Genomic DNA, 57,671 nt, shown 5'->3' with positions numbered 1-57,671 from the left:
CGCCGCCGGAGCGGACGAAGACATGCAGGCGGTATTGTCCGACACCATCAGCCGTCAGTGGCTGCAACAGGGCATTGATACTGAAGGCGAAGCACGCGACGCCATCATTGGTCAGCTGAAAGCCTCGCTGCTGGAAGAAGGTGTGGCGGATGAGGCCGTGCTTGATGCCATGCTGGAAACCGTGCCGCACCGCGTACCAAGCGTCCTGCCGGAAGGCGTGCGTCAGGATTCCTACGGCATCATGATGGAAACCCTACGCACCGGCCTCAGCAATGCTTCCAGCGCCGATGTACAGGAAATGCTGGCTACCGCTATTGGCAATCAGTGGCAGAACCAGAACAGCCTGCAAGACAGCGCCATCCGTGCCGCCGTCGCCGAACAAATGGCTGCCGTCCTCGGCGGTAACGGCCAGGAAAATAGCGCCCTAGTTGAAGCCGTCCTGAACCGTGCCGCCGAGAAGGCGCGGGAAATCCCGACGGGCATCCGTCCCGACGATTACCACAATATGTTGGATACCCTGCGCAGCAACATCAGCAATGCGCAGAGTGATGAAGCGCAAGACGCACTCGCTGCCAGCATCAGCGCCCACTGGCAGGAACAAAGCCTGCAAGACGAAGCGACCCGAGACGCCGTGGCGCAACGCATCATCGCCGCACTCGGTGGCAAAACCGAAACCGACAGCGCCGCCGTTGAAGCAGTTCTGAACCGCGTCGCCGAGAAAATGGCGCAACAACAAGCCACTGCCGCACCAAGCGAGACAACAGCGGGCTTCACAGCTGCCCACGGCGCCGGCGTCCAACTCACGCCAAGCGAGATAACGGCGGACAGCGCAGGCGAACAGGCCACCAGCATCAGCCTGGCGCCAAGCGAACACCCCGCAGGCGATGCCGTGAGGGGCGTGGCCATCGAAGCCACCATCCTACCGCAGGGTGTGCGCCAAGAATCTTATGGTGCGATGCTGCAAACCCTGCAAGCGGGTATCAGCGCCGCACAAGGCGACAGCGCCGCACAAGAAGCGTTGGCTGCGAGCATCGGCGCGCAGTGGCAGGAAGCCCACACCCTGCAAGATCCGGTTGCCCGTGCCGCTGTTGCGCAGCAAATCAGTGCGGCCCTCGGTGAACAGGCCGATACGGCCACCGTCGAAGCGGTGCTGAATCGTGCTGCGGCGCAAGTAGGTGAACTGCCGCAAGGTGTCGAACAAGCTGCTTACGGCGCGATGCTGCAAACCCTGCAAGCGGGTATCAGCGCCGCGCAAGGCGATAGCGCTGCACAAGAAGCGCTTGCTGCCGGCATTGCCGCACAGTGGCAAAGTGCAGAAAGCCTGCAAGACCCGGCAGTCCGCGCCACTGTCGCGCAACAAATCAGTGCCGCACTCGGCGATAGTGCTGATACGGCCACCGTTGAGGCAGTATTGAATCGTGCCGCCGCGCAAGCCATCGGCCTGCCGCAGGGCGTTGAGCAGGCGTCGTACAGCACCATGCTGCAAACCCTGCAAGCGGGGATTGGTGCGGCGCAAGACGATGCCGTCGCCCAGGAAGCGCTGGCTGCCAGCATCGGTGCGCAGTGGCAGACCGCCGACACCCTGCATGACCCCGCAGCCCGTGCTACCGTCGCGCAACAAATCAGTGCTGCCCTCGGTGATAAAGCCGATACGGCCAGCATCGAACACATATTGGAACGCGCCGCCGTGCAAGCGGGCTTCCTCCCGCCAGGCGTCAGACAGGATGCTTACGGCAACATGCTGCAAACCCTGCAAGCGGGCATCGGTATCGCGCAAAGTGACACTGCCGCCCAAGAAATGCTGGCAGCAAGTGTCGGCGCACAGTGGCGGGAACCGCACAGCCTGCAAGACAGTGCCGCGCGCAACACCGTGGCGGCACAAATTGCCGCCGCCCTCGGCGACAAAGCCGACGTAGCCGATGTCGAAGCGGTGCTGAACCGTGCCGCCCGTCAAGCGGCGGAATTACCGCAAGGTGTGCGGCAGGAAGCCTATGGCCGTATGCTGCATAGCATGCGCTTCGGCGAAATCCACGGCGAAGGCATTGAGCAGGAAATGCTCGCTGCCGCCGTCGGCGCACAATGGGAAGAACCGTACAGCCTGCAAGACGCCACTACCCGCGCCAGCGTCGCGCAGCAACTGGCGACAGCGCTGGGTGGTATCGCCGATACCGCCGCCGTATCCGCCATCCTCGACCGAGCTGCCCATCAGGCCGCGCAACTACCGGCGGGTGTCAACCAGGACGGTTATGGTGCCATCCTGCAAGCCCTGCGCGGCCATCTTGACGCCGACGTTAGCGACGCCACAGCGCAGGAAGTGCTGGCCGCGACCATCGGCTCACAATGGCAAGACGCGCACAGCCTGCAAGACAGTGCCGCCCGCGCTACCTTCGCGCAACAAATCAGCGCCGCTTTCGATGGCGCGATGGAAGAAGCCACGGTTGCCGCCGTACTTGACCGTGCTGCCGCACAAGCGGCACAACTGCCGCAAGACGTGCACCAGTCCGCCTATGGCGCGATGCTGCAAAAACTGCACGCCGGTATCGGCGAAGCCCGCGATAATCCCGCCGCCCAAGAAGCCCTGGCTGCTGCTATTGGCGCGCGCTGGCGGGAAGAACACACCCTGCAAGATCCTGCTGCCCGAGCTGCTGTCGCGCAACAACTCACTGCCACCCTCGGCGAGGATGCCGATGCCACTACTATCAGTGCCGTCCTTGAACGTGCTGCCGCACAAGCGGGCTTCCTGCCGCAAGGCGTACGGCAAGATGCCTACGGCGACATCCTGCACACCCTGCATGCCGGCATCGGCGCAGGGCAAGACGATGCCGTCGCCTCCGAAGCCCTCGCTGCCAGCATTGGCGCGCAATGGCAAGAAGCGCATACCCTGCACGATCCCGTTGCGCGAGCCGCTGTCGCCCAGCAACTCACCGCCGCCCTCGGTGACAAAGCCGATGCCGCCAACATCGAGGCCGTCTTGAATCGTGCTGCCGCCCAAGCGGGCGAATTGCCGCAGGGCGTCAAGCAGGGTGCTTATGGCGCGATGCTGCAAACCCTGCAAGCGGGAATCGGTGCGGCCAAAGGCGATGCTGCCGCACAAGAGGCGCTCGCTGCCAGCATCAGCACGCAATGGCAGGAACAGCACAGTTTGCAAGACCCGGCCATCCGTGCCGCAATGGCGCAAAAACTCAGCGATTCCCTCGGTAGAGATGCCGAGGCCGCGACCGTTGCCGCCATTCTTGAGCGCGCCGCCGTCAAAGCAGCAGAAAATACCACCCAGCCGGAAAGCCTGCCAGCCGATAGCTACAACCATCTGCTATCCCTGCTGCGGCGCGGCCTGAAAGACGGCGACGCCGATACCCAGGCAGCGCTGGCCGCTACCCTGCAACGCCAATGGCAGAAACAAGCGTTGCCGCAAGACGCTGCTGCGGTTGATGCCGTACAGCAACAACTGGCTGCCGACGGTATTGACGGTGCACAATTGGCGCAAATCTTCGCCGCCGCCGGACTGCCCGGAAGTGGACAATCAAGCAGTGAAGTGGTGGTCAAAGCGGTGCTGTCGCAGGACAGTGCCGATGCAGCCGCCGCTGTTGATGCGCCGGTCGTCAAAGCCGCTGCAAGCGAACATATGCACGACGACTTCGTCGATATGGCTGCAGAAAACACCCCGGCTGCAGAACCAGCCGCCACCTTTGTTGATGCTGCTGCCGATGCGCATGACAACCACGCTCACATTACCGCCGATTTCCTTGATGTCGCCGCTGACAGCCACGATGCGGCAGATGCCGAAATCTACCCGGTTGCTGAAGCCGATGTCGGCGAGGTTGCAGGCGACTTCATCGATACTGCCGGAGTGCCTGGCGACGTCAAGCCTATGTCGGAAGAAGACGAACTGCCTGTGATGCTGGGCGGCATGGCTGCCACCACCATCAACACTCAGGGTAAAGGCGGCCCCGCTATCTCGGCTACACCGACTTCCGTGGTGCAAATTGCCCCGTCACGTGGTATGAGCCCTGCCGAACGTCTCAATCGTGAACTTGCCTCGCTGACACAACATCCCGGACTGGATGGTGCCGTTCAGGGTGGTAAAGCGGGCGAAGGCAGCGCGACCAACAACCGCGCCGGCTTCCTGCGTGCAGTGGATCAATTCGATACCCTTTCGCAACTCGCTGATAAAAACGAATCGCCGGAAATCATCGACGACCTGATCGATGCTGTATACGACATTGAAGACAGTATCGACAGCGAAGTCGCACCACCGTGGATTTGGCGTCTGCTTGATTCGATCGAACAACTGCTGCTCACCCACAAACAGGAAGGCACCCCGGTCAGCCTGAAGTGTGCTGCTGTCCTGCAGCAGAGCGCGCGCCTGATCGAAAACTTCGAAGAAGATGCCAACGAAGAAGATGCGATAGAGGCCATTAACGCCCTGCTCAATGCACGACGCGAAGTGGGCGGTGGCAAAAGCAGCAGCGAACCGGCTGCCCTGCCGTACAGCGGCGACCCGCTCGGCAGCGAACTGGTCGAAGATCCGAACGCCAACACCATGCTGGCGGAAACCTTCATTGACGAGGCCATGTCGCTCTTCGCTCACAGCCAGGAAGAAGCCGAACGCTGGGATGAAAACCGCGACCAGTTGAGCCGCCTTGACGCCATCCGCCGCGACATGCACACCCTGAAAGGCAGCGCGCGCATGGCGGGTTACAACGCCATCGGCGACCTCACCCACGGCGTCGAATCGCTGATTGACGGCATCGTCAGCGGCCAGGCCGAAGCAAGCAGCAAAGCAACCAGCATCCTCGTTGGCGCGATGTGGCAGGGCATGCTGATGCTTGACACCGTGCGCGACGGCTACCTGCCGCAAACTGACCCGTACATCCTCAACAACATCCACAGCTACCTCAACCAGCCGCTGCCTTATCCGGAAGTGGCCGAAGCCGCCGAACTCGCGCGGCAGGAAGCGCGCGAAGAAGCCGCTGCGGCTGCTGCCGCACAGGCTGCGCGCATCGAGGCCAAAGACCTCACTCCGGAACCGGCGGAAGAAACTCCGGTCGAAGAAGTGGCGGCCACGACCGAATTCGACGACAACATCGACCCGGTCCTGGTGGATATCTTCACCGACGAAGCCCAAGAACTGCTGCAAACCACCAGCCAGCTGCTGGAAGATGATTTCAGCAAGAGCGAAGTGGTGGAAGAACTGCAACGCACCATGCACACCCTGAAAGGTGGCGCGCGCCTGGTCGGCTTTACTGCCATCGGCGACACCGCGCACCTGATGGAATCCGTCATCGACAAAATCCCTGATCTGGCCGAAGGCAAAGTGCGTCAGGCGAAGACCCTGCTCCATTTCGGTCTCGACGCCCATTACGAAATGCTCGACAGCGTCATGCGTCACGAAATGCCGCAACCGGCGCTGGAAGTCAACGAGTCGCTGAAAGTCTTCGCCGACAGCGGTCAATACCGCGTACCGTCGCAAGGCAAAGGCGGAGCGGGAGCAGACGAAGGCACACCGGGCGAACAAGCTACGGCCGATAATGCGCCTAGCGAAACCTCAAGTGAACCAGCAGCAGCCGATAGTAGAGGTGGACAAACGCCAAGCGAAAGCACAGCGGACACGAATGCCGCCGCGAGTGATCACCGAGCAGAACAAACGCCAAGCGAGAGCGCAGCGGATACGGGCGCAATCGGCAGCGCGAAAGGCGAGGGAGCCTCCCGCAGCGAACCGGCCCATGCCGACAGCCACAGCGGTGGACACACGGACGAAGCTGCCGCTTCTGCTGCACCAGCATCCGCTACGCCTGCCCCGGCGCACAGCGACAAAGCACACGACGACAGCAAAGCCGCCGATAAAGCACCTGCAGCCCAAGCGGACAAACACGATACGCTGCCGGATCACACCCCGGACCTCGAAAAAGAACGCGGCAGCGATATCAGCAGTGTGCCGGAAGCGAAAGCCGATAAACCCGAGGCGGCGAAAGACAAAGAAAAAGACAGCAGCACCGGCAGCGACAATCTACCGCGCTACGTCCGCGTTGACGCCCAGCTGCTCGACGAAATGATCGCGATGACCGGCGAAACCGCCATCATGCGTTCACGGATGGAAAACATCATCAGCGAGGCCGAATTCAACCTCACCGAGCTGACCCGTGTTGCCACCCGTATCGCCGAACAAATGCGCCGTCTCGACAGCGAAACCGAAGCGCAGATGCTCTATCGCCGCGAACAACAGGGTGAGGACGACCTGCACTTCGACCCGCTGGAAATGGACCGCTTCTCGGAAATCCAGCAGTTGTCACGGCAGCTCTCCGAGGCCATTGACGACCTGAAAAACCTGCAAGATACCCTGAGTCAGGACAACACCACCCTGCGCAACCTTTCCATCCAGCAGGGCATCATCCAGCGCGGTATTCAGGACCACTTGCTCACCACCCAGCTGATGCGCTTCGATGTCCACGAAGCCCGTCTGCGCCGCCTGGTGCGCCAGACCGCGAAAAGCGTCGGCAAGGACGTCAACTTCATCCTTGAAGGCGGCGAAGTCGAAGTCGAACGCCGCCTGCTGGAAGACATCCTGCCCGCGCTCGAACACATGATCCGCAACTCGCTGGCGCACGGCATCGAAACACCGGAAGCGCGTCTCGCGACCGGTAAATCCGAGACCGGCACCATCAAGGTCAAAGTCGGTGTGCATGCGGCCGAACTCTCGGTGGACGTGATCGACGACGGTCAGGGCCTCAACTACGAACGTATCCGCGACAAAGCTGCCGCCAAAGGTATGCTTGACCCCGAACGCGCCGATGACGAAAGCTACCTCAGCAGCCTCATCCTGCGCTCCGGCTTCTCCACCGCCGAATCCCTCTCGCAACTGGCGGGACGCGGTGTCGGCATGGACGTGGTCAACGAAATGGTCAAACAGCGGCGCGGGCAAATCGTCGTCCGCTCCAAACGTGGCGAAGGCACCATGTTCACCCTGAACATGCCATTCTCGATGAGTATCGCCGAAGTCCTCCTGGTCGAAATCGCCGGACAAACCTTTGCTGCGCCGATGTCCTCCATCAAAGCCATCGGCCAGGTCAGCCACGATATCCTGCAACGCAGCGTGGACGGCGAAATTGTGTACCAGAACTACGAAGACAAGGATTACCGCCAGTTCGTACTCGGTGCCTACTTCAGACCTGACCAGTACACCCTCAGCGACGAAGAAGCAGGTGCCCCGGTCCTCTTCATCAACAGCGAAGACAACCCGGTCGCCTTCCATGTGGACCGTATCCTCAACCGCCTGGAAATCATCGTCAAAAACGTCAACCGGCAAGTGCTCAACATCCCGGGCATCTCCGGCGCCACCATCCTCGGTGACGGACGCGTCGTGCCGGTGCTCGAACTGCTTGACCTGTCGCGCCGCATCGCCGACCTCACCACCCTGCACGCACAGCGCGCGGCAGAAGTCGAAGTCACCGTGCCGAACATCCTCGTGGTGGACGACTCCGTCACCATGCGCAAAGTCAGCACCCGTCTGCTCGAACGCCACCACTACAACGTGGCGACCGCGAAAGACGGTCTGGATGCCATCGAAGTGCTCAACACCTTCACTCCGGATGTCATCCTGCTCGACATCGAAATGCCGCGCATGGACGGCTTCGAATTCGCCTCGCACGTCCGCCACGGCAGCAACGTGCCTGACGTGCCGATCGTGATGATCACCTCGCGCACCGGCGACAAACACCGCGAGCGGGCGGACGCTATCGGCGTGCAGGGCTACCTCGGCAAACCGTACAGCGAGGACATGCTCATACAAACCCTGGAATTCCTGCTGAAAAAAGGGGGAGATAACTAATGGAACAGCTCAGTATCACCCTCGTGCCGACGGCGCATGAAACCCTCATTCTGCCGTCGGCCATCGTTGCCCACATCTACCCCTACGCGCCGCCGTTGCTCATCGACCAGGCGAGTGAATTTGTCATCGGCGGCCTGCTTATCGGTACCGACAAACTGCCGCTGCTTGACCTGTTCACCACCGAGGCGGAAAGCAAAGAAGAAGACCGCAACAGCTTCCGCGTTGTCCTCGTCTCGGCCATCACCAGCCAATCGCCGTTCATGCAGTATGCTATCCTTGCGCACGGCCAGCCACAGATTGCCAACATCGGGGCAAACGACCTCACCTCGCTTGGCAAAGGCGGCCACCGCTATATCGCCCGCTACGTCTCATTCAGCGGCTACGATAGCGACAAACACATCATCCTTCCCAACCTGCCGGCACTGGAAGCCGAACTGACCATGAGCTGACGCATGAACCCCGACTACCTCGAATTTGAACAACCCATCGCCGAACTCGAGCACAAACTGGCCGAATTGCGCCAGTTCAGCAGCCAGACCGAAGTTGACCTCAGCGACGAAGTCGAGCGCCTGCAAAGCAAAACCCGTACCCTCACCGAAAGCATCTTCGCCGGCCTCAACGACTGGCAAATCGCGCAACTGGCGCGCCACCCGCAGCGACCCTATACCCTTGACTACATCAATGCCGCCTTTACCGACTTCCGCGAACTGCACGGCGACCGTCATTACGGCGACGACGCGGCGATCGTCGGTGGCTTGGCACGGCTCGACGGACGCGCGGTGATGGTCATCGGCCACGAAAAAGGGCGCGATACCAAAGAAAAAGTCAAACGCAACTTCGGCATGCCGCGTCCCGAAGGCTACCGCAAAGCCCTGCGCCTGATGAAAATGGCCGAACGCTTTCACATCCCGCTCATCACCTTTATCGACACGCCCGGTGCCTATCCCGGCATTGGTGCCGAAGAACGCGGACAATCGGAAGCCATCGCGCGCAACCTCTACGAAATGGCCAAGCTGAACATCCCAACCATCGCCGTCATCATCGGCGAAGGCGGCAGCGGCGGGGCACTGGCCATCGGCGTTGCCGACCGTGTGCTGATGCTGCAATACGGCATGTACTCCGTCATCTCACCGGAAGGCTGTGCCTCCATCCTTTGGCACAGTGCGGAAAAAGCGAGTGAAGCGGCAGAAATCATGCAAGTGACCTCGGCCAAACTGGAAAAACTCGGCCTCATCGACGGCATCATCACCGAACCGCTTGGCGGCGCACACCGTAATACAGTTGCCATGGCGGAAAACCTGCGCACCACCCTCATTGACGAACTCACCCGCCTCGAGGCCCTGAGCGGAGAAGAACGCCTGACGCAGCGGATGGATAAAATCCGTCACTATGGCCAATTCACTACCGCCTGAAAACCGTCGCTGCTTGCCGCCAGCCTGATATCACGCCCACCGTCCAGTGGGCGTTTTGCTGACCAGGCAGCACTGCCGACCTCCCGCATATAGAGTCATTTCAAATAGAACTGATACGGTGTTGGCTCGCCTGACCGGGTCCCATAAAAATCGCGGCACGATTTTTTATGAGAAACCCGCACCGTACTATCTGTATAGAAACCTCCCGAACTAGGGAAAGCGCGGGCAAGCGACTATAATCCCGCCCTTTTCCAACCCTACGGATCCAACCATGACTTTCGGACAATTCTTTGCAGACAACCTCCTCATGTTCCTCCTTTTCTTCGCCTGTGTTGCCGGCATCATCTTTTTTGAAATGCGTGATCGCAGTGCCGCCGGGGAGAAAGTTGGCAATTCGCGCGCTGCCATCCTCGCCAACGATAACGGCACCTTCATTGACATCCGCCCTACCCCCGATTTCCACCAAGCGCACATCGCCGGCGCCAAAAACTTCCCGCTCGCTGACCTTGCCGCGCAACTCGACAAAATCCGGGGTGCGAAAAACCGTCCGCTCATCATCTATGACACCGACGGATTCTCCGTGAACGCGGCAGCAAAAATCCTCCGTGCCGGCGGATTTGAAGCCATTTTTGTCCTCGACGGCGGCATTAACGGCTGGCTGGCGGAAAACCTCCCCGTCGTCAGCAAATAAAACCGGCATCGCCGTCAAGCGGGATAACCACACGCTTTCCCTTTTCAAATTCACACACGAGGCCCCTCATGCAACCCGTCACCATGTATTACAAACCGACCTGCCCCTACTGCCAGCGCGCGCACAACCTGCTCACCGCCAAAGGCGTGCAATACGAAGGTATCGACATCAGCCGCGAACCCGGGCGCCGCAACGAGATGATTAGCCGTGCAAATGGCCGTCAGACAGTGCCGCAAATCTTCATCGGCACGACCCATGTCGGCGGCTGCGACGACCTCTACGCCCTCGAAAACGCGGGCAAACTCGACGCCCTTCTCGCCGGCTAAGCGGCAAGCGGACAACACCATGCAACTCCTGCCCTTCAAAATCGGCCTGCGCTACAGCTATGCGCGCAGCGGTGCGCGCTTCATCGGCCTGAACGCCATCCTTGCCGTCATCGGCATCACCATCGGCATCGCCGCGCTGATTGTCGTCCTTTCCGTCATGAACGGTGTCGTCACCCAGGTGCGCGACAAAATGCTCTCCATGACTTCGCATGCCATGCTGCGCAGCGACGACGGCACCGGCGTCATCCCGCCCGAATTCGATCCGGCGCAATACCTTGCGAACCGCCCCGAACTTATCGCCTATGCCCCCTATGTGCAGGGGCAGGGGCTGATTGGTGACAGCGAGCGCTTCCAGGGCGTCGTCCTGCAAGGCGTGGACCCGAACGAAGAGGGCAAAGTCTCGAAAACCTTTGCCAACCTCAACCCGGATATGGCCGCACAACTGCAAGCGGGCGATTACAACCTCATCCTGGGTGAAGTGCTGGCCAAACAAATCAACGCCAAGCCCGGCGACAAAGTCACCATCATCGTGCCGCAAGTGACCGCGAGCGCCGCCGGCCTCCTGCCGCGCATCAAGCGCTTCACCCTCATCGGCACCTTCAGCAGCGGCCATTACGCCTTCGATAACGGCGTGGCGCTCGTCAACCTCAAAGACGCCGCCAAGCTGCTGCAACTGCCTGACGGTATCACCGGCTACCACATCATGCTGCATGACCCGATGCAGGCCCCCCTGGTGCGTGACGCGCTCAATCCGGAGCTGCCGCCCGGCGTCTATGCCAGCGACTGGAGCCTCGACAACGCCTCCTATTTCAGCGCCGTGCAGACCGAAAAACACGCCATGTTCATCATCCTCTGCCTCATCGTCATGGTTGCTGCCTTCGGCCTGCTCTCCTCCATGTACATGGTCGTTACCGAAAAACGGCGCGATATCGCCATCCTGCGCACCATGGGCATGACGCGGCGGCAAATCGGCCGCATCTTCCTCACCCAGGGCCTTACCTTCGGCGCGCTCGGCACCGTGCTTGGCGTCAGCCTAGGTATCCTCATCGCCATCAATGTGCCCGCCATCATGGCGTTTCTGGAAAAACACACCGGCTACGCCCTGCCCGCGCAGATGTACTTCATCAACGAACTGCCGGCGAAAATCGATCCGGCCGTCATCAGCGGCATCAGCATCGTCACCCTCGTGCTGACCCTGCTCTTCTCCGTCATCCCGGCGATGATGGCCGCCCGCACCGAACCCGCCCGCGCCCTGTCCCACGAGTAAACCATGAGCGAACACGTCCTCACTGCCAGCAACCTGCACTTCGCCTACCAAAGCAAAGGCGAAAACCTCACCATCCTCAGCGGCACCAGCCTCGCCCTCGCGCGCGGCGAAACCGTCGCCGTCGTCGGTGCCTCCGGCACGGGCAAAAGCACCCTGCTGCACATCCTGGCCGGACTCGACACCCCGCAGCAGGGCGACATCACCCTCTGTGGCGAAAACCTCAACCGCGCCAGCGACAGCCGCCGCACCCGCCTGCGCAACCGCCACATGGGCTTCGTCTACCAGTTCCACCACCTGCTGCCCGAATTCAGTGCGGTAGAAAACGTCGCCATGCCACTGCTCATTCGCGGCGACAAACCGGCCAAAGCCTACCGGCAGGCGGGCGAACTGCTGGCAGCAGTCGGCCTCGGCGAGCGCCTGAAACACCGCCCCGGCGAACTCTCCGGCGGCGAGCGGCAGCGGGCGGCGATTGCGCGCGCGCTGGTCAACCGCCCCGACTGCCTGCTTGCAGACGAACCGACCGGCAACCTTGACCAGGACAACGCCGCTCACGCCTTCGCCCTGATGAAAAAACTCATCGGCGAGCAGCATGGCGCGATGATCATCGTCACCCACGACATGAACCTGGCGCGACAAATGGATCGCTGCCTCTACCTCGTCGGCGGCAAACTAAGCGATGTCCCACCGGCACCCACCGCCTGAACACCCCAGAAATCCCCGCTTGCGGGGATTTTTACCACCCGTCCTGAAATATCGTCGTTCCAGAGGAGCGGTATCGGGCCCGGAAAATAATCTGAGTGTGTTGGCGCGTCTGACCGGGTTTGCTATAGCGACACCGCATGGCAAAGCCAGCAACCACGCCGCTTGACGGGGCCTATATTGACGCTGCCTGGCGGGTCCAGTATTTACGCTGCTTGGCGAAGTTTTGTCGTCTGTGCAGGGATAGGGATTAGCTATCTGAAATGCAACGGGGACGACATAACCTTTCCGCTATACTGGCTGCATATATCCACCAAAAAACACAATAAACAACATGAACACACAGCACATCCTCTGCATGAAATGGGGCGACAAATACCCCGCTGAATACGTCAACCGTCTGCACCGCATGGTTTCGCGCCACCTCACCCTGCCCTTTACCACCCACTGCCTCACCGACGACCCGCACGGCATCGACCCCGCCATCGTCTGCCACCCCATCCCCTCACTTGACCTGCCCGACGGCCTGCCCGAGCGCGGCTGGCGCAAACTCACCACCTTTACCCCCGACCTTTACGGCCTGAGCGGCACGGCACTCTTCCTCGACCTCGACGTCGTCATCTTGCGCAACATCGACCACTTTTTCACCCATCATGCGGGCGATAGCGCGCGCACCTATATCATCCGCGACTGGCGGCGGCCATGGCGCAAAGTCGGCAACAGCTCCGTCTATCGCTTCACCCTTGGCGCCTACCCTGATTTACTGGCGACCTTCCGCGCCAACTTCACTACCATCCGCCGCGAGTTCCGCAACGAACAGGCGTGGCTGTCGCACTACCTGCGCGAACGCGATGCCCTGCGCTACTGGCCGGACAACTGGTGCAAAAGCTACAAATATCATGCCCTCTACCCGCTGCCGCTGTCGCTCGTCTGCACCCCGCGCCGCCCCGACTGCGACATCCTCATCTTCCACGGCGAAGTCAATCCGGACGGCGCCATCCGGGGCGGCGGCGGCAAATGGTACCGCCACATCCGCCCTGCGCCGTGGCTGGCCGGGTACTGGGGGTGAGCCATGTACCGCCTCAGCGTGGTGATGATTACCCAAAACGAAGCGGACAACCTGCGCCGCTGCCTGCCGCTCGTTGCCACCGTCGCCGACGAAATCATCATTCTGGATTCGGGCAGCAGCGATGACAGCGCCGCCGTTGCCGCCCAATATGGCGCGCAATGGCACGAAAACCGTAACTGGCAGGGCTACGGCATCCAGCGTCAGCGCGCGCAAGCCCTGGCCACAGGCGACTGGATACTGGTGCTGGATGCGGACGAAGCGCCCGACGCCGTGCTCCTCGCCGCACTGGCGGACATCAAAAAAGAAGCGCCCGCCAACACCATTTACGGCATCCGCCGCCTTGACAACATTTTCGGGCAGCCCATTGACCACCCGCGCTGGCGCAACAAGGCGCACTGGCGCCTCTACCCGCGCCACTACCACTACAACGACAACCCCGTACATGAATCCGTCGAACTCGCCGGCGCGGCCACCGCCATCCTGCCCGGCTACCTGCACCACCACACCGCGACCGCCCCCTACCACTGGCTGCAAAAACGCCTCACCTACGCCGAAACCTGGGCGGCAGACGCTGCTGCGCGCGGCAAAAAGAGCAGCGCGCTAGGAGCCGTCATGCGCGGCCTGTGGGCGCTCCTCAAACAATATCTCGCCGATGGCCGCTTCCTGCGCGGGCGCACCGGCTGGGTCTACGCCTGCCTCTTTGCGCAATACACCTACAACAAATACGCCCTGCTCTGCGACCATAACCGCCGCCCGCAGAGCTACACCGCCGACTACCAGCCGCACACCGTCAACATCCACAACCTGCCGGAAAACACCCTGCCCGCGACGCTGCACCCGCATCCCCTCAGCGTCGTCCTCATCACCCAAAACGAAAGCCGCCACCTGCCCGCCTGCCTGGCCTCCATTCAAGGCCTCGCCGACGAAATCCTCATCCTGGATTCCGGCAGCCAGGACGACACCGCACGCATTGCCGCCCACTTCGGCGCCAAGTGGCACGAAAACCGCGATTGGCGGGGCTTCGGTATCCAGCGTCAGCGAGCACAAGCCCTGGCCAGCGGCGATTACATCCTCATGCTCGATGCCGACGAACAGCCCGATGCCGCCCTCCGCACCGCCATCGCCCAAGTCCTCACCCACCCGCCAGAGGCCGACACCGTCTATGCCGTGCGCCGCACCAACATTTTCTGCGGTACGCGCGTACACGGCTGGTATCACGACCGCATCGTCCGTCTCTACTCACGCGCGCATTACCAATACCACCCCTACGAAGTGCACGAATCGCTGGACAGCCGCGACGCCGCCGTCATCACCCTTGGCGGCTACCTGTTGCATCACACCAACGACAACCTCGCCCATTTCCTCGAAAAAAACCTGCGCTACAGCCGCGAATGGGCGGAAGAACACCGTGCGCGCCGCGTCCCCAACCTGTGGACATTGCCGCTGAAAAGCCTCATCGCCTTCCTGCGCGAATACCTGATGCGCGGTGCTGTCTGCGGCGGCGGTTACGGCCTCTTCCTTGCCGTGAGCACCGCCTGTTACCACTACAACAAATACCTCATGCTCGCGTACCGCGACAAAGGGCAACCATGAACACCCACCTTATCCGTCTTAACAACATAGCGGTCTTCCTCACCTTCGCCCTCAGCCTTGCTGTCAAGGGCGGCTACAACTACGGTGCGGGCATCCTCTTCCTCGCTTCCCTCTTCACCCTGCCGCAATGGTGGCAAAAGCGCCCGCGCGGGCGCGACTTGCGTCTGATTGCGCTCGGCTTCGTCCTCATGGGCGGTATTGCCCTGATTGACGTGTGGCTCTCCGGTCTGCGCGATACCTACTACAACATCCCGCTCAAATTCCTGGTGATGCCGCTTATCCTCGCCTACCTCGCCGCTTACCCGCCCGACCCGCGCGCCATCTGGTGGGGCGCAGCGGCGGGCGCGCTGTTCGGCCTCGCCACCGCTCTCTACTACACCCACTGCGCCCCCGAACTCCTGCCGGATGGCCGCGCCGCGCGCTACCTGCACCCCATCCAGCTCGGCAACCTCGCCATGCTCTTCGCCCTCCTTTGCGCATGCAGCCTGCGCAGCCAGCCGCGTGGCTGGGTACTACTGCCGCCGTTGGCGGGTATCCTTGCCGGGCTTTACACCGTTGTCCTCTCGCAGACACGCGGCAGCCTCTCCGCCCTAGCCTGGACGCTCGCCATCCTCGCCATCCTATCCCTGCGCCGCCGCCACTTCCGTGCACGCAGCATCGCCATCAGCGCCAGCATCCTCCTCATTCTCGGCGGCGCCTTCTGGCTGGGCAAAGGCGACATCATCAGCGAGCGACTTGCCGAAGCACGGCAGGATATTGCCCTCTACCAACAGGGTGACAGCAACACCTCCATCGGCGCGCGCTTTGAAATGTGGCGCTTCGCCTGGCAGGAAGGCAGCCGCTATCCCGTTTTCGGTCCCGGCACGGCACGGATGCTTGTCGACAAGGCCAGCTGGCCGACCATCAGCCAGTTCGGCCATATGCATAACGAATTTCTTGATGCCTTCGCGCGACGTGGCCTCATCGGCCTTGCCATCGTTTTCTATCTCTTCCTTGTGCCGCTTTACTACTACCGCCGCCACAACAGACCGGCCCAGGCGGACGCCGCCGCGCTACGACTCGCCGGCAGCGCGCACATCCTGCTGTACAGCGGCTTCAGCATGACCCAGGCGGCGCTGTACAGCCACAACAGCGGCTTCCTCTTTTTCGCCCTGCCGCTGTGCATGATGTATGCCGCCTACCGCGCAAAATGCGTCGCCTGAACAGCCTCGCGCGTAATGGATTTCCGCATAGTCGGCACGTTACAATGCGCGCCCACAGCGGGCGACAGGGAAGCCGTCGCCCGTATTTTTCCCGCGCTTTTGGCGCTTGTATTTTTTCCATTCATGGAGTTACCCGGACGCATGGCCAACACTATCCCGCCTTGGAGCCTGTTGAGATTTGGTTAAGGTTGGATACCTTGCGAGCATTTTTAACGCAGCAGATGCCAATGCCAAAATCTGGCCGAAAAGCCGCCGCAATGTTGAATGTCAACAAATCCTGGCAGGAGATGCGTTCCTCCCAACCCTGCACCGCCCCGAAGGGCGGGGTTCCCAACCAAAGGATTCATAGATGAATGACGCCGCTCTGTTTCCCGTTTGCCGCAAACACGGCGAACATCCTGTAGATGTGCACGATATTGATCCGCGCGCGCTGAAAATCGTGCGCCAGCTGGATGAAGCCGGTTTCGAGGCTTTTCTCGTCGGCGGCTGCCTGCGCGATTTGCTGCTCGGCAAGCGGCCGAAGGATTTTGATATTGCCACCAATGCCCGCCCGGAAGAGGTCGCGGCGATTTTTCGCAACTGCCGCCTGATCGGGCGGCGTTTCCGTCTCGCTCATGTACATTTTGGCCGCGACATTATCGAGGTGGCGACTTTCCGTGCCCCGCCGGAGCGCCTGGCGCGCACCGACAGCTTCGGCTCGGTGCTGGAAGACAATCACTATGGTTCGATTGAGGATGATGCCGTACGCCGCGATTTCACCATCAATGCGCTTTATTACGATGTGAAAAACGATGAGCTGCGCGATTATGTCGGCGCACTGGCGGATATTGAGGCGCGAATAATCCGCATCATCGGTGACCCGGCGACGCGTTACACGGAAGACCCGGTGCGGATGCTGCGCGCCGCCCGTTTCGCCGCCAAACTCGGTATGCCGCTGGAAGCGGCGACGGAAGCGGCGATTGCCGATTGTCGCGACAATTTGCGTGCCGTACCCGCCGCACGTCTTTTTGATGAGGCGCAGAAACTCTTTATGAGCGGCTATGGCGAGGCGTGTTTTGAAGTGTTGCAGCATTATGGACTGTTTGCGATGCTCTTTCCCGATGCGGGCCATGTATTTGAGCATCCGAACGCCGCCTATGCGCAGTATGCACAACGTTTGGTACGTATTGCACTCGCCAATACCGATGCACGGGTTGCCGAAAACAAGCCGGTGACGATTGCCTTCCTGCTCGCTGCCATTCTTTGGCCGGTGTATCAGTTGCAGTATCGCGGCTTGCTGAAAGAGCGCGACAACTGGCACAGTGCCATGCATGAAGCAGTGGATGTGGTGCATATCGCCGCCAGCGAGCGCCTGGCGATACCGGTACGGCTGCGCGGCATGATTCGCGAGATCTGGACATTGCAGGCACGACTGGAACAGGCAGCGCGCGGCAATTTACGCAAGATGCACGGCGTCCTCGCCCATCCGCGTTTCCGTGCCGCCTATGACTTCTTGCTGGTGCGTCAGGGCGCGGGTGAGCAAATTGATGATCTGGTCGCGCTGTGGACAGCATTGCAGGAGGACCCGGATATCTCCGTTGATGTTGCGCAAATGCGCGTTACCCAAGAGGAAGGCGGCAACGGCACGCGCCGGCGGCGGTCGCGCAGCGGTGCACGACGCAGACGCGGTTAGGGATGCATCATGTCTACCGCCTGGATCGCTTTCGGCAGCAATCAGGCTGAGCCCGTCGCCCAGTTGCTGCGCGCGCGGCAGACGCTGGCAGCCGTGTTGCAGGAAGACGCCGCTTCCGCGCTCTACCGTACCCCGCCGTGGGGCTATACCGACCAGCCCGATTTCATCAATGCCGTCATCCGCTACCGCACCGACCTGCCGCCGCTGGCACTGCTGGCACTGCTGCAACGCGTTGAGCAGAAACAGGGGCGCGAGCGGCCCTTCAAAAACGCGCCGCGCACCCTGGATCTCGATGTGCTGCTTTATGACGATCTGTGTCTTGATCTGCCGCAGCTGACCCTGCCGCATCCCGGTATCCGCGAACGGGCGTTCGTCCTGTACCCCTTGGCGGATCTGAACCCGGAACGTCTGCTTGACGGCAGCAGTGTGCGCGAATGGCTGACCCGCTGCGACACCAGCGGTATCACCCGAATTTTGCATGACAACTGGCAAGCGGCATGAATATTGCTTAATCGCTACGCATTGCCCCATAGGAATCCTGATATGTCCCCAGAAGATGATGACTTTGATTACGACAATTTCGACCGCGAAGCGGAGCTGGAACGCGAATGGCAGGAAATGGAAGATGAAGAAGACGCCGATGACTATCAGGAAGATTGGGACGGCGCAGAACGTAGCGGTGAAGATGGCTGGTATTACGATGACGAAGGCGACGAGCGTGACAACTTCGACGATTACAGCTACGACGATGAATACCGCGACGACGACTGAGTCACGTCCAGTAACAGGGAAGTGGCGATGCGTATTATCCAGACAGTCAAACAACTCAAGGAATGGCAGCTTACCCAGCAAGATAGCGGCAAAACCTGGGCACTCCTCCCTTTCCTGAACGGGCTGCCGCGCGAAAGCAATGCCCTGCTGCATGGTGCCCGTATCCGCTGCGATTTGGTATTAACCGTGCTGGATGGCAACAGCGAAAACAACCGCACAGCGCTGAGCAGCCTGAGTGATAGCGACTGCGATGCTGTCTTGCTGCTTGATGCAGAACTGAACTACCCCTGCGGTGATGGTCTCAGTCTGCAATTTGCCGAGCCTTATCCTGAGTTGGTACGCACGCCCCATTATCAACGCCTCGGGCTGCAACTGCTGCGTCTGTTTAGCCTGCTGCGCCCGCAAATGACCATTTTTAGCCTGCACGATCTGCCGCAATATTGGCTGGCCAACCGCATCAACGAAGAATGTTTCCTGCCTGTGAATATCACAGCCGCCGCACCCGCTCCTACCCCAACAAATGATGCTCAGGAACAACTGTTGCATACCGTGTTGCAGCGCTGTGCCCAAGCTATTAGTGCCGGGCAAGATGTAGCAGGCACTTTGCAGCGTGGCAGACGAATTTTAGAAAGTCATGGTTATTCAATACGTTACTTTGATTGCTACGATATTTCCACACTAATCCACACTGAAAAAGCAAGAGCGGATACCATCTTGTGGGCACAGTTCGATAATAATATTCAAAGTAGCCATTCAGTTAGATTGGGAACTTAACCACATATAAATACTGATATTTTTTTCCTATCTTGAATATTTCCCCGATTATATTTGGAAGCAGCGACCTTTTTGCTTAAAATGCGAGTCGCTTTTTTTGTAAATTTTGCGGCGCTCTTGGCGGTTATAAATGTGAAAAATTGTTAATTGTAAGGCAAAATTCACATCTAATCCACAAGGTTGCCTAGGCAGGTCTTCTTGCCGAGGTGGCGTTTTTCTCAAATACGATACAACACGACCGACAACGGCTGTGATGCCACGTGCCACTAAATAACGGGAAAAGCAGGGAAAAGGTAGGCCGATAAGAAACGGCGTCCTTTCCCAAGAGGATGCGCGCCTCGTGGGGCAATCATGGAGCGCCAAAGAATTGCGCAATAAGGCGTATCAGGAAAATTTAGGAGTATTCATTATGTTGATACTTACCCGCAGGGTAGGAGAAACCATCATTATTGACGACGAGATAGAAGTCACAGTGCTGGCAGTAAAGGGCAATCAGGTGCGCTTGGGCATTAAGGCACCGGATCATATCGCGGTACACCGGGAAGAAATTTATCAGCGTCTGATGGGCGAAAACAATACAGGCAACACCTCCTCAGCAGAATAAACGTCAATCATCTTTCGGCAGGCTCCATCCGGAACCTGCTTTATCTTTTTCATAACACAATATGCGGTATTGCCAGAGCAGCTTCTGGCACTTTTTGTTACACGTCGTTTTTTATTCGCGCCAAGCGATTTTCTCATCGGTGGCGGCTTTGCCCACCTTCTCAACATCCACCCACGTAGCGGATATTCCCTGAATCAAAATCTTCCTCGTGCATCATGCCGTCAAGGACGCGTTCCCTGCCCACCGGAGGGAACGGTTACAATGCCCGTATCTTTATTTTCCCAAGGAGGAAGCGCATGGCTGAAGCGGTATTGGTCACCGGAGCGAGCCGTGGCATCGGGCGGGCGATCGCCCTGCGTCTCGCCGCAGACGGTTTTGCTGTGACTGTGCACTATCGCGGTCGGCACGACGATGCCGCCACCACCGTTGCGCAGATTATGGCGGCAGGTGGTACGGCGCGTCTGCTCACCTTTGATGTCGCTGATCGTGGGGCGGCACGAACGGTGCTGGAAGCGGATATCGCCGCGCATGGTGCCTATTACGGCGTGGTGCTAAATGCCGGCCTCAGTCGCGACGGCGCCTTTCCCGCGCTTCGCGATGAAGACTGGGATGCCGTGCTACGTACCAACCTCGACGGTTTTTTCAACGTACTGCACCCGCTCATCATGCCAATGATCCGCCTGCGGCGCGGTGGGCGGATTGTTGCTGTATCGTCGGTATCGGGTCTTACCGGCAATCGCGGCCAGGTCAATTACAGCGCCGCAAAGGCGGGGCTGATTGGTGCGGTCAAGGCGCTGGCCATCGAACTCGGCAAGCGTGGCATCACAGTGAACGCCGTTGCGCCGGGGCTGATAGCTACGGACATGGTGGATGAACGGGTGCCGGTTGCCGAGATTCTAAAAATGATCCCGCTTGGCCGCTGCGGCGAGACGGATGAGGTTGCACAGGCGGTACGTTTCCTGATGAGCGACGGCGCGAGTTACATTACCCGGCAGGTATTGGCGGTGAACGGAGGATTGTGTTGAACAGAGTGGTGATTACGGGCTTTGGCGCAGTGACGGCTTTTGGCAAGGACTGGCCGACGGTACGCGCACGGATGCTGCGTTACGAAAACGCCGTACGCGCGATGCCGGAATGGCGCGACGTGGAAGATTTAAGCGCCAAACTTGCTGCGCCGATTGACGGCTACGCACCGCCCGCGCACTGGACACGCAAACAGCTGCGCAGTCTGGGGCCGGTGTCGCAAATGTGCGTTGAAGCGGGCGAGCGGGCGCTTGCCGACGCGGGATTACTGGACGATCCCGGCATTCGCGATGGGCGCATGGGCGTAGCCAGTGGCTCGTCCACCGGCAGTACCCACGATATTTGCGACATGACGAAGCTGATCATGTATGGTCGCTCGGACGGCTTCTCCGCCAATACCTACATCCGCATGATGCCGCACACCACCGCTGCCAACCTCGCCATTTTCTTCGGCCTGCAAGGACGGCTGATCCCCACCTCCAGCGCCTGCACCTCCGGTAGCCAGGCTATTGGTTACGCCTACGAGGCTATCCGCTTCGGCCTGATTCCGATGATGCTGGCGGGTGGCGGCGAAGAACTCTGCCATTCCGAAGTATGCGTTTTCGACTCGCTTTATGCCGCCAGCTTGAAAAACGATGCGCCGAAAACCACTCCCGCGCCGTATGACCGCGATCGTGACGGCTTGGTCATCGGCGAAGGTGCAGGGATGTTAGTGCTGGAATCGTTGGCCAGCGCACAAGCACGCGGGGCGCGGATCTACGCGGAGATCATCGGCTTCGCCAGCAACTGCGATGGCACGCATGTCACCCGCCCCGAGCAGGCCACCATGTACCGCTGTATGGCGATGGCGCTTGAGCAGGCGGGCATCGCACCGGAAGCCATCGGCTACGTCAGCGGCCACGGCACTGCGACCGAACAGGGCGACATTGCCGAAACGCTGGCTACCGCCCGCCTCTTCCCGCGCGGTGTGCCGCTTAGCTCGCAGAAAAGCTACTTCGGCCACACTTTGGGTGCCTGCGGCGTGCTGGAAAGCTGGTTTGCGGTGGAAATGATGCGTGACGGCCTCTTCATGCCGACCCTGAACCTGCGCCACGTGGACGAACGCTGCGGTCAGGTGGATTTCATCCGCAACGAGGCCCGCGCCATCGACACGGACATGGTGATGAACAACAACTTCGCCTTCGGCGGCGTCAACACCTCGCTTATCTTCAGACGCTGGCGGGAATGACGCGCCCCGCTACCAAAGCCGCCCGCCATGGCGTTTGTTTTTTTATGAATGCAAAGCTGAAGCGAGATAAATACCGGGCCCGCCAAAGCGGCGGTTATTTCTTTTTCACACCCTGTTTGGCGATTTCCGTCATTTCGCGTTCGTACTGGGTGCAGCGGTAGCGCCAGGCGTCCTTGTAGTTTTCGGCGAGCGGCTTGTTTTCCGGCAGTTGTACGGTCATCGGGTCGTAAGGGATGTCGTTGATGCGCACTTCGTAGTGCAGGTGGCTGCCGGTGCTCATGCCGCTGTTACCGAGGCGGCCGACGGTCTGGCCGCGCGCGATTTCCTGTCCGGTTTCAACATCGAGATCGGAGAGGTGGGCGTAGCGGGTCTGGTAGCCGTTGGCGTGGTCGATGATGACGACGCGGCCATAGCCGCCGCGCCAGCCCGCGTAGTTAACGATGCCGTCACCGGTGGCGCGCACGGGGGAGCCGTGTGCCGCCTTGAAGTCGGTGCCTTCGTGCGGGCGGATGATGCGGGTAATGGGGTGAACACGGGCGGGGTCAAACGGCGAGCTGATGTGGTCGTAGTGATCAAGCGGGACGCGGTCCATCGCCACTTCCGGCGCATTGCCTTCGCGGTCGTAGTACCAGATGTTTTTGCCTTCGAAGCGGGCGTAATAGGTGTAGGTGTAGCGGCCTTCGCGCAGGCGGGCGGCGATGATTTTGCTGTTTTCGGGGTTGGTTTTGCCGTCTTTGGTGTAGGTGCTGTAGAGGATTTCGACGGTGCTGATGGCTTCGTCCCCGATTTTGTGTTGCAGCGGTTCGAGTTGTTTGATGAGGACGGGGTTGAGGTCGCTTTTTGCGATGTGTTGCCACTGGTTGCCAACGGCGCGGAAGCTGCGGTAGTGCTTGCGGAAGCTGCCTTTGCTCTCGACGATTTTTTCTTCGCCGGACGGGGACTCAGGTTTTTCCCCGCCGGGCGGGGTTTCGGGTTTTGTCCCGCTGGGCGGGGTTTCGGGTTTTGTCCCGCTGGGTGGGGTTTCGGGTTTTGTCCCGCTGGGCGGGATTTCGGGTTTTGTCTCGCTGGACGGGGTTTCAGGTTTTGTCCCGCTGGGCGGGGTTTCGGGTTTTGTCTTGCTGGACGGGGTTTCAGGTTTTTCCCCGCTGGGCAGAGTTTCGGGTTTTGCTTCGCTGGGCTGGGTTTCGGGTTTTGTCTCGCCGGGCAGAGTTTCGGGTTTTTCTTCACCCGATGGTTGGTCGTCGTCAACGATGTCGCCATCTGCCTCGTCCGGCGGGATGTCGTCGGGTAGGGCTTCGCCGCTTGTTACGGTATGATGCGCGCTCTTGTATTCCGGCAGCCAGAAGTCCAGCGGCAGCAGCGCGTACAGGGCCACGCCAAGGAAGCCGATCAGGGCGAGCCAGGGCAGCAGGCGCTGTAAGATGCGGTCGTTGTGCGGATGTTGTGGCATGGGCTTGGCAGCGCGGGGTTAGGCTGAAAGTGCCGCATTGTACTGTTTTTTCGGAGGTGTTTATGTCTATGAGTGTGGATGCGCAGTTGGCGCTGTTTCGGCGCGGCGCCGAGGATTTTATCGGCGAGGAAGAGCTTGTTGCCAAGTTGAAGGCGGGCAAGCGGCTGCGGGTGAAGCTGGGCATGGACCCGACCGCGCCGGATTTGCATTTCGGCCACACGGTTGTCTTGAACAAGTTGCGCCAGTTCCAGGATGCCGGACATACGGTGCTGTTTTTGATTGGCGATTTCACCGCGATGATTGGCGATCCCTCCGGCAAGAATGCGACGCGTCCGCCGCTGTCCAAGGAGCAGGTGCTGGCAAATGCGGAAACGTACAAGGATCAGGTGTTCAAGGTGCTTGACCGCGACAAGACGGAGGTGGTCTTTAATTCGCACTGGATGGAAGGGCTGTCGTCCACGGATTTTGTCCGCCTCGCCGCGAAGTACACGGTGGCGCGGATGCTGGAACGCGATGATTTCCACAAGCGCTATACGGAAGGCCGCCCGATTGCGGTGCATGAGTTTTTGTACCCGCTGACGCAGGGTTATGATTCGGTGGCGCTGGAAGCGGATGTGGAACTGGGCGGCACGGATCAGAAGTTCAATCTGCTGGTCGGGCGCGATTTGCAGCGCGAGTATGGACAGTCGCCGCAGGCCATCATTACCATGCCGATTCTGGAAGGCCTTGACGGTGTGCAGAAGATGAGCAAGTCGCTCGGCAATTACATCGGTATTTTTGACGCGCCAAACGAGATGTTCGGCAAGGTGATGTCGATTTCAGATGATTTGATGTGGCGCTGGTTTACGCTGCTGTCTTTCCGCTCGCTGGATGAGATCAGGGCGCTGCAAGCGGAGGTCGAAGGTGGTCGCAATCCGCGTGATGTGAAGTTTGAGCTGGCGCGCGAGCTGGTCGGACGTTTCCACGACGCAGCGGCAGCGGAAGCGGCGCAGGAAGCTTTCGTCAACCGCTTCGCCAAAAACGAGATTCCGGAAGATCTGGAAGAGATCAGCATCGCTTGCGAGGGCGACGTCATGCCGATTGCCAATGTGCTGAAAGCGGCCGGGATGGTGCCAAGCACGTCCGAAGGGCTGCGCATGGTGGATGGCGGCGCGGTCAAGGTGGACGGCGAGAAGGTCGCCGACCGCAGTTTCAAGCTGCCGCGCGGTTTCAGCGGCATTATTCAGGCGGGCAAACGCCGTATTGCCAAGGTCGTGCTGGCATGAAGAAGCTGCTGATGTTCCCGCTTGCGGCGGCGATGGCGGCTGCCGTTTGCGCACAACCGTTGCCATCCGCACCAGGCGGGGAAAAACCTGGATCCGCGCCAAGCGAGATAAATACTGGGCTTGCGGCAGATGCCAACCACCCCGCCCCGCCGCCGCTGCTCGCCGCGCAGCAGGACACGCCGTTTTCCGTCAAGGCGCTGTTCTCGTCCTATAAACCCAGCATCTATCAGGTGCGCACCATCAACACCGCCACCGGACAGAAAACCAGCATCGGTTCCGGCTTCGTCATCGGCGACGGCAAGATGATCGCCACCAACTACCACGTTATCGCCGACGCGGTGAACAAGGAAAAACACGCCATCGAATATATCGCCACCGACGACAAGGAAGGCCAGTTGCGCCTGCTCGCAGTGGACGTGGTGCATGACCTCGCCATCGTCGCCGCCGATCACGACCTCGGCAAACCCTTCAAACTCGGCGGCGTACCCGAACAGGGTGAAGCCCTCTACTCCCTCGGCAACCCCGGCGATCTCGGCTTCATCATCGTTGACGGCATCAACAACGGCATCCTGCAAAAAAGTGCGCGCTCGCGCATCCTCTTTTCCGGCGCCATCAACTCCGGCATGAGCGGCGGCCCGACCGTCAACAAGGCAGGCGAAGTCATCGGCATCAACGTCGAAAGCCAGGGCAACGACATCGGTTTCCTCGTTCCGGCCAGCCACCTCGCCGAACTGCTCAAGCAGGCGGAAAGCGGCGCGGTCAACATCAACGAAAGCATCGCCGACCAGCTCATCGCCGACAACGGCAAATACTACGCCCCGTTTTTCAAAAACGACTGGAAAAAAGCGACCATCGGCCACTACACCGTGCCGACCGAATTCGGCGGCGACCTGCGCTGCTGGGATGTCTCGCCGCAACAAGAACTGGAAGACCTCGCCGCGAGTGAATCCGTCATCTGCCAGTCTGACCGCGTCACCTACATCAGCGGCGACACCCAGGTCGGGCGCATGGGCTTCGTCTACAGCAACTTCTACGCCCGCGAACCCATGCCGGCCGCGCGCTTCTACCACCTCTACAGCCGCGAATACCGCCTGCCCTACGAGCTGCGCTCACGCCGTGACTTCGGCGACTTCGCCTGCACCGCAGACTTCGTCGCCATTGGCGGCAAACCCTTCAAAACCACCTACTGCACCCAGCCGTCGAAAAAATACATCAAAAACGGCGAAGCCATTTCCGACCTCTACCTCATCGCCGCGCAAATCGGCGAAAAACAACAAGGCTTCACCATTACCATGATGCTCACCGGCATCCAGGAAAACCTCGGCAAACGCGTCATGGCGCACATACTGGAACAAATCACATGGCAACCGAACTGACCATCGAAACCCCCGACCAAATCCACCGTACCAGCTGTTACCCCGTGCGCATTGGCCGCAGTGCGGACAACAACATCACCATCAAAAGCCCGTTTATCGCTGACCATCACGTCGTCATCGAAGAAACCGGCCAAGGCCTCACCATCCGCAGCCTCGGCGAAAGCCACGCCAACGGCACGCGCATCCACACCACCCGCGCCCTTGACGGCAACACCCTGCTGCAAATCGGCGCGGCGACCCTGAAAATCTGGACGGACCGCAGCAAACCCATGCCATATTCCGATAAAAAACGGCGCTGGTGGTCGCTTGTCACCCACCCTGCCGCCGTATTCTGCTGGTTCGCCGCCGCCATCGCCCTGCCGATGTGGGATGGCTACCTCGACAGCCCGCAAAGCTACATCTTCGACTACAACCGCTTCATTACCCTGCTCATTACCCTGCTCGGCATCACCTGGATCGTGCACAGCATGATCCTGCCGCTCTCGCGCCGCTACCTCATCCTGCCCGTACTTGGCATCATCAGCGCCTACAGCGCCGGCAGCGACATTGTGGACAGCCTCGCCGGCTGGTACGGCTTCCAGTTCAACAGCACGGCGGCCACCACCTGCGGCACCATCCTTGCCTATCTCGGCTACCTGTGGCTGCACCGCGCCTTCCTGCGCGACCATATCCCGCTTGCCGGCCGCGTCCTGCGCCGCGCCACCCTGCTCACCGCGCTACCGATGACCCTGCTCATCAGCTACGCCTACCTGCGCGACCACGACTTCTTCAGCCAGCGCCCCGGCAGCTACCCCGTCTACCAGAGCGAACTGGGCAGCAGCGTCCTCTTCGATAGTCAAATAAAACCAATCAAAAACTTCTTTTCGATTGACAAAAGTGAACAATGAGCGAATAATCCGCACCGTTGCCGCGCGACCGCGTGGCGATACAACCCACTGAACATACGGAGAAAAAACCATGACCATCAACATCGGCATGACCGAAAGCCAACGCAAAACCATCGCCGAAGGCCTGACCAAAGTGCTGGCCGACAGCTACACCCTCTACCTCAAAACCCACAATTACCACTGGAACATCGAAGGTCCGCAATTCCGCACCCTGCACCTCATGTTCGAAGAGCAGTACACCGAGCTCGCCGCCGCCATCGACGAAATCGCCGAACGTATCCGCGCTCTGGGCTACTACGCACCGGGCTCATACAGCGAATACGCCGCACTGACCAGTATCAAAGAAGGCAAGGCAAATACCGATGCCACCACCATGATCCGCGAACTCGTCGAAGGACAGGAAACCGTGGTGCGCACCTGCCGCGCCCTTTTCCCGGCAGTGGACGAAGCCAGTGACGAACCGACCGCCGATCTCTTGACCACCCGCATGCAGACCCACGAAAAAACCGCATGGATGCTGCGCTCCCTGCTGGAAAAATGAGCCGGCCAACCCAACACGAATAACACACACAAACTCGCGCGCCCGCTGACCACGGGCGCTTTTTTGTGGGCAAGCCCGGCACATGCCGCTTACCTGGCCAGTAACGATGCCGCTTGGCGGGTCCAGTATTTACGCCGCTTGGCGCGTGCCCAAGCGGAAAACCCGTATAAACCAGCCTTCCCAACGGCCACGCACCGCAAGCATGCTCGCGTTTTTGCGGGCAGCCGACGGAGGGGATTTTTGCCGTACACGAAGATACAATGCACACAATTCCACTGTGGAAGATAACAACAGGAGACATCCATGAAAAAACTGACCCTGACCGCTGTCCTCTTCACCTTTGCCGGCCTGCTCTGCGCCTGCAACACCACCCAGGGTTTAGGTCGCGATATCCAAAAAGCGGGGCAAGGCATATCGAACGCCGCCGAACGCGCCAAAAACGGCTGAGCCGCCGCCTCATAACAAACGCTTCATCCTCAATCAAGGATGAAGCGTTTTTTTGTGTCCACGCACCAACCCACCGCCGGATAGATTTTTTATCGGCAAAATTCGCCCGAAAAAGAGTCTTCTTATGCGATAAATTCACAAAAAATCAAACAAAATCCACAATTTACACAGTACAAAAAAGTCGCTGGCAGGCGTATCATTCCGCCCTGAAAAATCCACTACCCATGAGGGTCCCACCATGACATTAAACGAACAGCAAAAATACCCCTACCGCGCACCGGGTAGCGACGTACAAAGCCTGAAAGAAGCGCTCGTCTACAAACTCATCTTCGGCCTCGGCTGCCCGCCGTCGGAAGCGACCAAAACCAACTGGCTGAACGCTGCCCTGCTTGCCGTGCGCGATCTTGCCGCCGAACGCTGGCTGCAGACCACCCTGCACCTGCGCCGCGACCACCTGCGCCGCGTCTACTATCTCTCCATGGAATTCCTGATGGGCCGCGCCCTGTCGAACGCGCTGATTGCCGAAGACGTCTATGACGCCATGCGCGAAGCGCTCGCTGAACTGGGGCAGGACATCAATGAAATCGTCGCCGAAGAAGGCGACCCCGGCCTTGGTAACGGTGGCCTCGGTCGCCTCGCCGCCTGTTTCATGGACAGCCTCGCCACCCTGCGCATCCCCGCCATCGGTTACGGCATCCGTTACGAATACGGCATGTTCCGCCAGGTTATCGAAAACGGCAAACAGGTCGAGCAGCCCGATACCTGGACCGAGCAGGACATCGCCTGGCAATTCCGCCGCCCCAGCAAGCGCTACACCATCCGCTTCGGCGGCAACGTCCACTACCAGGGCGAACAGTGCATCTGGAACAACAGCGAACAAATCACCGCGCTGGCCTATGACCAGATCATTCCCGGCTTCGACACTGACGTTTCTGATACCCTGCGCCTGTGGTGGGCACACGCGGGCGACGTTTTCAACCTCGGCGACTTCAACAAAGGCGACTACTTTGCCGCTATCGAAAAACAAAACACCTCGGAAAACGTCTCGCGTGTCCTCTACCCGGACGACTCCACCACTGTCGGCCGCGAATTGCGCCTGCGCCAGGAATACTTCCTCGTCTCCGCCTCGGTGCAGGACATCGTGCGCCGTCACCTCAAAGAAAACGACGACCTGACCAACCTCACCGACACCATCGCCATCCACTTGAACGACACCCACCCCGTGCTCGCCATCCCCGAGCTGATGCGTATCCTGATCGATGAATACGCCATCAAATGGGATGACGCCTGGGCGGCCTGTCAGAAAATCTTCTCCTATACCAACCACACCCTGATGAGCGAAGCGCTGGAAAGCTGGCCAGTAGAAATGATCGGCCGCATCCTGCCGCGCCACCTGCAACTCATCTTCGAAATCAACGAACACTTCCTGAGTAAACTGCGCGAACAGGGCATGGATGACGACTTCATCCGCCGCGTCTCCATCATCGACGAAGAAGGTGGCCGCCGCGTGCGCATGGCCTGGCTGGCCGTCATCGGCTCGCACAAAGTCAATGGTGTCGCCAAAATCCACTCCGATCTCATGGTCAAATCCCTCTTTGCTGACTTTGCCCGCCTCTGGCCGGAACGCTTCACCAACGTTACGAACGGCGTTACCCCGCGCCGCTGGATTGCGCTTGCCAACCCCGGCCTTGCGCAAGTGCTTGACCGCCACATCGGTAAAGACTGGCGTCGCGACCTTGAGCAGCTGGCAAAACTCAACCCGCTCAAAGAAGATGCCGCCTTCCGCGCCGAAATCCGCGCCGTCAAACTCGACAACAAACGCCGCCTCGCCGAGTACATCAAAGACGAACTCGGCATCAAAGTGAACCCCGAAGCCCTCTTTGACGTACAAATCAAGCGCATCCACGAATACAAGCGGCAACTCCTGAACGTGCTGCACATCGTCAGCCGCTACAACCAGATCCTGAAAAACCCGCATGGCGAATGGGTGCCGCGCGTCTTCATCTTCGCCGGTAAAGCGGCGAGTGCCTACTACGCGGCGAAGAAAATCATCCACCTCATCAACGACGTGGCGAACGTCATCAACAACGATGGCCGCATCCACGACCTGATCAAAGTCGTCTTCATCCCCAACTACGGCGTCAGCCTGGCGCAAATCATCATCCCCGCCGCCGATGTCTCCGAACAGATCTCGCTGGCGGGCACCGAAGCCTCCGGCACCAGCAACATGAAATTTGCGCTGAACGGCGCGCTGACCGTGGGCACGCTGGACGGCGCCAACGTGGAAATCCTGAACGCCGTTGGCGAAGACAACATCTTCATCTTCGGCAACACCGTCGAACAGGTCGAGGCCCTGCGCCAGCGCGGTTACTCCCCGCTGCTCTACCTTGAAAACGACAAAGAACTGCACGAAACCGTGATGCAAATCACCTCCGGCGCCTTCTCGCCGGAAGAACCGAGCCGTTATCACGAAAACCTGCATGTTTTCAGCGACTACTATCAAGTGCTGGCCGACTTCCGCAGCTACGTCGAAGCGCAGGCCCATATTGACCGCCGCTACCGCAACCAGGACAAATGGGTGAAATCGGCGATCGCCAACATCGCCAACATGGGTTATTTCTCCTCCGACCGTTCAATCGCTGACTACGCGCGCGATATTTGGCGCATCCAACCGCTGCCGGATGTCCGCGCTCTCACCGGCAAACAGCGGGAAGACGGCAAACCCGCCGTAGAAGCGGCTAAACCTGCCGCAGCGGCACCGCAAAAACCAAAATCGCGCAAGCACTGATTCACTCTTCGCTCCTGACTCGTCGTTTCCCAGGCTCCTACCGGGAAGCGGCAGAAAGGACAAGTGCGCCGCTCACAACAACGCCCCGCCGATGCAACCCGGCGGGGCGTTTTTTCAGGCAATGAACGGAATGGGGTGCGTCATCCGGGCTGTGGCGCCCGCCTTAAAGCGGAGCCCGCCCGACCATGCCGGCCGGTAGCGCAACGCCGTTACGATTTTTTAGATGTTTTCCTATATCAAGCAGGCGGCAGTCCGTCCTATGATGATAGGAGGCGTCAACCCGCCCCGCCGGCGCGGCAAAACCGCATCGCTTCCCGCAACCTCCCAAGGAGCCGACATGAAAATCCCCCTGCTGACCTTGTCCCTGCTTGCTGCCTGCGGCAGCGTCCATGCCGCCAGCCTCTGCGACGACCTGCATCCCGCCACGCCACCGTATGAGCGCGACTTCGCCTATAGCGTCGCACCGCAGATGGCGATGAAACGCGCCCCTGCTGGCGCTGTGGGAGCTGTGGCACCCGCCCCACAAGCCGAAGCCGCCGCCAATGATGCCGTCGCCCAATTCGGCATTGGCGGTACGGTCATCACCACCCCTGAAAACACCGAAAAATACGCGCATCAGGACATCAACCCCGTGCAACGCACTGCTGACAACCCCGTTTCCACCTTCAGCATTGACATCGATGCCGGCAGTTACAGCAACGTACGCCGCATGATCGAAAAAGAAAACCGCCTGCCACCCACCGACGCCGTACGCATCGAAGAAATCACCAACTACTTCGCCTACCACTACCCGCTGCCGACGGACGGCAAACCCTTCGCCGTGCACACCGAAACCGTTGCCTCGCCGTGGAAGGCGGACGCCCAACTCATCCGCATCGGCGTACAGGCGGCTGACCTCGACCCCGGCAAACGCCCGCCCGCCAACCTCGTCTTCCTCATCGACACCTCCGGCTCGATGGATGCCCCCGACAAGCTGCCGCTGGTGCAGAAAACCGTCTGCCACTTCGCCGAAGCCCTGCGCCCGGACGATCACATCAGCCTCATCACCTATTCCGGTTTTACCAAAGAATTGCTACCGCCGACCGCCGGCAGTGAAAAAACCAAAATCGTGGACGCACTGAAAACCCTCTATGCCGACGGCAGTACCGCCGGCGGTGAAGCGCTACGCATGGCCTACGACGCCGCGAAAAAACACTACCGCGCGGATGGCATCAACCGCATCCTGCTTGCCACTGACGGCGACTTCAACGTCGGCATCAGCGACCCGGAAGCGCTGAAAACCTACGTCGCCGAACAGAAAAAAAGCGGCATCAGCCTCACCACCCTCGGCTATGGCAGCGGCAACTACAACGACCAACTGATGGAACAGCTAGCAGACGCGGGCGATGGCAATTACAGCTATATCGACAGCCTCGATGAAGCGAAAAAAGTGCTGGTGCGCCAGCTCACTTCGACGCTTGCCACCGTCGCACAAGACCTGAAAATCCAGGTCGAATTCAACCCGGCGACCGTCAAAGAATATCGCCTGGTCGGCTATGAAAACCGCGTACTGCGTCAGGAAGACTTCAACAACGACAAGGTGGACGCAGGCGACATCGGCGCAGGCATGAATGCCACCGCCCTCTACGAAATCATCCCGCAGGGCAAACCCGGCTGGCTGGATGAAAGCCGCTACCAGAAGGCCGCCGCAGCGCAGGGCAAAACGGACGAATACGGCTGGCTGAAACTGCGCTACAAAAAACCCGGCGCAAGCGACAGCCAACTGCTGGAATTTGCCATCCCCGCCCACAGCATCCCGCTTGCAGAAGCCAGCGAGGCGACCCGCTTTGCCGTCGCCGCTGCCAGCTACGCGCAGGCGCTGAAAGGTGGAGCGCAAAACGGCAACCTCGACTGGGACGGCATCCTCCGTCTCGCGCAAGCGGCAAAAGGCGACGACCCCTACGGTGAACGCGCGGGCCTCTTGACGCTGATTGAGAAGGCAAAAAGCCTGGCAGCGGGGAAATAACCGCTTGTTTCGCCCCAGCGGCGCAGCATACGCTTGCCCCCATCAAAAACGCCGCATCAGCGGCGTTTTTGATGAGTGGATAAGCCCATAACAATCCCGGTTGTAAAGTGCAGAAGCGGCGCAAGCAGTAACTGTAAGCACAGGCAGCAGCGGGATGAAGACGGCGGTGCATAGGCGGATTCTCGGCAGAAATGGCGGACGGAACAAGCGGGATGGCGCAGGATTCACCGAAAACTGCCGCCAAAGCGTGCATAATGCCGCCACCATTGAAACCCTCAATAATCACCAGGAGAAACACACATGACCCGCTCTCGCTTCATCCGCCTCCTTGCCGCCCTGTGCGCCTGCGCTACCCTGCCCGTCCACGCCGCCATCAGCGTCGCCGACATCACCGCGCAACTGCGCCGCCAGCCCGAACCGGCAGGCACCTTCACCCAGACCCGCTACCTGCGCGGCATGAACCGCCCGCTCATCGCCAGTGGCCGCTTCGCCCTGCAACAGGGCGCGCTCTACTGGAACCTGGAAAAACCCTTCGCCAGCAGCCTGCGCATCACCGCCGACGGCGTCAGCCAGTGGCAGGGCGAAAACTGGCAGCCGACGGGCACCACAGCGGCAAATGAAGCGCAAACCCGCCTCTTCCTCGCCTTCCTCCGCGCCGACGAAGCCACCCTGAGCGAATACTTCAACATCACCGCCGGCGGCGAAACAGCCGCATGGACGCTGCAACTGCTGCCGAAAACGGCGCTGATGCGGCAGATATTCGACCGCATCGACATCCGTGGCGGTGCCTACGTCGAACAAGTCATTCTGGAAGAAACACAGGGCGACAAAAGCGAACTGCGCTTTCATGTCGAACAATAACACCGCCCCGTGAACTTCCTCGGGCACGCTCTGATTTCCCTCACGCTGGACGAAGCGCAGCAACGGCACACGCTGTATGGCAACTTCGCCGGCGATTTCTATAAAGGGCCGCTGGCAGATCTCGCCCTGCCCGCCGCCCTGCGCGAAGGCGTGCGGTTGCACCGCATTATTGACAGGCTGTCCGACCGCACCGACAACCCGCTCTACCCGCTGCTGGACGGCTTCGGTCGCTACAAAGGCATCGTCGCCGACATGTTCATTGACCATTTCCTCTGCCGCGAATTTCAGCAGCTGTTCCGGCAGGACCTGCCCGCCGTCGCAGCGGACATCCTGCACCGTGTCGCCCACTACCGCCCGCACTTCCCCGATGCCTTTGCGCGCACCTTCGCCTGGCTCAACGCAGAACAGATGCTGTCCCGCTACGGCGACCGCGCCGTCCTCGCCCGGGCCTTTGCCGGCATCGCACGACGATTGCGACAGGGCGATATCCTCACCACCGCCACCGCCGTGCTGGCCGCAAATGATGCCGCCTTTGCCGACAAGGCCGTACAGGCATTTTTTCAAGTGCGGCGGGAAAGCATCGCGCAGTTCTTGCGTGATGACGCTTAGGGCGCTGCGGCAGATTGACCGCTGGTGCGAGCGAGGCATACCGATGCCGGATGAGTGCCCATAAAAATCGCGTAACGATTTTTATGGGAGCCCGGCCAGGACGCCAACACCGTCAGATGCCTTTCCCGGGATTGGCAGAGGATTTAACGCAGCGGCGGCGCGAACATGATGCCGCCCTGATTCCACAGGCGGTTCAGGCCGCGTTCGATGCCGAGCGGCGAGTCTTTGCCGACGTTTCTGTCATAGGCTTCGCCGTAGTTGCCGATGTTTTTTACGATGTGGTAGCAGAAATCCTGGCCGACGCCGAGTTTGTCCGCGCCGTTTGCTTCCACGCCGAGCAGGCGGCGGATGTTCGGGTTGTTGCTGTTTTTCATCTCGTCAACGTTTGCCTGAGTCACACCGTATTCTTCAGCGTTCACCATGCAGTGATGCGTCCAGGCGGCGAGGTCTTTGAAAGCGGGGTCTTCCTGGCGTACTAGCGGACCGAGCGGTTCTTTGGAGATGACTTCCGGCAGGATGTCGTGCGCATCAGGGTCGGCGAGCAGTTTGCGCTGCACGTAGAGGCCGGAGACGTCCGAGGAGTAGGCGTCGCAGCGACCGGCGTCGTAGGCGCTTTTCACTTCTTCGGATTTTTCGAAGATGACGGGTTTGTATTCGAGGCCGTTCGCCTTGAAGTAGTCCGCCATGTTGGTTTCGGTGCTGGTGCCGGTGTTGGTGCAGATGGAGGCGCCGCTGAGGTCTTTCACGCTTTTGATGCCGAGGTCTTTGCGCACCATAAAGCCCTGGCCGTCGTAGTAGTTGACGCCGATGAAGTCAAACGGCATATCGACGTCGCGCGAGGTGGTCCAGGTGGTCACGCGCGCCAACACGTCGATTTCGCCCGATTGCAGTACGGTGAAGCGTTCTTTGGATGAGGTCGGGCGGAAGGTGACTTTCTCCGGATCGTGGAAGATGGCGGAGGCCAGCGCGCGGCAGTAGTCAACGTCGAGCCCCGTCCAGCGGCCTTTGTCATCGGCGACGGAGAAGCCGGCAAGCGCCTGGGTAACGCCGCAGCGCAGTTCGCCGCGTTTTTTGATGTCATCCAGCGTGCCCGCGTGGGCGGCGCTGGTCGCGAGTGCTGCACAGGTGATGGCGGCGGTGAGCAGGGTGGTTTTCATGGGTAGGTCCTCGTGTGGGTTTGCAGGGGGATTTTGTGATGCAGGCGGTAAGCCGCGTGGTTGTCCCGCTTGGCGGCATTTCTGCCAGGAATACAAAAAGCAGGCTGCGCCCGCCCGGCGGCTGAAGCCCGCCCTATGCGGGGCCAGTATTGGCACCGCTTACAGGGAAGCCGGGCGACCTTGTGCCAACCATTCGCCGTAGCGTTTATCAATGACAGCGGCGAGTTTGTCGTAGTTGTCCCAATCGTCGTCAAGACGGTACAGGCAGTTGTCGTCGTCGGTGTCATCGCTGAGGGCGAAGGTAGCGATGTAGTCGTCAATGTAAAGGCCGTAGCCTTCGCCGTCTTCGCTCTGGTAGTAGGCGGCAGCGAAGGCGTTGCCTTCCTCGCTGAATTCGCCATCGGTCAGCGCTTCATCGCAGACGCGGCACAGAAATTCCGCGCCGCTGATTTCACGCCGCGTCAGGGCGGCGAGTTCATCAACGGCATCTTCCTGCACGTCATTTGAGGCGAAGCCGTGCAGCAGCATCCAGGCGAGGAACATGCCGATGTGCGTCGCCCCCGCTTCCGGCGGCAAGTCGGCGGGGAAGTTACCTCCGTAGTGCCAGGAGGCGTCGTCGTATTTCATGCTTCCTCCGGCCACTCGATATCTTTCAAGAGTTCGGCCAGCTCGCCCGCCTGGTGCATTTCAACGACGATGTCGCAGCCGCCAATGAGCTCGCCCTTCACCCACAGTTGCGGGAAGGTCGGCCAGTCGGCATATTTCGGCAGCTCGGCACGGATTTCCGGGTCTTGCAGGATGTTGACGTAGGCAAAGGGCTCACCGACTTCTTTCAGGCAGGTGACGGCTTTGGCGGAAAAACCGCACATCGGCTGGTCGGGCGTGCCTTTCATGTAGATAAGGACGGGGTTGGTGGCGATTTGTTCTTTGATGCGGGCAATGGTGTCCATGATGGGTTCCTGTGTGATGTGAAAGAGGCGGCATATTAGCAGAGATGCCGCGATAAAAAGCCCCGCCGGAGCGGGGCTGTCGCTGAAGTGCGAAGGCTGCGAGTCCCCCTGCAAGCGGGGGAGAGGGCTGTTTTATGCCGCCGGTTTGTTATCCGCTTTGGCAGCGGGTTTTGCCGGGACAAGGTAGTTGTAGGCGACGAGTGCTGCGACGATGCCGATAACCAGCGCGGTGATGGTGAATTGTCCCGCCTGGCTGATTTTGCCGAGGGCAATGCCGACCACGCCGAAATCGGTGTCGGAGAAGGTGGTACTGGCAAAGCCGAGGTCGCCAAGTACGGGCAGGAGCCACACCGGGAGGAAGGTGATCAGCACGCCGTGCAGGAAGGCGCCGATGATGGCACCAAGACGACCGCCGGCAGCATTACCGAAGACGCCTGCGGTCGCGCCGCAGAAGAAGTGCGGCACCACGCCAGGCAGGATCAGCACCCAGTTCAGTTTGCCGAGGATGAAGAGGCCGATGAGGCCGCCAGTAAAGCTCGCCAGGAAGCCGATGAGCACTGCATTCGGCGCATAGGGGAAGACGATGGGGCAATCCAGCGCGGGGCGGGCATTCGGCACCAGTTTTTGCGAGAAGCCGGTGAATGCGGGCACGATTTCCGCGAGGATGAGGCGCACGCCTTGCAGAATGATGAAGACGCCGGCGGCAAAGGTGATCGCCTGGATAACCGCCCAAACGAGGAAGTTTTGTCCATTGGCGAATTTTCCTTGCACGAAGTCCTGCCCGGCGGCGATAACCAGTACGAGGTAGATGACCATCATGGTGAGGGCGATGGAAACCGAGCTGTCGCGCAGGAAGCTGAGGTTCTTCGGAAGGTTCATTTCTTCGGTGGAGCGCGATTTCATCGGACGCAGGGCGCGGCCAACCGAGCCGGCGAGGACGTAGCCGACGGTGCCGAAGTGACCGAAGCCGACTTCGTCGCTGCCGGTAATATCGCGCATGAACGGCTGGGCAATGTAGGGGAAGAACGCCATGATGAGACCGAGGGTGAGCGAACCGACCAGCACCAGCAGTGTGCCGCTGAAGCCGGCGACGACGAGGATGACGGCGATCATGCAGGCCATGTAGAAGGTGTGGTGGCCGGTGAGGAAGATGAATTTCAGGCGGGTGAAGCGGGCGATGGCGATGTTCGCCACCATGCCGAAGGCCATGATGAGCGCCGTCGCTGTGCCGTATTGCCCGAGCGCGGCAGAGACGATGGCTTCGTTATTCGGCACCACGCCCTGCACATGGAAGGCTTCCTGGAAGATTTCACCAAGCGGGGTGAGCGAGCCGAGCAGCACACCCGCGCCGCCGCTCAGGACGATGAAGCCGAGGATGGTTTTAATCGTGCCCTTGATGACATCGGCTGCGGTTTTTTTCTGCGCAATCAAACCGATGAGGGCGATGACGCCGACCAGCACTGACGGCACTTTGAGGATATCGACAATAAAGTCAAGGATGGCTTTCATGACAGCCCCCTAGTCGCGGTGGAAATAGACGGCCAGTTTGCGTTCGAACTCGTCGGCGCTGACCAGGTTGTTGATGATGATGATTTTGCTGCGCTCAATGCTGGAGCTGTCAACGATGTCCGCGCCCATCACGAAGAGGTCGGCGTCGCCGCTGGCGGTGATGGAGAGATCGGAGTGGCCGACTTCTGCTTCAATGCCGAGCTTGGTCAGCGCTTTTTTGATGTTCATCTCCATCAGGAAGCTGCTGCCGAGACCGTGGGCGCATACGGCAAGAATTTTCATAGGGTATCTCCAAGTTGAAAGAAACAGCAGTACGCATGTGAATTATGCGTGGTTGGATGAATATCATAGCGGAAAATTCCACAGGATTGCACGGTCTTTCACATAGTGATTTCCAGCAGGTTGCCGTCCGGATCGGTGACGACGCTTTCATAGTAGCCGTCGCCGGTGGTGCGCGGTCCGCTCAGGCAGGGATAGCCGGCGGCCACCAGGGTTTCCGTCAGACGATCCACCGCTTCCCGGCTGCCGACACTGAAAGCGAGATGAATAAAGCCTGTGCGCAGAGCGCGCTCGCTACTGTCGGTGAGCTGGGGGCGGGTCATCAATTCGAGACGCGTATCGCTATCGGGGAAGCGCAGGAAATAGGTTTGCAGGCCGGTTTTCACGTTGTGATAGCGGTCATTGGCCGTGGCCGCGAAATAGCGCTCATAAAACGCGCGGGCGCGTTCCAGGTCATCGGTGTAGAGGGCGATGTGGTCGATTTTCATGGCGTTCTCCTAGGTGTTGTTGTAGGTGGTCTTCGTATATGACAAAAAGCCTCTCCCAGCTGCCCCCGCTTGGTGAACCCGGTGTTTACGCCGCTTGGCGGATTTTTGGCATGTACGAAGATGAGCCGCTATGGATGGTAAACCCGCATCAGGCTGTGCGCAAAGGGTGTCCAGAGGACGTGTTTCAGTCCGGCGTCGCTCAGGCGGCGGTTGGTCCAGCTGTTGCAGGTGTGAAAGAGGCTGTAATGGCCGCGCGCGGCGTAGAAGGTGTCGTTGTCGCCATAGGCAGGCGCAGCGACAACGGCGCGACCGTCGTGCAGGGCGAACTGGTCGCGGATGCTCTCGGCGAGGCGGCGGTAGTGGGCGCGCGGCATGGGGATGGCGATGCTGTACGCACTTTCCCACAGCATTGGGTAGTAGGTGACATGGATGATGCTGTCGCCAAGACCGCTCACGGCGGTGAAGGCGGTGCTGATTTTCAGGTCGCGCCAGTGCGGAGTTTCCACGTAGAAGCCGCGATCGCCCCAGCCGAAGGCGGCATAGCCCCAGTCGCGGTTTGCCGCGCGGGTGTCGCCGGGGTTGATGATTTTCGTCCAGTCGAAAGTGTCGTTTTTGAGCGGCAGGGCGAGGTCGGTGTGAACGCCGTTCGTGATGAGGTACACGGTGATGTCGTCCCCCGCTGTGTCTTCCGGGGTGAGGACAACGCTGCCGAGCAGCCACGCGGCGAGCAGGTAGGTGAGAGGCAGGGCAAGGAGGGCGGCGAGGGTTTTGGCCAGGTGGCGGCGGATGGTTTTGAGGCTGCATCCATGCTGCTCTGCAAGCTGTGCGGCGGTCTGCTTGCCGTCACTGTAAAGCTGCCAGAGGGGTGTCAGGGTCAAGTCTGCTGCCGCCGCTGAAACGCTTGTTGCAGGCGGTGCATTTGTAGCGCTGTTTGCCATCATGGGTACCGTTCTTCTTGACCTGTTTTGAGCCGCAGAAAAGGCATTTTTTGTGTTCAAAGGCTTTCAACTCCTGAAAACCTTACAGCGTAAGGGCTGCGGCGTTTTTTAGCACCCGTTTTGTCCATTACGCCGAAAAATCTTAGTTGTAGCGCGGATCTGCGCCGCCCTGCGCGCAGCGACCTATAATCGCGGTTTCTTTGAATAACGATCGGCCATCATCATGAGTAACAACAACACCCCCGACTGGGACGCCCGTGCCCCGGAAATCCAAAAAGACCAGCGCGCCGCCTACGACAAGATGCGCGACGAATGCCCCGTCGCCTACGATGATTATCTCGGCTACACCCTTTTCCGCCACGAAGATGTTACCTACGCCCTGGCTCATCCCGAACAGTTTTCCAGCCGTGTTTCCACCCGCCATATCGCCGTGCCCAGCGGCATGGATGCGCCGGAACACACGGCCTTCCGCGCCATCAACGACAAGTATTACACCCCGGCGCGCATGGCTGCCTTTGCCCCCGCCTGCCGCGCCGTCATCCGCGCCCTGATTGCCGAAACACCGCGCGGCGAGGTGGTGGACATCATGGCGGGCTTCGCGCAGCGTTACGCCATGCGCATTCAAAATGCCTTTCTCGGCTGGCCAGATTCCCTAGAAGCGCCGCTGACCGCCTGGATTGAGAAGAACCGCCGCGCTACGTTGAGCCGTGACCCCGTCGCCATTGGCCAGGTCGCACTGGAATTTGACGGCTATATTCACGATCTGCTGCAACAGCGCCGCAAGGCGGGTGACGCCGCGCCGGACGACATCACCACCGAGCTGCTTTACGACGAGGTTAATCTGCCGACCGGCAAGCGGCGCATGAGCGAGGAGGAGCTGATTTCCCTCCTGCGCAACTGGACGGTGGGCGAACTCTCGACTATCTCCGCTTCCGTCGGCATCGTCGTTCATTTCCTCGCCGCCCATCCTGCCGAGCAGGAACGTCTGCGCGCCTACCCTGATGCCATCCCGGCAGCGGTCGAAGAAATCATGCGTCTAGAAGACCCGCTGGTGACGAACCGCCGCATCACCACCTGTCCCGTGCATATCGGTGGGCGGGATCTGCCCGCTGGCAGCCGCGTCACCCTGAACTGGCTCAGCGCTAACCGCGACGAAGCGGTTTTCCCCGATGCCGACCAATACCGCCCGGAACGCGACCAAAGTGCCAATCTTGTCTATGGCGCGGGCATCCACGCCTGCCCCGGCGCCCCGCTCGCCCGCCTCGAATTGCGCCTGCTGGTGGAGGCATTGCTGGCGGCAACGACGAGCATCCGCTTCGCCACTGACGGGCAAGCGGTCAGCGCCAATGCCGTTTATCCCGTCGCCGGATACAGCAGCGTGCGGGTGGTGCTGCATTGAGCCTTTGTCATTAATCTTCGTACACAACAGAAGAAAAACTCTCCGGCGGCCCGCTTGGTGGGTTCTTGTCGTGTATGAAGGTCATGGATGCAAAAACGCCCCGGCAACGGGGCGTTTGTCATGAAACGGTGGAATCAGCCTTGTTGCAGGGCAGCAGCAGCCCCGACCAGGCCGGGGTTCTTTGCCGTCACCAACCAGATGGGTACGGCGGCGAGGTAGCCTTCGAAACGGCCTTTGTCGATAAAGCGGGTTTTGAACGGGCTTTCGTTGATGAAGTAATCGGCGATACGCGGCAGGATGCCGCCGCAGAGGTACACGCCGCCGCGTGCGCCGAGGGTGAGGACAAGGTCGGCGGTGACGGTGGCCAGCGCAGCGCAGTAGGTATCAAGTGTTTGCCGCGCCGTTGCCTCGCCGGCGAGTGCCGCTGTGGTGATATCCGCCGGACGGCGCTCAGGCAGCGTTTCGCCGCGCAGGGTGGCAAGGGCATTGTCAATAAGGGTCAGGCCGGCGCCGTTGGTGATGCGTTCGGCGGAAACGTGGCTACGGCGGGCATGCGCATATTTCCAGATGGCCACTTCGGTGTCGTTTCTTGGTGCAAAGCTGACATGTCCGCCTTCACCGGCGAGTGCCACCCAGCCACCGTGCCCGTCCGGAACGAGGGCGGACACACCGAGGCCGGTGCCGGGGCCGATGACGGCAAGCGGGGTGCCATCCGCCGCTTCGCCGGCACTGACGAGGCGTTTTTCATCGGCGCCGAGATGCGGCACAGCCAGCGCCTGTGCGGTGAAGTCGTTGATAACGCGCAGTTTGTCCAGCTGAAACTCCGCTTGCAGGGCGCGGATGGAAAATTTCCAGTGGTGGTTGGTCATCTGCACGCTATCGCCAGTGACGGGGTTGGCGATAGCAATCGACGCCTGTTTGACGCTGATATTCTGCGCACGCAGGTAGGCAGCGATGGCGTCTTCAAGGCGCGGATAGTCGGCGGTGGGCAGGGTATCAATGGCATGCAGGCGGGTACCGTCGCCGAGGGCGAAACGGGCGTTGGTGCCACCGATATCGGCGAGCAGGGCGTAAGTTGACATGGTCTCTCCTGGAGTTGTGGGGATTTATGGGCAGTGTGTCATGTTTTGGTAGGAATGACGCAAATTTTCTGTCATCTTAGCTTTTCCTGTGTATAATGTGGGCACATTTCATTAAATATGTACCTGAAAACTTGGCCGCTTCTTCGGAAGCGGTATTTTTTTGCCCGCTCAACCGCAGTGGGAGACGAGCCAGTCCCAATCTGGGGGCGTACTTGAGGGCATGCGCCTAAGCCCGTATCATGCTGCCGTTTTCACAGATTCCCGCATGGCCATGAGCGACCCCATCCCTTTCAAAGGACGCAACATCAGTATTACCGCCGTCCTGCTGCAAGACGCCGACACCACCGGCATTGATGAACTACTGGAAGCCAAAATCGCGCAGGTGCCCGCCGGATTCTTCGCTACCCAGCCGCTGGTTGCCGATTTGTCCGCCCTGGACGGTTTTCAGGCGGATGGCAAATGGCTGAAAACACTGAAACGGATTTTTGAGCGGCACGGACTCTGCCTGATCGGCATCAGTGGCGGCCAGCTGGCCGACGGCGCCCTGGCTGCGGCAGGGCTGGCAGAAATCAGCGGTGAAAGTAAAAGCGGCAAGGCCGCACCCGCCGCCAAAACGAGCGAAGAACCCCCTGTCTCCCGACCCGCACCGCCCGCCGCCGTACCGACCAAACTGGTACGGCACAACATCCGTTCCGGGCAGCGTGTTCTCGCACCGGGCGGCGACCTGGTCATCATCGGCAGCGTCAGCCCGGGGGCGGAAATTTACGCCGACGGCAACATCACCGTGTACGGCGCCTTGCGTGGGCGCGCTTTTGCCGGCGGACAGGACAACACCGCCGCCTACATTTATTGCCACACCCTTGGCGCCGAGCTGGTTTCCATCGCCGGTTTCTATCAGGACATGGAGCAGTTGCAGGCAAACGGCATCCATCACAACGTCTTTATCAGCCTGAATGCGGATGAAAGCATGCGCATAGTGTCGGTATAATGCCGCGCCACACCATAACAAAGAGACAAAAACATGAGTAAAGTTATCGTCGTCACCTCAGGTAAAGGCGGAGTAGGGAAGACCACGACCAGCGCCAGTATCGCCTGCGGTTTTGCCATGAAGGGACACAAAACCTGCGTGATCGACTTCGACGTCGGCCTGCGCAACCTCGACCTCATCATGGGCGTAGAGCGCCGCGTGGTATACGACTTCGTCAACGTTATCAACGGTGAAGCCAGCCTGAAACAGGCGCTGATCAAGGACAAGCGGGTGGAAAACCTCTATGTGCTCGCCGCCTCGCAAACCCGCGACAAGGAAGCGCTTACCAAAGAAGGCGTGGAAAAAGTCATCGGCGACCTGAAAGCGATGGACTTTGAATACATCATCTGCGACAGCCCCGCCGGTATCGAACAAGGCGCCCTGATGGCGCTTTACTTTGCCGATGAAGCCATCATCACCACCAACCCCGAAATTTCCTCCGTACGCGATTCCGACCGCATCCTCGGCATCCTCGCCAGCAAATCGCGTCGCGCCGAGCTGGGTGAAGAAGCGGTCAAAGAACACCTCGTCATCACCCGCTACAAACCCGAACGCGTGCAGCAGCAGGAAATGCTTTCCGTGGAAGACGTCATCGAAATCCTCTCCATCCCCCTGCTCGGCGTCATCCCCGAAGACCATGACAACGTCCTGATCGCTTCCAACCGGGGCGAACCGGTCATCCTCTTCTCCGACAGTCACGCAGGCCAGGCCTACTCCGATCTGGTCGAACGCTTCCTCGGCAAAGATCTGCCGCACCGCTTCCTCGATGTCAAACGCAAAGGCATCTTCTCCAAACTCTTCGGAGGTTAGGATCATGAGCTTGTTTGATTTCTTCAGAAAAAACCGGCCGCAGCATTCCGCGGCAACGGCCAAAGAGCGCCTGCAAATCATCGTCGCGCACCAGCGCAACCAGAGCAGCCAGCCGCAACTGCTGGAAACCATGAAGCGGGAAATCCTCGAAGTGGTGAAAAAATACTTCGCCATCAACCTCGAAGACATCAGCGCCGATTTCTCGCGCGAAGGGGAAACGGAAATCCTCGAACTCAACATCAACCTGCACAGTAAAGACAACCTGCCGGAAAACGCGCAAATCCCATGAACGATGCTGTGGGCGTCCGCCTCGACCAATGGTTGTGGGCGGCACGCTTCTACAAAAGCCGGGCGCTCGCCAAAGCCGCCATTGAAAACGGCCAGGTTCTCGTCGGCGGACAGCGTGCCAAAGCGGCACGCACCATCAAAAGCGGCGATCTGCTGCATATCGACAAACACGGCGAACAGGTTTACGACGTGACCGTCATCCGCTGCGAGAACAAGCGCGTCAGTGCGCCCATCGCGCAGACCTTTTACGCCGAAACCGCAGACAGCATCGCCCGTCGCGCCGAACTGCACGCTCAACAACAAGCCGCCCGCGACATGGTGCATTACCCTAACCGCCGCCCGGATAAACGCGACCGCAGACAAATCCGCGCCTTCCGCCATGGCGAATAGGCGACAGCCGATGAAAAAAACGGGCCCCGGGCCCGTTTTTTATGGCAACGCCCCCGCGCATGGATTGGTGCTTATGGCCGCTTGACAGACCCAGCAACCACGCCGCTTGACGAGCCCAGTAACGACGCCGCTTGGCGGAGCCAATATTCACACCGCTTGGCGGCCACTATCTCAACTGTTTATCGGGCGGTGCGAACGGATAAGCGCGACGGCGTGATACGGCAGATCCGGACGGTGTTCAACGATGGCCTGTTTTTCAGCGGCGAGTTGCACGAGATGGGCAGTAGCAGGGGCGGCAGGGTCGCGCAGGATGAGGCGTTCCGGATGGCGGCGCAGCAGGACGCGCGTTGCTTCGCCGATACCGGGTTTGATGAGGTTGTCGTTGCTGATGCCGTAGCGGGCGCGGATATCGGCGAGCAGGTGTTGCGCGGTTGCGGCAGCCTGTGCCGTGTCGGCAGGCGCGACGGTAGGCAGCTCGCCGTCAGCCAGTGTGCTGATGCGGTCGGCAAAGGTTTGCGAGAGATCGTGTGGCGCGAGATCGCGGTAATAGACGCAGCCGTGATAGTCGTCCGCAGCAATTTGTTCGTTCAGGATGCTGCGGCTGATGAGGCCACTGATGGTGGCATTCAGGAGGGCGGACGGGATGAGGTAGTCGTCGGCGGTGGCGGCGCAGGCAGCCGTGCCGGAGAGGTCGGCGAGGACGTAGAGGCCGCTGTCGATGTTCGTCCCCGCTTGCGCGTTGTAAGCGGCGATGAAGCGGTGCAATTCGCGGGCGATGACGCCTTTGCCCGTCCAGCCGTCGATGAAGACGAGGTCGGTGTCGGCGTGATGAGCGAGGATGTGGCGCAGGGCGTTCTCGTCGATGCCGCGATCGCGGATGATCGAGATGCTGTAATGGGCGATAGGTGCGCCGTAGTGGCGGCTGAGAATAGCGCGCAGGATGACGCCGACCGGTGTACCGGCGCGCGCCAGCGAGACGAGCGCGGGCGGACGATGGTGACGCGCGGCGATATTCGCAGCAAGCTGGTGGCAGTCAGCGGCCATGCGCGCTTCGTTCTGCGCGCAGGCGACGCGGAAGAGCTCAAGGTAACGCGCGCTGGGCGGGTATTCGGGCGAGAGCATTTCGCTGTAATGCTTTTGCCCACTTTGGATGAGCGCTTCTTTGGCGGCGGTATCGGCGATGGGCGCCAGCTGGATGGGTTTCAGCAGGAAGGTCACTTGTTCGGCGCGGTAGCTGCCGTGGAAGGGCATGTTCATAGTTGGCGGGCAATTTGGCTGGCGGAAGGGGCAAGAAGGTAGTCGCAGAGGCGCATATAAGGCAGGTCGCTGCTGCTGTCGCCCATGCCGATGCTGATCAGGGCCGGATGGTCGGCGCGGTACTTGGCGAGCAGATGGGCGACGGCGTGCGCCTTGTCGAGCCAGGCGGGGAGGACAGCGAGGTTGTTGCCGTTCTGGTGCAGACGGTAGGCATCGCCCAAATGTGGGCGCAGGCGCCCGGCGGCATCATCCAGCGAGGCGAGATCAGCGCTGGTGCTTTTCATGAGCAGATAGAAGGGAATGTCGTAATCGCAGATGAGGCGGACGTTGAGCGCGGCAGTCGCCGGCAGGTGCGCGGCAAGGGTTTCAAGTCCGGCGACGCTTTGGGCGGCACTGGCACGGCTCTGCGCCAGCCAGGCAGGATCAGCGCTGCCATCCGGCAGGAGGATGACGCCGCCGTGGTTGATGACGGCATGGGCGGTGAAAGGAATACGCACGCGGCGATAGGCATCAAGATTGCGCGCGGTGACAGGAATCATCGTGGCGTGCGCCTGCCAGTGCGCCAGCAATGCCTGTTGACACGGCGAAGCGTAGGAAATCGGTGCGCCGTCTTTGAGATAGGCGAGCGGTACATGCGCAGGCGTCGGCGCTGCCTTGCGCGCGCTGGTGAAAAGGGTATCGTCGAGGTCGGTGAAGAGAAGGAGCATCGGATTCGTCGGATCGGCCAAGCGGAGAAGGCGGCATTGTAAGCTGCTTTGCCTGCCATTCCGGCGTTTTGGCTACAAGGAGGGCGCGGGAGCGAAGATTAAGTTCCGTCGCAATTTCACTGTTGACAGAAATAACTGTTATTCCTTATGCTCTCACCCTATGAAACTCAATCCGACGACTGAAAAATTTGTCCTGCACTGGGGCGAGATGGGCACCCAATGGGGGGTGAACCGCACCGTGGCGCAAATCCATGCGCTGCTCTACATCCTGGGACGCCCGATGCCTGCTGATGAAATCGTCGACACCCTCGGCGTGGCGCGCTCCAACGTTAGCAACAGCATCAAGGAACTGCAAAGCTGGCAACTGGTGCAGACCGTGCATATCCTTGGCGACCGCCGCGACCACTTCACCACCTCCGGCGATGTGTGGGAACTCTTCCGCATCATCGTTGCCGAGCGGCAGCGGCGCGAAATCGAGCCGACCGTACGTTTCCTGCAAAGCCTGATGGACAGCCCCGAATACGCCCAGGAAAACGAAACTGCCCGGCAGCGCATCGCGCAAACGCACGAATTTGTCGGTACCCTGACCAGCTGGACGCAGGAAATGCTGCGCCTTTCCACCACAATCCTGGCCAAAGTGCTGAAACTGGGCTCGAGCATCCAGAAACTGCTGCGCTGAACCCGCCTGGCTGCCAACGGCAGACAGGCATTCTTTTTACCTTTGGATTTCTCTTATGACAGAAAATTCGGAAATAAAAAACGACCTGAACTACATCCCGGCGAAAGTTGTCCTGCTTTATTCCCTATGGGGTGGGGCGGTGGCAGGGTTCTGGTCAGGACTCGTTATCTCTCCGCCGCTGATTTTTCTCACCGTACCGGCCGGCATACCCATCGGCTTCCTCCCAGCCTTTCTCTGCGGCTGCTACCTAGCCTGGCGGCGCGTTTATAACGACAATCCGTTCTACGCCGCACTTGCCGGAGCCATCAGCGCCATATTGTGTGCCGCCCCATTGGATTGGCTCATCCATGACAAATTGACAGGAGACACCGCTATCCTCACCCTCCTTGGTGCCGTCAGCGCCTTTACCCTCGCCTTCTTCATCTTGCCCTCACCGCCGGAGGGCGTATGAAAATCCCGCCCTACCTCACCGCTGCCCTCGCCTTCCTCTGGCTGTGGAGCGGGCTGCAGCCCGTCCTGACCGCGCCCGACGCCTCGCTGCAATTACTGGCGGATATCGGCATTGCCACGCCGTGGCGCCGTCCGCTTTTCTACGCGGCATCCGCCTGGGACGTGCTGCTCGGCATCCTCATTCTCACGCCGCTGCGCCGACTGCCCGCGCTGTGGCTGCTGCAAAGCGTAAGTATCGCCGCCTACACCCTCATCATCGCCTGCTGCCTGCCTGCTTACTGGCTGCACCCCTTTGCGCCGCTTGTTAAAAACCTGTCGCTACTGGCGCTCACCGTCTATTTCTACCAACAAACCCGGAGCAGCTGATGGACTACTTGATCGTAAAAACCCTGCACATCCTTTCGGCCACTATCCTGGTCGGCACCGGCTTCGGCAGCGCCTTTTACCTCTTCTGGACCAACCGCAGCGGCTCGGTTGCCGCCCAAGCGGTGGTGGCGCGCTGGGTCATCAAGGCAGATTGGTGGCTGACCACGCCGGCGGGCATCTTCCAGCCGCTCTCCGGCCTGTGGCTGGCGCACTACGCCGGTTTCCCTCCCACCGCGCGCTGGATTTGGCTGACTTTTGCGCTGTACGCCTTCGCCGGACTGTGCTGGTTGCCAGTCTTATGGCTGCAACTGCGCATGGCGGCAATGGCGGAAGAAGCTGTTGCCCAAGAAAAATCGCTGCCATCGCGCTACCGCCGTTACGCCCGCTACTGGGAATGGCTGGGCTACCCTGCCTTCTGCGCGATGGTGGTGGTGTATTTCCTGATGGTGCTGAAGCCGCAATAAGTGGCAGACCTCACCACTGTCGTGACATCCTCACTCTTTTCCGCTGCCCAGGCACGAAAAAAGCGGGGTAATACCCCGCTTTGTGCGCCGGACGGTGTGCTTACACGTTGATGTGGAAGGTAACGTCGATATTGCCACGGGTAGCGCGGGAGTACGGGCAGACTTCGTGCGCTTTGGCGACAAGTGCTTCCGCAGCGGCTTTATCCATGCCGGGCAGGGCGATGTTAAAGACGACGCCGAGGCGGAAGTGGTCTTGCGCGTCTTTACCGAGGGCAACATCGGCATCGATGGCGAATCCTTGCGGCAGGGCGATTTTTTCATTGCCAGCGACGAGGCGGGCGGCACCCATGAAACAGGCGGCATAGCCAGCGGCAAAAAGCTGTTCCGGGTTGCTGCCGGCACCGTTACCACCGAGTTCAGCCGGCGGGGCAAGTTTGAGGTCGAGTTTGCCGTCGCTGGATTTGGCAGCACCGTCGCGGCCACCGGTAACGTGTACATGAGCGGTATAGAGTGTGGTCATGGTTAGTTCCTCTTGGGTTTGTGGATGGTTCTTCATTCCGAACGCTTGTAGTTCGAATGAGCGGTGCATGGTAACTGCTGGAATGCGCGAGGCATAGTCATGATTTTTTATAGTCATTCCAAATAGAACTGATACGGTATTGTCTCGCTTCTATCTGAAACGATTATATCGCTGTCATCGGTTATGCCCCGTCGCGACGCTTTACGCCGCTGCGCGGAAAAGCAGCACGATCAGCACCTGCCCAACCATGATGCGCATGAAGGTGGTAAGCGGGTACACAGCGGCATATTTGAGTGCGGCTTCGTCCGATTGGGAGATTTCACAGGCAAAGGGCAGCACCGGCGCACCGGTGTGCGAGCCGGTGAGCAGACCGCAGATTTCCGGGAAGGTCAGCTTGCCCCACAGGCGGGCGGTGAAACCGGCGATGAGCAGCGGCACCAGGGTAATAACGATGCCGAGGGTCATCCAGTAGAGACCGTCGCCGTCTTTGAGGGCAGCGAAGAAGGCCGGGCCGACGCTGAGGCCGACGCTGGCAAGGAAAAGAGCAAGGCCGAGTTCACGCACCATCAGGTTGGCGCTTTGCGAAACGTAGTGGGTGACGGAGAAGCGTCCGCCGTAACGGCTGATGAGGATGGCAACGACCAGCGGGCCGCCGGCGAGGCCGAGTTTGACCGGCACCGGCACGCCCGGAATCGGGATGGGAATGGCACCAAGGATGATGCCGAAGGTGATGCCGAGGAAGAGTTCGGCGATATGCGGGATTTGCAGGTCGCGCTTGGAATTGCCGAAGGCGGCAACGGCAGTTTTGATGTGTGCTTCATCGCCGATAACGGTAATGGAGTCGCCGAATTGCAAACGGGTGTTACGGTCGGGGATAAATTCGATACCGGCGCGCATGACACGGCTGATATTCACGCCGTAGCGCTCGTGGATGTTGAGCGAGGAGAGCTTTTTGTTGCACACACCGCTTTGCGTGACGTTGATACGCATTGAGGTGATGTAGGCGGGCGAGGCGGATTTGGGAGAGTCGCTAAAGATGCTGCTGCTGGTTGGACTACCGATGAGGGTAACGAGGCGATCCACTTCGTCATCGCGGGCAATGATGAGGAGGATGTTGCCAACATGTACCTGAGTCTGTTCGTCAGCCAGCTCAATATTGCCGTCGCGGCTGATGCGCGAGATGGCGAAGCTGAACGGCATGGTGCGGCGGATATCGCCAATGGTCTGGTTTTCCAGCATCGGGTTGCTCACTTGCAGGGCGATACGGGTAACGACGGAGGTACCGGCACGCAGGCGGCGCAGGGTGAGACGTTTTTCCGCGAGCACGTTAATGCCAAAGGCGTACTTGATGATGAACATGGCGGCAATCAGCCCCATCACCCCGCCCGGGTAGGCGGCAGCGTAACCGGCGGCCATTTGTACTGCCTGTTGGCCGTCGCCGACAAGGTTAGTCAGCGTTTGCTGCGCAGCACCAAGGCCGGGGGTGTTGGTAACAGCGCCCTGCATCACGCCGATGAGTTCGTGCAGGGGCGCACTGCCGGCGAAGTAATAGGCGAGCACGATGAGGATGTCGGCAATGACGACGATGAGCATCAAGAGATTTAGTTTCAGCCCTTCTTTCTGGAAGGAGGCGAAGAAACCGGGGCCGACTTGCAGGCCGATGGTGTACACGAAGAGGATAAGGCCGAATTCACGGACGAAGTGGGCGGTGTGTTCGTTTACCGTGAAGCCGAGGTAGGAGATGATGATGCCGGTGAAGAGGACGATGGTGACACCGAAGGTGATGCCGAAGATGCGCAGACGGCCAAACGCTGCGCCGCTAAAAATCACGAGGGCGTAAATGACGGCGGTGTAGGCGACGCTGTTGGTTTGGGTGAAGAGCTGGGTAAGCCAGTGCATGTTATCTTCCATATGCTGTTGGGTGGGGGCGCTATTTTACTGCTTTGCCGGGGCGACGACGACGCCGCCGCTATGGATACTGCTTGATGGGAGCAGTGTTTACGCCGCTTGACGGGCCCAGTAACCACACCGCGTGACGGTTTGGCTGTGTGGTTTTGCCGCTCAGGCGGGGTTGGCGTTGCCGCTGAGGTTACTCAGACGGCGCATGTCATCGAAGGTAGCGGTAATCTGGCTGTCAGCGCGCTGGGCGCGGATGTGCTGTACGTCTTCATTGAGCTGATAGCCTTTGGCAAGCAGGTAGGCACGAACGGCGTTCTGGTGGTTGAGGTCGAAGTGGCTGATGGTCTGCGGGATGATGCTGAGGACGCGTGCGAGGGAGTCGTCTTCCTGCCAAGCGGTAGCGACGCGTGGGTCATGAATGGCGAGCAGGGCGATGCCGTCGCCGTAGTCGCCGAGGTAGTAGGCGTCCGCGCCGGTCAGGCCGCAGGCAACGGCAGCGAGGTTGTGCAGTTCGGCCGTATCGAGTCCGAAGCCTTCTTGCGCGAGCAGGGCGGTATCGGCCGGATTCTGGAAGAGGTTGGCGCTGTCGTCGCTGTCAGTAGCGGCGTCGGGCGCGATATAAGCGCGCAGGATGTCCGCACTGGCAGCGTCGTTTTCAGTCATGACAAGGTGCGGGTTGGCCCAGGCCCACAACCAGCTGCTGCTGTGGTGCGAATAGGTGCCGAGCCAGCGGATGGTAAAGGGGTTGTCGCCAAGGGTGAGGATGCCCCGTTCCTGGTCAACGTGCCAGGCGGCAGCGGTGTCGGTAAGGCGTTCCAGGGTGGTTTGTTTGTCGAGGGCGAGAGCGGCGTATTGTTCTAGCAGGGTGGTCATGGTGTTTTCCTGAAAGTATGGAAAAGCCCTTCCGGGGAAGGGCTTGGTGGTTGGGGCAGGGGCTTTCAGGCGAGGATTTTCAGCCAGTAGCCGAGGATGCCGATACCGAAGATGCCAAAGATGAGCCACAGTGCGTTCACACCTTTGCGCAGCAGATACATGCAGAGGAAGGTCATGCCGAGGGCTGGAAGGCCGGGCAGCAGGCTGTCCAGAATGCTTTGCACGGTGATGGGGGTCGCGCCTTCGGCAGCAGGCAGGGAGAGGGTGATATTGATATTCGTCCATTTCACTACCAGCGCGCCCATGACGAAGAGGCCGAGGATGGAGGCCGCTTCGGTGATTTTTTGCAGGATACCGCCACTCATGTCGGAGACGATTTCCAGGCCTTTTTTGTAGCCGTACTGGATACCCCAGTAACGGAAGAAGAGGCGGACGATGTTGAACATCAGGAAGAAGAGGATGGGGCCGAGGATGTTGCCGGCGACCACTTGGCCGCTAGCATCGTGCACGAGCGCAATGTTTGCGCCCAGCACGGCGCAGATAGGCCGCAGGGTGCCCCAGAAAATGGGGTCGCCGACGCCGGCGAGCGGGCCCATCAGGCCGACTTTGACGCCGTTGATGGCGGCATCGTCAATAGCAACACCGTTAGCACGTTCTTCTTCCATCGCAAGGTTGACACCGAGGATGGGGGCCGTTACGAAGGGATGGGTGTTATAGAACTCCAGATGGCGCTTGATGGCGTCTTTGCGTTCCTGGCTGTCTTTGGGATAGAGGCGGCGCAATGCGGGCGTAATGCCGAAGGCGTATCCCAATGCCTGCATCCTCTCGAAGTTCCAGGAGCCTTGCAGCAGGTTGGAGCGGATGAAGCAGGCGTTGAGGTCGCTTTTGGTGAGCTGGATTTTTTTGCTTTGGTTTTCCATGGGAGGCTCCTAGTCGAGTTGGTCGTCAAGTTTGCTGCGCTGGGCAACGGCGGCTGTCGCGCTGCCTGTGCCTTTGTGGTATTTCGGGTGCATTTGGATGTAGAAATAGGCCATTGCCATACCGAGGATACCGAGGGCGACGAGGTTGAAATTGGTAAAGGCGGCGACAACGAAGCCGACAAAGAAAAACATCATCAGGTGCGGCGCGCGCATCATGTTGATCACCATCGCGTAACCGACGACGACGATAATGCCGCCGGCAACTTTGAGTCCGCCGGTAACGACATCCGGAATGGCATTCAGCATATTTTGGACGGACTCTGTACCAACGGTGGAGGCAACAATGACTGCCGGAATGGCAATCCGCATAGCCTGCATGATGAGGGCGCCGAGGTGCAGCCAGGTGATGGTGCTGAGGTTGCCGGTTTTTACCGCGTTATCGGCGGCATGCTGGACGCCGACGGTGATGGCGCGCACGATGATGGTCAGCACCTGGCCGGCAGCGGCAAGCGGGATGGCAAGGCCGATAGCGGTATCAATGGGCTGCTTGCCGGCGACGACAAGGATGGTGGAGATGACGGAAGCGAGCGCCGCATCCGGTGCTATGGCGGCCCCGATGTTCATCCAGCCGACGGCAATAATTTCCAGGGTGCCGCCGACCATAATGCCGCTGTTCAGATCACCGAGAACGAGACCGATAAGCGTACAGGCGACAAGCGGGCGGTGCGTCTGGAATTCGTCAAGAACCGAGCCCATGCCGACGAGGCAGCTGACGAGGAAGACGAGGATGAGTTGTATTGCTGAGATTTCCATGAGGTGTCTCCGTTAGGGTTTGTATTTTTCGGCGATGAGGGCCAGTACCGGCACTTTCTTGTCGGAGGCGACTTTGCGCACTTCGAGCTCAATGCCTTTGCTGTCCAGCTCCTTGAAGGCTTCGATGTCTTTTTCATCAACGGATACCGAGGTATCCAGCATGACACGCCCTTCTGTGTAGGCCATGCCGCCGATGTTGATGGATTTCACCACGATACCACGGCGCACCAGTTCGAGGGCGTCCGTCGGGTTGGTGAAGAGCAGCATGACCTTGTCGCCCGCGTATTCGGGGTTGTTATAGACGCGCATCATTTTGTCCACGCTGACGACGTGCGCGGTGACGCCCGGCGGCACTGCCTGTTTCAGCATGGTGGAGCGGGTTTTGTCCTGCACAACCTGGTCATTGACGACGATGATGCGGTTGACGCCGGTTTCTTTCGTCCAGCGGGTCGCAACCTGGCCGTGGATAAGGCGGTCATCAATGCGCCACAAGCCGAATTTCATATGCGGGCCGTCGCCGGCCTTTGCCGAAGCCTCGGCGCGCAGACGCTGGATTTCCGGGTCGTTGTCGTCGAAATCGGCAGCGGGGGGCGCGGCAGCAGGGGCTGCGGCTGTTGCGGCAGGGGTAGCCGTTGCCGCTTTCTGCGTTTTCAGCGCTTTGACACCGTCTGCGCCTTCGCGCAGGGCGAGGGCGGCGAGTTCGTTGAGATCATTCACATCTTCGCGCTCCATCAGCACGGAAACGAGCATCGGCACATTGATGCCGGTGACGACTTCACAGTTTGCGTCATCATGGGCGATGCCGCTGGATGCGTTAAAGGGCGTACCGCCCCACAGGTCAACGAGCAGTAGGAGACCCTGCGTGGTATCGAGTTCGGCGGCAGCGGCGCGGATTTTCTCCGCCAGCACTTCGCCATTCTCGCCAGGGACAAAATCCACACAGCGCACGTTTTCCTGCGCGCCGATGATCATCTCCGCCGTAGCCAGCAAGGCCTTAGCGGCATGACCGTGTGTGGTGATTACAACCGCAATAGTCATGAATAAATACCTCTCAGGGTGGGTTGGGGGAAAAACAAAATGCGAAGACCGCCTTTGTTTGCGCAATTTTAACGCCGGAGCAAGATAATCACAATTTGATGTGAATTTTGTTAAAAACCGTTGTGGTTTTATCCCCGTTCGCCACAACGACCATATCATCCTCGCGAATCAGACCGGAATAAATCGGCGAGATATTGGCCGCCAAGCGGCATAGTTATGGCATAGGTTGAGATGTGGTGGCTTGTCATGACGAAGAAAACGGCTATAAAAAAGCCGCCTGACGGCGGCTGATAGGGAGAGCAATCACAAACGCATCGGCATGATGATGTAGCGCACCCCTTCATCTTCACTGCTGGTAATGAGGCAAGGACTGTTTTTATCGGTGAAATGCAGCTGCACGTTATCGCCACTGATGGTCGAAATGGCATCAATTAGGTAGTTGATATTCAGTGCCGCCTCGAGTTCGAGGTTCTGCGGGTTGATGATGTCCAGCGCTTCTTCCACGGTTTCGTTTTCAAGGTTGCGTGCCGAAAGTTGCAAGCGGGTACCGGCAAAGCCGAGACGGATACCATCGTGGCGGTCAAGCAGCAGCACTTTCGCGCGTTGCAGGGAATCAAGGAAGGCCTGACGCGAGACGAGCACCGGGTTTTCCTGCGCCAGTGGCAGGACCTGTTCATAATTGGGGAAGTTGCCGTCGATGAGTTGGCTGGTAAGACGGGTACCACCAATGGTCAGGCTGAGTTGGCGTTCGCCGAGGTTGAGTACGACCGGCTGGCTGACCCGTGCCAGTTGGCGGATGAGCTCGTTCACGCCTTTTTTCGGCACGATGAGATTAGTGCCGGCAGTGGCAGCGGTATCAAGGCTGCTGCGTGCACAGGAAAGGCGGTGACCGTCGGTGCTGACGGCATGGATGGCCTGGCCGTCTTCGACAATGTTGAGGTACATGCCGTTCAAGTAATAGCGCACGTCTTCGTTGGCCATGGAGAAGCGGACTTTCTGCATGATGTCATGCAGGGCACGGCTCTCGATTTCAATGCGACCATCCATGTCGGTTTCCGCCAATGCCGGGAAATCTTCGGCGGGCAGGGTGGCAATACGGAAGACGCTGCCAGCGGCTTTCACCAGCAGTTGTTCTTTGTCGAGCGAGCAGTACACGGTGGCCTGCGCCGGCAAATGACGCACCACATCAAGCAGTTTGCCTGCCGGTACGGTAACGGCGCCTTCTTCCTGGATATTGAGCTCGTGCAGCAGGATTTGCAGGGTTACTTCGGTATCGGTGCCTTTCAGCAACAGACTGCCGCCGCTTGCCTGGATGAGGGCGTGACTGAGAATGGGTTTGGTGGTTTTGCGTGCCACGATGTTGCTGATGTCGGCGAGCGCTTCAAGGAAGTACTCTTTGCGGATGTCGAATTTCATAAGTAACCTCTTATATGTATTTTCGTCGTCGTAGTCATTCCTGTGGATATGTGGAAAAGTGTGCTAGACGTCGGTAGTGTAAAGAAAAATAGTCCGGTTTGTTGGGGAAAAACCCGGTGGAAAACGGGTGGATAGCATGTTGATAAGTGAGCGATGTTTTTTACACACAGGCTATACACGCACTGTCCACTAGGTTATCCACCAAGTTATCCACAGAGTCCTAGCCGGTAATGATGGCCTTGATCGTCTCGTATTCTTCACGGAAACGTGGGTCGTTCTTGCGGCGTTTTTCGATGTTTTCGATGGCGTTCAGCACGGTGCTGTGGTCTTTGCGATGAAAGGATTCTGCTATGCTTTTCAAGGACATGTCGGTGAGTTCGCGGGTCAGTGCCATTGCCACCATGCGCGGCAAAGCGATGTTCTGCCGCCGGCTGTCCGACAACATTTCGCCGAGGCTGATGTTGTAGTAGTGCGCGACCTGCTTCTGAATGTTATCCACATTGGTCTGATTCTTCTGCACTTGCAACTGGTCGTGCAGCGCCGCCTTGGCGATGGCAATGCTCGCCGGGCTGTCGCCCTTAATGACCTGGCACTGGAAGATGACTTTTTTCAGTGCGCCTTCGAGGTCGCGCACGTTGGAATTGATATTTTCAGCGATAAAGAAGGCGACATCGTCGGGCAGGTTGAAATGCTGTTCTTTCGCTTTGCTTTTCAGGATGGCGTAGCGGGTTTCCGGTTCGGGAGCGCGGATGGAGACGGTTAGTCCCGCGCCGAAGCGGGATTTTAGGCGCGCTTCCAAGCCTTCGATTTCTTTTGGGTAACGGTCACAGGTGAGGATGATTTGCCGCTTCTTGTCCATTAGCTCATTGAAGGTATGGAAGAATTCGGCTTGCGACTGGTCTTTGCCGCCGAGGAATTGCACGTCGTCCACCAACAGGGCATCGACGTTGCGCAGGCGGTTGGAGAAGGCTTTTTGCGTTTTCCCGGCGAGTGCGGCAAGGAATTCGTTGACGAATTGTTCGCCGGTCATGTACATCACGGCGTTGCGGCCGTGGCGGCGCAGGGCGTTGCCGGCGGCGTGCATCAGATGCGATTTACCGAGGCCGGTGCCGCCGTAGATGAAGAGCGGGTTGCTGTCGGCGAAGAAGGTTTTGCCGGAAACGCGTTCGGTGGCGGCAAAGGCTTCGTTGTTCGACGGCGCGGTAACGAAGTTCTCGAAGCGGTAGTCGGGGTTAAGGTTGCTTTCAAAGGATGCGGTAACAGCAGTGTTTTTTTTGCCCGGTGCCGAGGCGAAGAGGTCGGGGTTGGCGGCGAGTTTGAGCTCGATTTTGGTGACGCCCAGTTTGCGCAGGGTTTTTTGCAACACCGGCAGTGAACTTTTTTCGATGTTGTCCAGCGCGAATTTGTTCGGGGCAATCAGCACCCACGAGGCGGGGCTGACCACTTGCGGTGTTAGTGATTCCAGCGCCACCATTTCATCATCATCACAGATGCCCTTCATCAGGTGCAGCGCTTCCTGCCAGAGGTGGTGATACTGCTCGCGGTTGGCGGGAGTTTTGTCAGTCAT

The 57,671-nt window shown here is 59.7% G+C and carries 55 protein-coding genes (1 of these 55 running past the window's edge); 35 read left to right on the top strand and 20 right to left on the bottom strand.

Annotation, left to right across the window (positions count from 1 at the left end; genetic code table 11):
* From DY250_RS00280 to DY250_RS00195, 17 genes are all read left to right on the top strand, one after another.
* Positions 1-7,825 carry the 3' portion of an Hpt domain-containing protein gene (locus tag DY250_RS00280; RefSeq protein WP_115610416.1) on the top strand. 3,134 nt of this gene lie to the left of the window's left edge, so only the last 7,825 of its 10,959 coding nucleotides appear in the window; its start codon lies beyond the left edge, outside the window; it ends in the stop codon at positions 7,823-7,825.
* Positions 7,825-8,274 (top strand): hypothetical protein, encoded by a 450-nt coding sequence (locus tag DY250_RS00275; protein ID WP_006985525.1) that lies wholly within the window; start codon positions 7,825-7,827, stop codon positions 8,272-8,274. Before DY250_RS00280 ends, DY250_RS00275 begins: the two co-directional genes overlap by 1 nt.
* A 3-nt stretch (positions 8,275-8,277) precedes the next feature.
* A complete protein-coding gene (gene accA / locus DY250_RS00270) occupies positions 8,278-9,237 on the top strand; it encodes an acetyl-CoA carboxylase carboxyl transferase subunit alpha (RefSeq protein ID WP_115610415.1) in 960 nt (319 codons plus the stop codon).
* 271 nt (positions 9,238-9,508) lie between these two features.
* Positions 9,509-9,928 (top strand): rhodanese-like domain-containing protein, encoded by a 420-nt coding sequence (locus tag DY250_RS00265; RefSeq protein ID WP_115610414.1) that lies wholly within the window; start codon positions 9,509-9,511, stop codon positions 9,926-9,928.
* 68 nt (positions 9,929-9,996) lie between these two features.
* Complete coding sequence (gene grxC / locus DY250_RS00260; protein ID WP_040389142.1) at positions 9,997-10,254, top strand: glutaredoxin 3; 258 nt, start codon at positions 9,997-9,999, stop codon at positions 10,252-10,254.
* A 19-nt stretch (positions 10,255-10,273) separates the two neighbouring features.
* Positions 10,274-11,521, top strand: a complete 1,248-nt coding sequence (locus DY250_RS00255; RefSeq protein ID WP_115610413.1) for a lipoprotein-releasing ABC transporter permease subunit — start codon at positions 10,274-10,276, stop codon at positions 11,519-11,521.
* 3 nt (positions 11,522-11,524) lie between these two features.
* Positions 11,525-12,223 carry an ABC transporter ATP-binding protein gene (locus DY250_RS00250; protein ID WP_115610412.1) on the top strand — a complete coding sequence of 233 codons (699 nt, stop codon included), beginning with the start codon at positions 11,525-11,527 and terminating at the stop codon, positions 12,221-12,223.
* A 331-nt stretch (positions 12,224-12,554) separates the two neighbouring features.
* Positions 12,555-13,289, top strand: coding sequence for a glycosyltransferase (locus DY250_RS00240; protein WP_115610410.1), 735 nt, complete (start codon positions 12,555-12,557; stop codon positions 13,287-13,289).
* Positions 13,290-13,292: 3 nt separating this feature from the next.
* On the top strand, positions 13,293-14,882 hold the full coding sequence (locus DY250_RS00235) for a glycosyltransferase family 2 protein (protein ID WP_115610409.1): 1,590 nt from the start codon (positions 13,293-13,295) through the stop codon (positions 14,880-14,882).
* Positions 14,879-16,084, top strand: coding sequence for an O-antigen ligase family protein (locus tag DY250_RS00230; protein WP_115610408.1), 1,206 nt, complete (start codon positions 14,879-14,881; stop codon positions 16,082-16,084). The genes DY250_RS00235 and DY250_RS00230 overlap by 4 nt, the downstream gene beginning before the upstream one ends.
* Positions 16,085-16,433: 349 nt before the next feature.
* Complete coding sequence (pcnB, locus tag DY250_RS00225) at positions 16,434-17,756, top strand: polynucleotide adenylyltransferase PcnB (protein ID WP_115610407.1); 1,323 nt, start codon at positions 16,434-16,436, stop codon at positions 17,754-17,756.
* 9 nt (positions 17,757-17,765) lie between these two features.
* Positions 17,766-18,257 (top strand): 2-amino-4-hydroxy-6-hydroxymethyldihydropteridine diphosphokinase, encoded by a 492-nt coding sequence (gene folK / locus DY250_RS00220; protein WP_115610406.1) that lies wholly within the window; start codon positions 17,766-17,768, stop codon positions 18,255-18,257.
* Positions 18,258-18,299: 42 nt separating this feature from the next.
* Positions 18,300-18,527, top strand: coding sequence for a hypothetical protein (locus tag DY250_RS00215; RefSeq protein ID WP_115610405.1), 228 nt, complete (start codon positions 18,300-18,302; stop codon positions 18,525-18,527).
* 27 nt (positions 18,528-18,554) lie between these two features.
* Positions 18,555-19,301 (top strand): hypothetical protein, encoded by a 747-nt coding sequence (locus DY250_RS00210; protein WP_115610404.1) that lies wholly within the window; start codon positions 18,555-18,557, stop codon positions 19,299-19,301.
* 409 nt (positions 19,302-19,710) lie between these two features.
* Entirely contained in the window at positions 19,711-19,905 is a 195-nt protein-coding gene (gene csrA, locus DY250_RS00205; protein ID WP_006985509.1) for a carbon storage regulator CsrA, read from the top strand.
* Between the two features lie 296 nt (positions 19,906-20,201).
* A complete protein-coding gene (locus DY250_RS00200; protein ID WP_115610403.1) occupies positions 20,202-20,930 on the top strand; it encodes a 3-ketoacyl-ACP reductase FabG2 in 729 nt (242 codons plus the stop codon).
* Positions 20,927-22,156: a beta-ketoacyl-ACP synthase gene (locus DY250_RS00195; protein WP_172542111.1), complete on the top strand. Its 1,230-nt coding sequence runs from the start codon at positions 20,927-20,929 to the stop codon at positions 22,154-22,156. Before DY250_RS00200 ends, DY250_RS00195 begins: the two co-directional genes overlap by 4 nt.
* A 94-nt stretch (positions 22,157-22,250) precedes the next feature.
* Here DY250_RS00195 and DY250_RS00190 read toward each other — a convergent pair whose 3' ends face one another.
* Positions 22,251-23,606: a M23 family metallopeptidase gene (locus tag DY250_RS00190; RefSeq protein WP_115610401.1), complete on the bottom strand. Its 1,356-nt coding sequence runs from the start codon at positions 23,604-23,606 to the stop codon at positions 22,251-22,253.
* Positions 23,607-23,668: 62 nt separating this feature from the next.
* Between DY250_RS00190 and tyrS the strand changes: the two genes are divergently transcribed.
* The 9 genes from tyrS to DY250_RS00145 all read left to right on the top strand — a co-directional run bounded on the left by tyrS (position 23,669) and on the right by DY250_RS00145 (position 34,385).
* Positions 23,669-24,871: a tyrosine--tRNA ligase gene (tyrS, locus tag DY250_RS00185; protein WP_115610400.1), complete on the top strand. Its 1,203-nt coding sequence runs from the start codon at positions 23,669-23,671 to the stop codon at positions 24,869-24,871.
* On the top strand, positions 24,868-26,247 hold the full coding sequence (locus tag DY250_RS00180) for a S1 family peptidase (RefSeq protein ID WP_115610399.1): 1,380 nt from the start codon (positions 24,868-24,870) through the stop codon (positions 26,245-26,247). The genes tyrS and DY250_RS00180 overlap by 4 nt, the downstream gene beginning before the upstream one ends.
* Complete coding sequence (locus DY250_RS00175; RefSeq protein WP_115610398.1) at positions 26,232-27,134, top strand: FHA domain-containing protein; 903 nt, start codon at positions 26,232-26,234, stop codon at positions 27,132-27,134. The genes DY250_RS00180 and DY250_RS00175 overlap by 16 nt, the downstream gene beginning before the upstream one ends.
* A 70-nt stretch (positions 27,135-27,204) precedes the next feature.
* Entirely contained in the window at positions 27,205-27,675 is a 471-nt protein-coding gene (locus tag DY250_RS00170) for a Dps family protein (RefSeq protein ID WP_115610397.1), read from the top strand.
* Between the two features lie 303 nt (positions 27,676-27,978).
* The gene (locus DY250_RS00165; RefSeq protein ID WP_006985499.1) at positions 27,979-28,122 is read left to right on the top strand and encodes an entericidin A/B family lipoprotein; all 144 of its coding nucleotides are present in this window, start codon (positions 27,979-27,981) and stop codon (positions 28,120-28,122) included.
* 238 nt (positions 28,123-28,360) lie between these two features.
* Complete coding sequence (locus DY250_RS00160; RefSeq protein WP_115610396.1) at positions 28,361-30,910, top strand: glycogen/starch/alpha-glucan phosphorylase; 2,550 nt, start codon at positions 28,361-28,363, stop codon at positions 30,908-30,910.
* A gap of 337 nt (positions 30,911-31,247) precedes the next feature.
* Positions 31,248-32,915: a vWA domain-containing protein gene (locus DY250_RS00155; protein ID WP_245950980.1), complete on the top strand. Its 1,668-nt coding sequence runs from the start codon at positions 31,248-31,250 to the stop codon at positions 32,913-32,915.
* Positions 32,916-33,215: 300 nt separating this feature from the next.
* The gene (locus DY250_RS00150) at positions 33,216-33,776 is read left to right on the top strand and encodes an outer membrane lipoprotein carrier protein LolA (protein WP_115610394.1); all 561 of its coding nucleotides are present in this window, start codon (positions 33,216-33,218) and stop codon (positions 33,774-33,776) included.
* Between the two features lie 9 nt (positions 33,777-33,785).
* Positions 33,786-34,385 (top strand): ACP phosphodiesterase, encoded by a 600-nt coding sequence (locus DY250_RS00145; RefSeq protein WP_115610393.1) that lies wholly within the window; start codon positions 33,786-33,788, stop codon positions 34,383-34,385.
* Positions 34,386-34,528: 143 nt separating this feature from the next.
* Here DY250_RS00145 and DY250_RS00140 read toward each other — a convergent pair whose 3' ends face one another.
* The 8 genes from DY250_RS00140 to DY250_RS15015 form a co-directional block, all read right to left on the bottom strand.
* On the bottom strand, positions 34,529-35,542 hold the full coding sequence (locus DY250_RS00140) for an amino acid ABC transporter substrate-binding protein (protein ID WP_115610392.1): 1,014 nt from the start codon (positions 35,540-35,542) through the stop codon (positions 34,529-34,531).
* A 159-nt stretch (positions 35,543-35,701) separates the two neighbouring features.
* Positions 35,702-36,169, bottom strand: a complete 468-nt coding sequence (locus DY250_RS00135) for a DUF7832 domain-containing protein (RefSeq protein WP_115610391.1) — start codon at positions 36,167-36,169, stop codon at positions 35,702-35,704.
* Entirely contained in the window at positions 36,166-36,492 is a 327-nt protein-coding gene (gene grxD, locus DY250_RS00130; protein ID WP_115610390.1) for a Grx4 family monothiol glutaredoxin, read from the bottom strand. The genes DY250_RS00135 and grxD overlap by 4 nt, the downstream gene beginning before the upstream one ends.
* A gap of 132 nt (positions 36,493-36,624) precedes the next feature.
* Entirely contained in the window at positions 36,625-38,001 is a 1,377-nt protein-coding gene (locus tag DY250_RS00125; protein WP_115610389.1) for a PTS ascorbate transporter subunit IIC, read from the bottom strand.
* A 9-nt stretch (positions 38,002-38,010) separates the two neighbouring features.
* On the bottom strand, positions 38,011-38,283 hold the full coding sequence (locus tag DY250_RS00120; protein ID WP_006985487.1) for a PTS sugar transporter subunit IIB: 273 nt from the start codon (positions 38,281-38,283) through the stop codon (positions 38,011-38,013).
* A gap of 98 nt (positions 38,284-38,381) precedes the next feature.
* Positions 38,382-38,768: a VOC family protein gene (locus DY250_RS00115; RefSeq protein WP_006985486.1), complete on the bottom strand. Its 387-nt coding sequence runs from the start codon at positions 38,766-38,768 to the stop codon at positions 38,382-38,384.
* 128 nt (positions 38,769-38,896) lie between these two features.
* Positions 38,897-39,646 (bottom strand): TIGR02117 family protein, encoded by a 750-nt coding sequence (locus DY250_RS00110; protein ID WP_245950979.1) that lies wholly within the window; start codon positions 39,644-39,646, stop codon positions 38,897-38,899.
* The gene (locus tag DY250_RS15015) at positions 39,612-39,776 is read right to left on the bottom strand and encodes a transposase-like zinc-binding domain-containing protein (protein WP_115610388.1); all 165 of its coding nucleotides are present in this window, start codon (positions 39,774-39,776) and stop codon (positions 39,612-39,614) included. The genes DY250_RS00110 and DY250_RS15015 overlap by 35 nt, the downstream gene beginning before the upstream one ends.
* A 153-nt stretch (positions 39,777-39,929) precedes the next feature.
* On the opposite strand from DY250_RS15015, the gene DY250_RS00100 reads away from it, so the two are divergent.
* Complete coding sequence (locus DY250_RS00100) at positions 39,930-41,105, top strand: cytochrome P450 (RefSeq protein WP_115610387.1); 1,176 nt, start codon at positions 39,930-39,932, stop codon at positions 41,103-41,105.
* A gap of 134 nt (positions 41,106-41,239) precedes the next feature.
* Here DY250_RS00100 and DY250_RS00095 read toward each other — a convergent pair whose 3' ends face one another.
* Positions 41,240-42,187 carry a glucokinase gene (locus tag DY250_RS00095; protein ID WP_115610386.1) on the bottom strand — a complete coding sequence of 316 codons (948 nt, stop codon included), beginning with the start codon at positions 42,185-42,187 and terminating at the stop codon, positions 41,240-41,242.
* A gap of 271 nt (positions 42,188-42,458) precedes the next feature.
* On the opposite strand from DY250_RS00095, the gene minC reads away from it, so the two are divergent.
* Genes minC through DY250_RS00075 form a run of 4 tightly spaced genes read left to right on the top strand, consistent with a single transcriptional unit; the run spans position 42,459 to position 44,702 of the window.
* On the top strand, positions 42,459-43,175 hold the full coding sequence (gene minC, locus DY250_RS00090; RefSeq protein ID WP_245950978.1) for a septum site-determining protein MinC: 717 nt from the start codon (positions 42,459-42,461) through the stop codon (positions 43,173-43,175).
* A gap of 33 nt (positions 43,176-43,208) precedes the next feature.
* Positions 43,209-44,024 carry a septum site-determining protein MinD gene (gene minD, locus DY250_RS00085; protein WP_006985480.1) on the top strand — a complete coding sequence of 272 codons (816 nt, stop codon included), beginning with the start codon at positions 43,209-43,211 and terminating at the stop codon, positions 44,022-44,024.
* 4 nt (positions 44,025-44,028) lie between these two features.
* On the top strand, positions 44,029-44,313 hold the full coding sequence (gene minE, locus DY250_RS00080; RefSeq protein WP_115610384.1) for a cell division topological specificity factor MinE: 285 nt from the start codon (positions 44,029-44,031) through the stop codon (positions 44,311-44,313).
* The gene (locus tag DY250_RS00075; RefSeq protein ID WP_115610383.1) at positions 44,310-44,702 is read left to right on the top strand and encodes an RNA-binding S4 domain-containing protein; all 393 of its coding nucleotides are present in this window, start codon (positions 44,310-44,312) and stop codon (positions 44,700-44,702) included. Before minE ends, DY250_RS00075 begins: the two co-directional genes overlap by 4 nt.
* 171 nt (positions 44,703-44,873) lie before the next feature.
* On the opposite strand, the gene DY250_RS00070 is transcribed toward DY250_RS00075, so the two are convergent.
* Entirely contained in the window at positions 44,874-45,959 is a 1,086-nt protein-coding gene (locus tag DY250_RS00070; protein WP_218565512.1) for a cysteine protease StiP family protein, read from the bottom strand.
* On the bottom strand, positions 45,956-46,666 hold the full coding sequence (locus DY250_RS00065; protein ID WP_115610382.1) for an HAD family hydrolase: 711 nt from the start codon (positions 46,664-46,666) through the stop codon (positions 45,956-45,958). Before DY250_RS00065 ends, DY250_RS00070 begins: the two co-directional genes overlap by 4 nt.
* A 160-nt stretch (positions 46,667-46,826) precedes the next feature.
* On the opposite strand from DY250_RS00065, the gene DY250_RS00060 reads away from it, so the two are divergent.
* The 4 genes from DY250_RS00060 to DY250_RS00045 are packed head-to-tail and all read left to right on the top strand — an operon-like array spanning position 46,827 to position 48,625.
* Entirely contained in the window at positions 46,827-47,345 is a 519-nt protein-coding gene (locus tag DY250_RS00060) for a GbsR/MarR family transcriptional regulator (protein ID WP_115610381.1), read from the top strand.
* Positions 47,346-47,400: 55 nt separating this feature from the next.
* Complete coding sequence (locus DY250_RS00055; protein WP_115610380.1) at positions 47,401-47,796, top strand: hypothetical protein; 396 nt, start codon at positions 47,401-47,403, stop codon at positions 47,794-47,796.
* Positions 47,793-48,161 carry a DoxX-like family protein gene (locus DY250_RS00050; protein ID WP_115610379.1) on the top strand — a complete coding sequence of 123 codons (369 nt, stop codon included), beginning with the start codon at positions 47,793-47,795 and terminating at the stop codon, positions 48,159-48,161. The genes DY250_RS00055 and DY250_RS00050 overlap by 4 nt, the downstream gene beginning before the upstream one ends.
* Positions 48,158-48,625: a DUF2269 family protein gene (locus DY250_RS00045; RefSeq protein WP_115610378.1), complete on the top strand. Its 468-nt coding sequence runs from the start codon at positions 48,158-48,160 to the stop codon at positions 48,623-48,625. The genes DY250_RS00050 and DY250_RS00045 overlap by 4 nt, the downstream gene beginning before the upstream one ends.
* A 100-nt stretch (positions 48,626-48,725) precedes the next feature.
* Here DY250_RS00045 and DY250_RS00040 read toward each other — a convergent pair whose 3' ends face one another.
* The 8 genes from DY250_RS00040 to dnaA all read right to left on the bottom strand — a co-directional run.
* Positions 48,726-49,145: an organic hydroperoxide resistance protein gene (locus DY250_RS00040; protein WP_040388898.1), complete on the bottom strand. Its 420-nt coding sequence runs from the start codon at positions 49,143-49,145 to the stop codon at positions 48,726-48,728.
* A gap of 201 nt (positions 49,146-49,346) precedes the next feature.
* Complete coding sequence (locus tag DY250_RS00035; RefSeq protein WP_115612722.1) at positions 49,347-51,044, bottom strand: putative transporter; 1,698 nt, start codon at positions 51,042-51,044, stop codon at positions 49,347-49,349.
* A 162-nt stretch (positions 51,045-51,206) separates the two neighbouring features.
* A complete protein-coding gene (locus DY250_RS00030; protein WP_115610377.1) occupies positions 51,207-51,917 on the bottom strand; it encodes a DUF6882 domain-containing protein in 711 nt (236 codons plus the stop codon).
* A gap of 65 nt (positions 51,918-51,982) precedes the next feature.
* Complete coding sequence (manZ, locus tag DY250_RS00025; protein ID WP_006984521.1) at positions 51,983-52,837, bottom strand: PTS mannose transporter subunit IID; 855 nt, start codon at positions 52,835-52,837, stop codon at positions 51,983-51,985.
* Between the two features lie 9 nt (positions 52,838-52,846).
* The gene (locus DY250_RS00020; protein WP_006984522.1) at positions 52,847-53,650 is read right to left on the bottom strand and encodes a PTS mannose/fructose/sorbose transporter subunit IIC; all 804 of its coding nucleotides are present in this window, start codon (positions 53,648-53,650) and stop codon (positions 52,847-52,849) included.
* A 12-nt stretch (positions 53,651-53,662) separates the two neighbouring features.
* A complete protein-coding gene (gene manX / locus DY250_RS00015; RefSeq protein ID WP_115610376.1) occupies positions 53,663-54,688 on the bottom strand; it encodes a PTS mannose transporter subunit IIAB in 1,026 nt (341 codons plus the stop codon).
* Positions 54,689-54,991: 303 nt separating this feature from the next.
* A complete protein-coding gene (gene dnaN, locus DY250_RS00010) occupies positions 54,992-56,104 on the bottom strand; it encodes a DNA polymerase III subunit beta (RefSeq protein ID WP_115610375.1) in 1,113 nt (370 codons plus the stop codon).
* 220 nt (positions 56,105-56,324) lie between these two features.
* On the bottom strand, positions 56,325-57,671 hold a 1,347-nt coding region (gene dnaA, locus DY250_RS00005; RefSeq protein WP_006984525.1), incomplete at its 5' end, for a chromosomal replication initiator protein DnaA.

The sequence above is a fragment of the Cardiobacterium valvarum genome, from assembly GCF_900460955.1.
Classification (GTDB): domain Bacteria; phylum Pseudomonadota; class Gammaproteobacteria; order Cardiobacteriales; family Cardiobacteriaceae; genus Cardiobacterium; species Cardiobacterium valvarum.
Note: the sequence above shows the minus strand (reverse complement) of the source record. Positions and strands in the feature narration are given on the sequence as shown.

Coding starts and splice junctions, on each gene's coding strand:
- DY250_RS00275 (WP_006985525.1), top strand. CDS start 7,825: ATGGAACAGCTCAGTATCACCCTCGTGCCGACGGCGCATGAAACCCTC.
- accA (WP_115610415.1), top strand. CDS start 8,278: ATGAACCCCGACTACCTCGAATTTGAACAACCCATCGCCGAACTCGAG.
- DY250_RS00265 (WP_115610414.1), top strand. CDS start 9,509: ATGACTTTCGGACAATTCTTTGCAGACAACCTCCTCATGTTCCTCCTT.
- grxC (WP_040389142.1), top strand. CDS start 9,997: ATGCAACCCGTCACCATGTATTACAAACCGACCTGCCCCTACTGCCAG.
- DY250_RS00255 (WP_115610413.1), top strand. CDS start 10,274: ATGCAACTCCTGCCCTTCAAAATCGGCCTGCGCTACAGCTATGCGCGC.
- DY250_RS00250 (WP_115610412.1), top strand. CDS start 11,525: ATGAGCGAACACGTCCTCACTGCCAGCAACCTGCACTTCGCCTACCAA.
- DY250_RS00240 (WP_115610410.1), top strand. CDS start 12,555: ATGAACACACAGCACATCCTCTGCATGAAATGGGGCGACAAATACCCC.
- DY250_RS00235 (WP_115610409.1), top strand. CDS start 13,293: ATGTACCGCCTCAGCGTGGTGATGATTACCCAAAACGAAGCGGACAAC.
- DY250_RS00230 (WP_115610408.1), top strand. CDS start 14,879: ATGAACACCCACCTTATCCGTCTTAACAACATAGCGGTCTTCCTCACC.
- pcnB (WP_115610407.1), top strand. CDS start 16,434: ATGAATGACGCCGCTCTGTTTCCCGTTTGCCGCAAACACGGCGAACAT.
- folK (WP_115610406.1), top strand. CDS start 17,766: ATGTCTACCGCCTGGATCGCTTTCGGCAGCAATCAGGCTGAGCCCGTC.
- DY250_RS00215 (WP_115610405.1), top strand. CDS start 18,300: ATGTCCCCAGAAGATGATGACTTTGATTACGACAATTTCGACCGCGAA.
- DY250_RS00210 (WP_115610404.1), top strand. CDS start 18,555: ATGCGTATTATCCAGACAGTCAAACAACTCAAGGAATGGCAGCTTACC.
- csrA (WP_006985509.1), top strand. CDS start 19,711: ATGTTGATACTTACCCGCAGGGTAGGAGAAACCATCATTATTGACGAC.
- DY250_RS00200 (WP_115610403.1), top strand. CDS start 20,202: ATGGCTGAAGCGGTATTGGTCACCGGAGCGAGCCGTGGCATCGGGCGG.
- DY250_RS00190 (WP_115610401.1), bottom strand. CDS start 23,606: ATGCCACAACATCCGCACAACGACCGCATCTTACAGCGCCTGCTGCCC.
- tyrS (WP_115610400.1), top strand. CDS start 23,669: ATGTCTATGAGTGTGGATGCGCAGTTGGCGCTGTTTCGGCGCGGCGCC.
- DY250_RS00180 (WP_115610399.1), top strand. CDS start 24,868: ATGAAGAAGCTGCTGATGTTCCCGCTTGCGGCGGCGATGGCGGCTGCC.
- DY250_RS00175 (WP_115610398.1), top strand. CDS start 26,232: ATGGCAACCGAACTGACCATCGAAACCCCCGACCAAATCCACCGTACC.
- DY250_RS00170 (WP_115610397.1), top strand. CDS start 27,205: ATGACCATCAACATCGGCATGACCGAAAGCCAACGCAAAACCATCGCC.
- DY250_RS00165 (WP_006985499.1), top strand. CDS start 27,979: ATGAAAAAACTGACCCTGACCGCTGTCCTCTTCACCTTTGCCGGCCTG.
- DY250_RS00160 (WP_115610396.1), top strand. CDS start 28,361: ATGACATTAAACGAACAGCAAAAATACCCCTACCGCGCACCGGGTAGC.
- DY250_RS00155 (WP_245950980.1), top strand. CDS start 31,248: ATGAAAATCCCCCTGCTGACCTTGTCCCTGCTTGCTGCCTGCGGCAGC.
- DY250_RS00150 (WP_115610394.1), top strand. CDS start 33,216: ATGACCCGCTCTCGCTTCATCCGCCTCCTTGCCGCCCTGTGCGCCTGC.
- DY250_RS00140 (WP_115610392.1), bottom strand. CDS start 35,542: ATGAAAACCACCCTGCTCACCGCCGCCATCACCTGTGCAGCACTCGCG.
- DY250_RS00135 (WP_115610391.1), bottom strand. CDS start 36,169: ATGAAATACGACGACGCCTCCTGGCACTACGGAGGTAACTTCCCCGCC.
- grxD (WP_115610390.1), bottom strand. CDS start 36,492: ATGGACACCATTGCCCGCATCAAAGAACAAATCGCCACCAACCCCGTC.
- DY250_RS00125 (WP_115610389.1), bottom strand. CDS start 38,001: ATGAAAGCCATCCTTGACTTTATTGTCGATATCCTCAAAGTGCCGTCA.
- DY250_RS00120 (WP_006985487.1), bottom strand. CDS start 38,283: ATGAAAATTCTTGCCGTATGCGCCCACGGTCTCGGCAGCAGCTTCCTG.
- DY250_RS00115 (WP_006985486.1), bottom strand. CDS start 38,768: ATGAAAATCGACCACATCGCCCTCTACACCGATGACCTGGAACGCGCC.
- DY250_RS00100 (WP_115610387.1), top strand. CDS start 39,930: ATGAGTAACAACAACACCCCCGACTGGGACGCCCGTGCCCCGGAAATC.
- DY250_RS00095 (WP_115610386.1), bottom strand. CDS start 42,187: ATGTCAACTTACGCCCTGCTCGCCGATATCGGTGGCACCAACGCCCGT.
- minC (WP_245950978.1), top strand. CDS start 42,459: ATGAGCGACCCCATCCCTTTCAAAGGACGCAACATCAGTATTACCGCC.
- minD (WP_006985480.1), top strand. CDS start 43,209: ATGAGTAAAGTTATCGTCGTCACCTCAGGTAAAGGCGGAGTAGGGAAG.
- minE (WP_115610384.1), top strand. CDS start 44,029: ATGAGCTTGTTTGATTTCTTCAGAAAAAACCGGCCGCAGCATTCCGCG.
- DY250_RS00075 (WP_115610383.1), top strand. CDS start 44,310: ATGAACGATGCTGTGGGCGTCCGCCTCGACCAATGGTTGTGGGCGGCA.
- DY250_RS00070 (WP_218565512.1), bottom strand. CDS start 45,959: ATGAACATGCCCTTCCACGGCAGCTACCGCGCCGAACAAGTGACCTTC.
- DY250_RS00065 (WP_115610382.1), bottom strand. CDS start 46,666: ATGCTCCTTCTCTTCACCGACCTCGACGATACCCTTTTCACCAGCGCG.
- DY250_RS00060 (WP_115610381.1), top strand. CDS start 46,827: ATGAAACTCAATCCGACGACTGAAAAATTTGTCCTGCACTGGGGCGAG.
- DY250_RS00055 (WP_115610380.1), top strand. CDS start 47,401: ATGACAGAAAATTCGGAAATAAAAAACGACCTGAACTACATCCCGGCG.
- DY250_RS00050 (WP_115610379.1), top strand. CDS start 47,793: ATGAAAATCCCGCCCTACCTCACCGCTGCCCTCGCCTTCCTCTGGCTG.
- DY250_RS00040 (WP_040388898.1), bottom strand. CDS start 49,145: ATGACCACACTCTATACCGCTCATGTACACGTTACCGGTGGCCGCGAC.
- DY250_RS00035 (WP_115612722.1), bottom strand. CDS start 51,044: ATGCACTGGCTTACCCAGCTCTTCACCCAAACCAACAGCGTCGCCTAC.
- DY250_RS00030 (WP_115610377.1), bottom strand. CDS start 51,917: ATGACCACCCTGCTAGAACAATACGCCGCTCTCGCCCTCGACAAACAA.
- manZ (WP_006984521.1), bottom strand. CDS start 52,837: ATGGAAAACCAAAGCAAAAAAATCCAGCTCACCAAAAGCGACCTCAAC.
- DY250_RS00020 (WP_006984522.1), bottom strand. CDS start 53,650: ATGGAAATCTCAGCAATACAACTCATCCTCGTCTTCCTCGTCAGCTGC.
- manX (WP_115610376.1), bottom strand. CDS start 54,688: ATGACTATTGCGGTTGTAATCACCACACACGGTCATGCCGCTAAGGCC.
- dnaN (WP_115610375.1), bottom strand. CDS start 56,104: ATGAAATTCGACATCCGCAAAGAGTACTTCCTTGAAGCGCTCGCCGAC.